Source organism: Desulfohalobium retbaense DSM 5692 (genome assembly GCF_000024325.1).
In the GTDB taxonomy this organism is placed as follows: Bacteria; Desulfobacterota; Desulfovibrionia; order Desulfovibrionales; family Desulfohalobiaceae; genus Desulfohalobium; species Desulfohalobium retbaense.
This window is the reverse complement of sequence record NC_013223.1, coordinates 1,036,635-1,094,305: the sequence shown is the minus strand read 5'-3', so window position 1 is coordinate 1,094,305 and position 57,671 is coordinate 1,036,635. Positions and strand designations below refer to the sequence as shown.

Below are 57,671 nucleotides of genomic sequence, written 5' to 3'. Positions count from 1 at the left end.
CGAGAAGGCCGAACGGCCGCCACTGTATTCCGTGTCCAAACCGAATACAACGAGATCGTCTGGCTCAAACTGACAGGAGCAGCCAATTCTTGGGACTCCCGGTATTATTACGGGTTTCTTCTCAATATCACGGACACGGTCGAAGTCATAAAAAACATCGTGGGCAAGGACATCAACCTCCAACTCCTGGTCGATGATACAGACAACCCGGCCCTTATCATTGACTACGACTCCCGGAATGTCATCTGTTGTAACTCCGCCGCCCGGGAACTTTTCGGCAAATGGCAAAGAGACCTCGCGGAATTGAAGCTGGAGGATCTCTATCGTGCGTCCATGAATGTGACCATGCGTGAGATCCTGGAAAAGGTGCTTTTAACCAGGAAGTGGAAGGGAAAACTCGATTTCTACCACAACGACAAGCGCGGGGTCTTCAGTGCGGAGACCACAATCCGTTACCTTTTACATAAGACTCGAAAATTGCTGCGCATATCCTTTTCTAATCCGCAAATCAAACACAAGCCGGTCCGTGAGGTGAAGCGAAAATCCGACGCCGCCGTGCGGAAACATTTGGAAGAACATGTCGAGAAAACGCCGACGGACATTTCGCGCATCATGAAGGCGGCCCTCTCCAGTCCGATTATCGACAAAAATTACGACGGCATCTTGTTTTCCGACATACATGTCCGAAAAAATAAGGTTTTTGTCTACTGGGCCGGCCATCCTTTCGAGGGTATGGAGCAAGGCGCGCCGTTTCCCTACAAAGGGAGTATCGCTGAGGACATCAACCGCTTCAATTTGACCCACCTCTCCCTGACCGACACCCAGGAAAGCATCAAGCCGATCGACTGGGTCCTGTTTGTCCCGCAAGGCATCCGCTCGTATTTCGCCCGACCGTTTTACAGCCGCAAGGTATTGCGCACCGTTTTCATCCTTTGCTCGAAATCTCCGGAAACATTCACTGGATACGCCGCCGAGGATTTCGACAGCTTGTTTGAGCCACTTGACGAAACCATCCGCGCCTGGCGCAGGAGCGCCAAAAAATAACCTCCTGACTCCGTGACGATCCCTGCATAACGCAATTGCAGGATTGTGCTGCGACCGAAATCCCTCCCAGTTTCCGCCTCGACCAGTCCAGGCCCTGCCTCGCCCTACCGGCACATGCGCAACGCGCGCGCCGGTATCTTTTTCAAGGCTGAGGGCACGATGTACCACGGTTCACGAACCCGGTATCCAGCCACCCCGACCGATCACCCCCTGGCTTGCACCACAAAATTGGTCTATCCAAAATTGAAATTGGCACCTTTAATTGCCCTAATTGGTACTATTTTGCCCCTTTTAATATTTTTTTCTTGCTTCAATATTTAAAAAGGACGTATTGGTGAACCAGTTTAAGGAATTCAAAAAACGAACAGTCATGGAAAATCGGACAGACCTGCTCAACCAGTTGGGCACCATAGTTCTCGACCTCGGTCTGGAACCCGGCGACCGGCTGCCGGCCGAACGCCGCCTCTGCCAGCTCATGCATATAAGCAGGACCACGCTGCGCAATTTCCTGCGCATGCTTGAAGGGCGAGGGTTGGTGCAGACAAAGCGAGGAAGCGGGACCTATCTCCGGGCCAGAATCATCGGGACGTCTAACGGCGAACTGGACATCAATCCCGATTTTCTCCCGCCCATAGCCAATCAGCTGGAGGCAGCCTATCTGTTTCTGCCCCTGATCATGGAACGGGCGCTGTACCAGATAACCGAGCGGCAGATTCAAAACGTACAAGAAAGCAATATTGCCTTGGGCCAAAGCATCTATTCTGAAGACGTTAAAAGCATCATCTCAGAAATATTCAACTTCTTTCGAATCATCTCCCTGGCTACCAATAACGATTTTCTCATCAAGACGACCGAAAAGATCTGCTTTATCGATCCGCAGCCATTTGAAAATATATTCAAGGTAGACCGCGAAATTCGGGAACAGATCTTCGCCGGACACGTCGATATTCTTCAGGCGCTCCGGGAAACCAATGTCCTTGAGATACGCAAAATAACAGAAAACTATGTCCTGACCTGGTGCAAGATACTCAAAAAACACGCGGGCATTTCCATGCCCGCGTTCCTGGCCGGAATCATAGAAAAAAGGGGGGAGCAATGAGGTCAAACACCCTCAGCCGCCGGGACTTTCTGACCGGAGGGATCAATCAGGTCAAAAGCAGGCTGTGCTGTCGTGACGAGGAGACGAGTGACGGGGTCCAACAAGCCGCTGCCGGTACTGAAGTCCCACCAGACATAACGTCTGATCTGCCCCCGGAACTCCTGGCTTTTGAGGCCGAACGACTCGGGCTGGATCCCGATGACAGGGAAGGAGTGCTCAAGGCCGTGCAGGAATGCATGGCCAGCAAATAAGGTCTGTTTTGGAAACGGGGCGAAGCGCAATGTGTGGCAGCAGGACGCTTCGCCCCCTCCCCTCTCCCGCAACCCCTCTACCTAACAGGAGGTTTTATGGAAAGGTTCGGTGAAAATTATCTAGAGGAAAGAAAGCTTGTCAAGCGCTGGCCGGGGCCGGTTCCTGCCCTTGTCAGCCTCGCGCTCACCTTGGCGGTTTTTTACCTCACCTGGTGGATTTTTCAGGACCCTCGAGGCGTCATGCGCATGTACACCCCGTATGTGGGCTACATGTACTGCCGGTGGTGGCTGATCATGATGATCTGGATGGTCTACATCATGGGGTACTGGCCGTTTAAGCGGAGCTGGCTCGAAAACGCCCATCCTCTCAAGAAAGGCATCGTGCTGACCGGTGTTTCCGTGCTCATCATGATGGTGCTCATCAAAGGGTTTTTCACCGGCATTCTCGGCAATTTCGGGCTGGCCTATTTCAATCCCGAGCAGCTTGTGAAGCTTGAAGGGGTCACCGAGTTCTTCGCCGTGGAATACGCCTCCCTGGCCATCCTCATGTTTGCGGCCATTGCCTCCTGGCTCTCCCCTGCCTGGGTCGTGGCCATGGAAAACGCGCCCTGGCAGGATATGAAACAGCCAGCCAGAGGATTTTCCATCATCATTCTGACCTTCTTTTTATCGACCATCGTCTATTTCGTGACCATGCATTCGCACATGGCTATCCTCTATCACCCCTGGCAGGAATTCACAGCCATCACCCCTCCCTATTGGCAGGATTTTGCCAACACCGTCTCCGGAAACTTCCATGTGGCCTGGATCATGTGCTGCACGGTCGTGGTCTGGCTCGTGGAAACCATTTGGGAACGGTATCCGTTCAACTTGATCAAAAATGCCTGGGCCCGCCGGCTGGCGACCTTTTTCGGCATCATCCTCATCGCCCTGGCCATGCACTTCTTCCTCTACTTCGCCCAGGAACTCACATGGGGTGAAGCGGTTCGCGGAACCCGCCGGGCTTTTGCTCCGGATTGGCGCTGGCTCCACGTCGGCGAATTGGCGATCTTCTTTTTGGTGCCCGCCCTGTTTTTGACTTTTTATTGCAACAACTGGCCCAAAAAATTCAGCATGCCCGTCAATGTCCTGGTCCGGACCGGCATCACGCTGATTGCTGCCGCCGTGTTGTACTACATTTATTACCGGACTTCACACCTGTTCCTGGGAACCCAAAAAGGGTTTTCTCACCCCCAGCAGTTTCCGATGATTCCCACTATCTGGCTCATCAATATCTGGCTCGCGCACCACTGGTTTATGGATAATTGGCCGGGCTGGAAGATGGTTCCGAAAACTGCAGAAGAAATCGAGGCCGATGAAGAAGCGTATCGGGCCAAGGTTGAAGAGGTTCGCTTCACACCCAAATTCGGCGTGGGGCTCGGAACCGGTGTAGCTTTCGGCGTATTGTTCTACTTTGTCACGGTATGGGTGTTGCCGCTGGTTTATGATGCGGTCAACATTATACCTGGAAAATAATACATACGGGAGATGACTCTATGTCTGATATAAAAAGAAGAGACTTTCTCAAGGGAGCGTCCACTGGGGTCGGTGTCGGATTGCTTGGCGCCATGGGATTGTATTCCTACTCACCCCTGCGCGAAACACACTTCGCCAATGTGGACCGTAAAATGCAAGACATCGGTGTGTGCAAAAGCGTCAAGGTCACCAATATTACCGAAACCAGCTGGTTCGATAACGGCACCCTGGTCGGCGACATCAAGGGCGCCGGAGGGCTTCTTGTAGACCAGTACAAATACAACTGGCCCCCATTTGGAAATGGCAAGGGCCTTGGAAAAGGATCCTACGAGGAAGGCATCGCCAAGATAAAGCACCTCCTTCCGGAACGGGTCGACGAAGCCTGGGAAATCACCAAAGATCTCTCAGTCAACCCGGATAACGCCGGGGGCTACGCGTGTCTATTGGAAGTCGAAGAAATGGACGGCACCATGCGCAAGTTCCTTTTGGACAGCGGGTGGTCCTATGCCTGGACGCACGAATGCTTCAAGCGCGAGGGCATAGACAAGATGCTGGCCAATAAGGAGATCGAAGCCTTGTTCATTTCCCATGAACACTTCGACCACTATTGGGGGTTGCCGGTCACGCTCAAGTATGACCCTGAAATCACCATCTACATCCCTGAAGGATTCTATCCCGAAGGGAAACAATACCTGAAGGATGCCGGGCACAAAGGAAAGCTGGTCGAGGTCAAAAACGGACTCAAGCCCCATATTCCCGGCATGGCCAGTTATGTCTTTCCGGTGCCGATCATTTGCCGCGTCTATGGGGAGCAGTCCCTGTACTTCAACGTCAAGGATAAAGGGCTCATCTCTGTCACCGGATGCTGCCACCAGGGGATCATCCGCTTTGCCAAGACCGCCTACGAGGAAATCAAATACGAAAACGACCAGCTGTATGGTATCTACGGGGGGCTCCATATTTCACCCTTCAACGATTGGGACCCGAAATACGACGACCTGGTCATTTCCCTTGGGAAGTACGGCTTTCAAAAAATCGGCTGCAACCATTGCACCGGAGTTCTCTGCGCCAAAAAATTCATCAGCGCAGGCTATCCGGTCATTGAGGGCACTGCGCGGTTCCGATCCCAGGACAAGGCGTACCTCGGCAACGGCGACCAGATACAATTCGGATAAAACGCCCACACTCTCTCCTCGGGGGCACGGGAATCCGTGCCCCCGAGGCAATGCCAACCTGAATCCGGAAAAACCTTTCCGACCCGATGTCGGGATTGTGCCCTTGGCCTGAGAAGCCTCCCAGCGCCCCAGGGCGGTAGCGTCTTTTACCCGCTCTTTGCCAAGCTCTTCGCACAATCCCGGAACCGGGTCACAGATCCAGGTTGCAATACAAGGACACACGCCTGCCATGCCAAAAAACCTGCAAAATCTCCTTCCTCCTTGCGCTCTGCAAGAAGACGGTCCCGCAGCTGTTGAACTCATGCGGGCAGTCATGATCCGCTCCAATTTCGTCCCCAACGCACGGCACAAATTGGGGTGGCGCGGAGTGCAGGAAATCGTTGACGGCAGAATAGAAACGCTGTCCTTCACTTCCAAAATCCAGAGCATGCCCGGGGTCTATGGCCTGCGACTCCTTGAGAGCACGCCTCGCCGGGCCGGGTTCGAACTCTGTTATTTTCCGTCCCCTGAAGACCCGCTGATTGAAAACGTCTGCGTCCAGGCCGGCATAGCCGCGCTTGATCAGAAATTTCCAGACCGGGTGCGTGAATTCTCCGCATATCCTGATCTGTGCACACTTTTTCAGATCGGCCGGATCCACATTGATCTCGATATCGAGGCCAACACTCAATATCTGAGCCTGGAAGCACTGGACACCAATATCATACTCTCCGAAGACGGACTTTGGATTGACACCCCTGAAGGACCAATCCAGGCCGTGCCCCCTGGAGAACGAGATCAATCCTTTCCCGCTTATGAAACCGCATTGCGGTTTTTCCGGGTCCTCGCTTCATCGTTGTGCTATACCCAGGAAATGGATGTCGATCTCCTTTTGGAACAAAACGCCGCGGGCCATGTCCTTGTCTACCGTGACGAAGGTAAACTGACAAAAACACCAAGTTCTGCCTGCAAACGGAAAACCCTGACCCTGGGACTCAACAGCAAGGGAGCACCTCCCCCTGGCCATGCCGACAACGGGTCCATCCAGACACTTTGGAGGCTTGCGGAAAAAATCCCGCCGCAGTTCAGCGAAGAGCCGTGGTGGGCACTCGCCTCCCCGGGAAACGCCAACAGCCGACTCAAACGCCAAATCGATGCGAGCCTACCCAAACTCATTGTCCTCACCGGCTTTCTTGGAGCGGGCAAGACGACCTTTTTGGACCGGTTCATCGAGACCCAGACCGGGGAGAATTCTTTTGTGGCGGTGATCCAAAATGAAATCGGGGAGAAAGGACTGGACGGCAAACTCTTACATCAAAACTACGCGGTCACGGAAATCGATGAAGGGTGCGTCTGCTGCACGCTGGCGGGAAATTTGCGGGCTGCTGCAGAAGAAATCATGCGCGAGCACGACCCCGATTGTATCGTTCTGGAAACAACCGGACTGGCCAACCCCGCAAACATCCTCCAGGAAATCAACGAACTGGAAGATATACTGGAATTCGGTTCGATCACTTGTGTGGTCGACGCTGTTGGCGGAGTACAGGCCTTGGAAAAATTTGAAATCGCCCGGAGCCAGGTCCGTCTGGCCGATGTCGTCCTTCTGAATAAAAGCGATCTGGTCGCCGCCCCCATCCTGGGCGAACTCGAAGACACCATCCACAGCCTGAACAGCATGGCTGTCACCCACAGGACGACGCACGGCAATATTCACCCCGGTCTCTTGTACGGAGTGAATATGCACACCCAGGCGACCAGGGCCAAGAACATCGGTACCCAGGCCCACTGCCAGGCAAACCACCTCCACGATCATGTGGAAAACACCCTGCTGCACCCCGCTGGCCCGCTGAAAACAGACGAGTTGATCCGCGGGATAGAAAAGCGTCAGGACCGGATTTTGCGGGTCAAAGGGGTTGTCGAACTTGAAGAGGAACTCGGCCCGGTTATTTTCCAATATTCTCCGGGCACCTACTCCATAGAGACCGCGCCTCAGGAACTCAAGGACGAAAGGTACCTCGTGGTGATTGGCAAGCACACTGCGGGCATGGAATTGGAGAGCTTGCTCAGCAGGGGCTGCAACCCGGCATTTGCATAACTCCCATTAGCGTATTGCCCCTTGCGAAAGTTCTTTTCATTGGACCGCGGAAGGGGATTGTTTCCGGCACTACAGCAAAAGACGAGCGTGCTCCATGATGCTTCTGGACAAGGGCGGGATCATGATCTGGCCCATATTGGGATTTTCCATACTCATCCTGGCGGTTATCCTGGACCGTTTGCTGGCCCTGGCCAGCTTCAGAATGCTCGCCCCGGCAATGGTGTCGCAAGTCAAGGAATTGATCCGCGAGGGCAGGGAGGATGAAGCAAAGGCCCTGCTCGAGGAGGAAGGACCGGGGTCGGCCAGGATGTTTCTCGCTATTGTCTCGGTCGAGGGCAGGAAAAGACGGGAACAAGCCGCCTCACGCACCGGGGAAGCCCTTTTGTTCCATCTCGGCCGGAGGCTGCCGGTTTTGTCTGCTGGTGCGGCCGCAGCCCCGCTCATGGGACTGTTGGGAACAGTGCTGGGGATGATCAACGTCTTCTCCAGGGTCTCAAGTGCTCCCGGAGGGGTTGATATCGCCTTGTTGGCCGACGGTATCTGGCAGGCGTTGCTGACCACAGCAGCGGGTCTTGGCGTGGCCATCCCGTCTCTTCTGGCCTACCATTTCCTGATCCGCCTCCAGGACAAGATCGGGTTCAGGATGGCCCATGAAGGCCAGAATTTTGTGGACGAGTTGGAGGACATGGGACGGTGATCGCGTTTTCCCGCTACCGCACCGAGCGCAGGGTGGAGGTGAACATGACGCCTCTTGTGGATGTCATTTTCATCCTCCTGATATTTTTCGTCCTTTCGTCCATCTTTATCACCAAGGGCATGGAGGTGGATCTTCCCAAGGCTCAAAGCGGGGCCTCTATTTCAGGCAAACCTCTGGAACTGGTGGTCCAGGCGGACAACACGGTCTTTCTGGATGGAACCCAAATCTTTTCCGGCATGCTTCTGGAGTCACTCAGCCGCGCGTATACGGATCACGGAGGCCAGCGCAAAGTGCTGCTCAAGGTCGAAGGCGATGTCACAGTCTCCCGCTTTGTCGAGGTGATCGACACAGTCCGCAGAGTGGGATTTTCCAATCTGGTCATCGGCACCAGTTCTTGCGGTGCCCGGGAGTCGGATTGACCCATGGACGAACGCCACTGCTGGGTTGCCCTTCTTCTGCTGTCCTGTGTCCTGCATGGCCTTGTTTTGGATCTTGATCTCTTCAGAATACCCAGCGTCGCTCAAAAAGGCGATCCCGTATCCCTGGAAACTGTGCCCCCACACCAGCAGACCTCGGATGCGCTCGCACTGACTGCGGAGATGCCCGCCACCGAGGCAGACAAGCCGCACCAATCAGCCGCAGACAAACGCCGCAGTCTCCTTGCCCAGTATGTGCACAAGGTCCGTCAGCGAATTGAAAGACACAAATTCCCTCCCACAGCCGGCAATTGTTCCGATTTGATCGGTAAGGCCAAATATGCCTTCACTATCACAGGTGAAGGATGCTTCACGAACGTGCATCTGATCCATTCCTCTGGGGTAGCCCGGTTGGACAAGACCGCCCTTCTCGCTATCCGCAGGGCCTCGGGTGAGGTCAAACGCCCCCCTGTCACCGGCTCACGCCCGCTCTTCCTGCAAGTCACCGTCAAATACCAACACGGGCTCTGATGCCGGGTGTACCGGCCCAACGGGCTCAAATGATACGAGCGTTTCCGTCCGCTTCGCTCCTTCTGCTCACCTCGCCAGCAGCATTTTTGCCGGCGATGCGGCCGAAGACGATGCATTCCGTCAGGGCGCATCCTCCCAGCCGGCTCTCGCCGTGCACCCCGCCACAGCTCTCCCCCGCGGCAAATAACCTGGGGATGACCTGTCCACGGGTATCCAGCGCTCGGGCGTGTTCGTCGATCCCGATGCCCCCCATGGTATGGTGCACCTTGGGCCACAGCCTGAGTGTATAATACGGCGGGGTGCTCAGAGACACGGCTCCTGCGCCCAAATCCTTTGCAAATGCATCCTCGACACCGCGACTGAGCGCGTCGTGGTAGGCATCTACTGTGGCGCGGAAGGTTTCTTTGGGCATATTATAGGCCGCCGCGATCTCACCCAGGCTGTCAAAGGACTGGATTTTCCCGGTTTGTAGGCCGTGACGCAGGCTGTCCGTATCCAATTGTGCTCCTTGGTCATCAACAATGCCGAGAGCAGGGTGCCCCAATGCCAGGATAGCGTCGGTGCGTACCTTCCGATCCCCCCACTCATTGACGAACCGTTGGCCGGTTTCCGGGTCCACCAGAATACCCGCTGGGAAAACGCTATACGAAGCGAAGCGCGCTGCCGTGCCATAGCCTTTCTCGTCCGGGCAGCCCCAAGGGCCAAGCTGAATATGGGCCAGTTGCACGGGCATGGCCCCAATGCCAAGGGCGGCCCGGAGACCGTCTGCTGTGGCGCCTTTATGATTGGTACTGGCTATGTCCTCGACCAATTGCGGGTCCTGCATGGTGCGAAAAACGATGTCATTGCCAAATCCCCCGGTGGCCAGGACCACACCTTTGTTAGCACGAATCTGTTTGGACGTCCCGGAGCCCTCGCGGGTGCGGGAATTCCCCTCTCGAACCCGCACGCCGCAAAGGGTTCGATCCCCGTCGACAAGAAAGGATTCCAACAGACAATTGTACCGGATTTCTCCGCCCAATCCCTCGAAGGTGGCCACCATGGCCCGGATGCAGTCCAACCCGCTGTGACAGGCAAAAGTCACGCCCCGGGCCGCACTGTGGCCGCCAAAACGATCCACACGGTTCAAATAGGGCACACCGAGGAAATCCCGCGTCCAATCCACCGCTGCTGCCGCCTGTTCGGCAAGGACGCGCACCAGCCGAGGATGATTGCGGCTCCGTCCGGCCCGCAATATGTCCTCGTAGAAGAGCTGGGGCGAATCCTCGACCTTGTGTTCGCGCTGCAAAAAGTTGCCGGGAGCGCAGAGCGCGCCATCACTGATGCGGGAATTGCCCCCAGGGATCGGCATTTTCTCAAGGACCATCACCTTGGCGCCAGCCTGCCGGGCTTCGATAGCCGCCGACAAACCGGCAAAGCCGCTGCCGACAACAATCACATCCGTCGCCGCATCCCACTCTTGATTTGGGCACTCCATTTTTCCTCCTCTTGGACAGGCCGTTGAAAAATCTCCCACTGGCAGACAGCGGCAATACGTTCAAAATCGTACGCACGAATACGTTCGCTATGACCTTAAACGTTGTGTCGCCGTTCCCAGGGATTTTTGAACGACCTGCGTTGTAAGGATTTTTTCAACAGTCAGTGAGATAGTCACTTCCCGTTCAATGAAGCGGCGAGTTGCTTGAATCGGGGCAACGTCGCCGCGTAAAAATCGCGCCACCCATCGCAGAGCAGGCTCGGTGCTCCTCTGTGGTTGGTTGGGCGGCATTTGAGACAATCGCCAAAGCACAGCTCAAGATAAGCGCACTGCGCGCAGGTCTCGGGCCAGGCCTGTTTCTGGGCCGCGAACCGGGCGTACTGCTCTGAAGTTCGCATGGCTTCGAACGAGGTGTCGTGGAGATTGCCCAGGCAGTATTCCGGTCCGACGAAAAAATCGCAAGGGTAGACGTCGCCGTTGTATTCCACGACCAGGTACTGGTTACAGCGGTGGTGCATGTGGCACTGCACCGCTTCACCGGTCACCAGCCTGGCCAAAACGGATTCGAAATTGCGTACACTGACCCGCCTCTTGTCCCGAGTGTCCCAGAGGGCGAACACCCGGCGCAAAAAAGCGCCCCATTGAGTACCGGTGATGCTCCAGGGCAAGGGCTTTCCCTGGTCGTCGTGCTCCACGCAGGGGATAAACTGCAGATGGGTCAGGCCCTGGCGCGTGAGGTAGCGGTAGACGTCCTCGGGGCGCCGGACATTGGCGGCGGAGACCAGGCAAACCGCGTTCACTGGGACACCATGATTTTTGAGCAGGCGGATGCCTTTGACGACTCGGGTGTGCGTCGGACGGCCGGCTCGGGTCTTGCGGAACCGGTCGTGCACCGGGGCCGGCCCGTCCAGGCTGGCCCCGACCAGAAAGCGGTAATGGGCCAAATGGTCGGCCAATTCCGGCGTCACCGCCGTCGCATTGGTCTGCAGGCAATTGACCACCCGGGCACCTTGGGGAGCAAGCCGTTTTTGCCAGTCGGTCACCCGCTGGTAAAAGTCGGTGCCCATGAGCGTCGGCTCACCGCCCTGCCACGTCATGGAATAGATCTCTTGCGTCGTGGCGAAATACCGTTGCAGGACGCATTGCAACGTGGCCTGACTCATCCTGCGCTGTTGTGGTGCTGCGCTTCGCTGCCCACTGTCGTCGTAAAAGCAATACCGGCAGCGCAAATTGCAGTCAGCTGAGGCGGGTTTGAGCAGAAGCGAAAAATTGTCCATAGCTGAGGCCATCCTGAGACCCCCGCCGGAGCAGCGCTCCGGCGGGGGTCTCTGCTACGTGGATTCGATTCGTGCGCGTCCTTCGACGTCATTGAGATCCAGATGATTGCGCATGTACCGGTTCGTGGCGTCGAACACCGGCTGGAAGTCCCACGGGGTGTGGGTCCCGGTCATATGGGCGACAAAGACCAACCGACGGCGTTGCTGACTGGCCACCACCGCCTCATGGAGTTGGTTGAGATCCTGGTGCTTGCGAACCACTTGGTCCAACTGCACCTCGATGTCCTGCATCTCGGGGCGCCCGGCCAGATTGGCCAATTCATCGGGATCCTCTTGCAGGTCAAAAAGCAGCGGCGGATCGGCCGGACAGGCGATATATTTGTAACGCCCCCAGCGGACCATGACCATCGGGGCCACAGCGCCTTCACCAAGATATTCAGAAATGACAGGCCGATCCAGACTCGCCACCTCGCCTTGCAAAAGCGGCACCAGACTCTGTCCATCCAAGCGATCCGCCGGGGCCTCAAGATGGGGATCACCACTCAGATCGAGCAGGGTGGGCAAAAGATCGACCAGCGACACCGGCGTGGTCACCCGTCCAGGCTGGAATCGTTGCGGCGCAGAGACGATAAACGGCACCCGCGCCGACCATTCGTGAAAGGACATCTTGTACCACAGGCCCCGCTCTCCGAGCATATCCCCGTGGTCAGCGGTGAACACAACAATGGTGTTCTCACGCAGACCGCAATCCTCCAGAGCCTTCATGATTCGACCGATCTTGGCATCGACGTAACTGATCTGCCCGTAATACGCCCGCCGTGCGTTGCGGATGTCCTCAGGCGCGATTTCTCCCTGCCCCATTTTGTAGGCGTGACGCAGCCGCTGGCTGTGCGGATCGCACTGCTCGTACGGAATGTGCTCCACGTGAGGCAGGTTGATTTCCTCGTCCTCGTAGAGATCCCAAAATTCCTTGGGGCAGGCGTAGGGATCATGGGGATCGGTGAAGGAGACGGTCAGACAAAAAGGCCGCTCGTCGCTGTCCCGGGCCAGATCGTAGATATGCCGCTGGGCCCGAAACCCAACCTCATCGTCGAAATCGATCTGGTTGGTCCGCTCACAGGGCCCGGCCTCATAGACGCTGTCCATGTTGTGGTACCACCAGTCGAAGCGGTGTTCGGGGCGCTGCCAATCCGGGGCCCAGCCGTGGTCCGCGGGATAGACGTCAGTGGTCAGCCGCTCCTCGAAGCCGTGGAGCTGGTCCGCGCCGACAAAGTGCATCTTGCCGCACAGCGTGGTCCGGTACCCGCCGGCTCGGAGGTAGTGGGCAAAGGTCGGGATGTCCGCCGGGAACTCCGCCCCGTTGTCGTAGGCGCCGATGGCCGAGGAATGCTGTCCGGCCATCATGGAAAAACGCGACGGCGCGCAGAGCGGATTGTTGCAATAGGCGTTGTCAAAAACCACGCCGTCCTCGACCAGTGCGTCGAGGTGCGGGGTCTTGGTCACTGGATTGCCGTAGCAGGACAACGCCGGGGCGGCGAGCTGATCGGCCTGGATAATGAGAATGTTGGGTTGCTCTCCCCGCATAGACTCTCCTTCGTTGGTAGTTTTGGCACCACAATCCGTGGTCCCGGGTCTCATGTATCATGCCTGGCCCTTGAAGAGCGCGGCGCTACCCAGCCATGCGCTCTTCGATACGGGTTTGGACCTCACGCATTCGCGCGGTGATATCTTCCACAGCCAGCCCACGCTCCAAGCGGGCCGCGAGAACGCCCAGCCCCAGGACCATGGAGACGTTTCCCTCTTTTCGTAGCGGCACGGCAAACCGGTGCACACCAGGATAAAACAGCCCCTGATCGTCTTGCAGTCCAGTCTCAAGGGATGTTTGCACCATGCGGCGCACCTGCTGGAAATCCACCCCCGGGTCATGGGCCTGAACCTGGGCGTGAAGAATATCCTCCTCAGCCAAGGCGGAGTGCTGAAAAAAGAACACCGAGCCGATAACCGGCAGTTCCAGGGGCAAACTTTGTCCGGCGGGCCACATGGACGGCGATTGCGGGGCCATGAAGCTCTCCAGGCATAACATCCGATTTTCCGAACAGGTGAAGAGATTCACTGAGGCTTCAAAATCATCATGCAATTGCCGCATGTGCCCACGGATGATCTGCATCGTGTCCTGCACCCGCCCAGCGGCCTTGCCCCAGAAATAGGGTTTTACTCCCAGCGTGTAAGCGCCGGTGTCGGTTTTGACCAAAACATTGGCGGCCACCAATTGCTTCAGGATCTTGGTCACCGTGGTCGGGCTTGGCTGGCCCAGACGGGCGCGGATCTCGGAAAACCGCAACCCCTCCGGCGCCTTGCTCACCTGATCGATCACAAAAAGCGCTCTGGACAACGTTGTGTGCTGCATATGTAGTACTTATATGTGTAGTTAAGTGTCTATATGAATACCACTAGCTTGCTGCCAGGGTATCGTCAAACAGGTCGCGGTGGCCCCAGGTAATGGGCCGAGCGTTCCACGGATCAAAAAATCCGGTCAGGTGACCGTCGTCATTGCAAAATCGAACCGGGACGCAGAAGATTCGGGGTGGTGTACTGCAGGACGTGCAAAACACTTCATCAAAACAGGTCCGCAAGGCGAAGGAGCGCACGCAGCGTCGCCGGCGACCAGTTCTGTACAAAGCACGGGATCGGATATGTCTGGTGGCGGGAAAGGCGCGAGGGGAAGCGGTCATTACAGGGGCCCAAGCGTCGAGGCCGGTGCCACCTCGCCAGGGCAGGCGGCAACAAGCTCAACCACCCCATTGTCCCAAGTCCGCCCCTGTACAATCCCATGCGATTACTGGGGCGTTCTATGGCTGTGAACGATTGTGTGTATCTTTCAGGGGTGACCATCGACAATCGGACTCTGCAAGAAAGCATTTTCACCACTCAGGCCAGAAAAATCTGGTCCTCATAGACTGTTGAAAAATTTCGTATACTGCAGGTCGTTCAAAAATTCCCAGGGGACGACGACAAAAGTTCAAGGTCCCAGTGTAGCTATCCGTACGTACACGTTTGAACGTATTGCAGCTGTCTGCCATGGGGAAATTTTCAACGGCCTGCTCAGCACAACATTTTCTAAGTGCGGCCGGCACGAAATGGTCCCGGTTCGCTATTTGACGGTAATCGGCCGGCCTTTGCTCCCGGCATAAAAGACAATGATCTCCGCCGGTCCATCACCGGTATTTTCTCCAGAATGCCAGGTATCAACCACTTCGACGATGGCCTCGCCGGCTTGAAGACGCAGGGTCTTCCCCGTTTCGGTCTCGACCGTCAACTCCCCGCGCAAAAGCACCCCGGCATTGATGACCGGATGCGCATGTCGCGGCAGGACAGCCCCTTTGGGGATAGTGATCCGCAGAATCGTCACCTCCGGTTGCCCTGCCGGATACCCGGGCAACTCGGCCGCATTCCAACTCTGGCTCGTTTGGGCCAAATGCTCGACGCGCACTCCGGGACCGCTTCCGGCCCAGAGCGAAGGGACCAAGAACACCATCATCACCGCTGTCAGAACACACCGTCGCATTTTTCCTCTCCATCATGCTATTTGGCTGCCCCCGACGTGATTTTTCTGTAACGAAGGGGGGATATCTCTGCTGGACCTGCTTCAGATACAAAAAAGCCGCCCGGCAACAACCGGACGGCTTTGAGGGAATACCTTGAGGCTCAAGGGAGTTATTGGTCCCCGCCGCTTTTTTTCTTCCGGCGTTCCCAAAGCTGCATTTCCTGCATTTTCTTTTTGCGTTCGCGGGCCAGCGATTTAGCGATAAGAGCCTGCGTTTTCTTGAAACCCCATTTTTCTTTGTATTCGGCCGGGGTCAAGCCGTGGGTGGCCAAGTGCTTTTTGGTCAGGACCTTAAACTGCTTGCCACATTCGAGGCAGATAACACTCTTTTCCCGGATGGCCTTCTTGGGATCGACCGCCGGTTGCTGCTCCTGCTGCTCTTCCTGTTCCTGGGTGCCCTCTTCCAGGTTTTTCAACTTTTGGGAAAGGGCTTGAACCATGGAGGTGATCTCCTCCTCGGACATATTCCGCACGCCGGCTTGAGCCTTCACAATCTCCAAGGCCTGCTTCATGTAATCTTCCATATCCAACTCCTTTATACGTTATCCAATACAAAAATCTTCAGGGCACGCGAAATCATCAACGAAAAGAAGGCGCCACTTACTTGCAGAGAAGGAAGGATGGCACCAAGCATCTTTCCGTACCGACATGATCCGCACTCATGGCACGCCGAACCTCTGACAGGGAAAGCTTCTACGCAAAATTTCGTATCCATGCAAGCCAAAATGTGCGTTTCATATGCATGGTCGATCTATAACCTGCTTTCAAGAGAGTGGCAAGAAGATCTTACTTTTTTCTCTTCCCCAAACGGCATAAACGCCTTGCTCCAAATTGGAGGGCAAGTTGAAGCGCGGTTGGCCTCGCTATGTTGCGCAGCCCCGCATTTTCGCCACGTCCGTGATACAACTCTACAAGGCCGAGACCGTAAACATGAAAATCACATCCGTAAAGGGGGCGGGCCGCATTTTTTCCTAAACGCAAGCATTCCATCCACAGAGGCTTTGTCAGACACAATACATCCGTCCTCCCGGTGACTGAGGACCGCTCCCGGCGGCGGAAGCAAACTGGACTTCCACTCGCGTCCATCCACTCAAAAAACCTAAAAAAGTGAACCTGTTAAACAGAGGACCCCACTTCAGCCTTGAACGTGTCCCCCAAACGCAACCATTGAAATACTGGGCTCTTCGTCACAGGACATGGAATTTCAGACGCAAAAGTTTGCCGTCTCTTCTGTGTGCTTCGAGCGAAAGGCCCGCACATTTTCTTTGTCCCGCCAAAAGGGGGAAACCGGACCGCGAACTGAATGCTCCCAGGCGGATTCCGATGCAACAAGGGCCATCTTCGACACCTGGAGTTCTGTTCTACTTGAGAGTCCGGAGGGGGCAAGGATCCCCCTTTGGCGGGATTGAGAAAATACCGGGCCGAAAGTGGGCACACAGAAGAGACGGCAAACTCCAAAAATCCACAGGATCCGTCAAAGAACCAAATACTGGGCACTGTTCTGTTGAGCGCCCCCCCCCTCAAAGCCCGGACTGCAGGACCATATCCGTAACCGGACCGCGCGAATGTTCGCCCTTGAGAACAATATGGGCGTAGCCGCGCATCCCTTTACATTTTTTGACCAGCCAGTTCAGGCCGTTGTTGCTCTCGTTCAGGTACGGGTTATCCACCTGACGGGTATCGCCCAGACAAAAACATTTCACGCCCTCCCCCATCCGGGTCAGAAGCGAACGGGCCTCGGTGCGCGACAAATTCTGCATCTCGTCAACAATGACCACAGCCCCTTCCAGATTCATGCCCCGGATATAGGTCAGCGGTAAAATCTCGAACCGTTTTGGATTGAGTTCCAAAGCCTCCTTGTTCTGTTCGGTAAAGATCCGGTTTGCGGGGCGCAGTTCATGGAGCTTGGCCAACAGGTCATGGATATATCGGATGTAGGGCGCCATCTTTTCTTCAACATCCCCGGGCAAAAACCCCATCTTTGACCCAATCTCGATCAGGGGTTTGCTCAGATAAATCTTACGGTACGGATTGTCCTTGGTCTTGAGCACCAGATCCAGGGCGCTGGCCAGGGCCAGATAGGTCTTGCCGTACCCCGCCTCGGACTGCACGGAGATAAGCGGGATCTGGGGATGGAGAAAAAGTTCCAGAGCCAGATTTTGATACACGGAACGCGGGCGCACACCCCAGGCCTGATGTTGATAATCCACCCGTTTCTGCCCGTTGTGGCCGTAAAAAACAGGAAACCCCTCCTCCCAGCGAAAACTGTTGAATATCGGCTCCACGCCCGCTCCGACAAAACCGGTATAGGCTTGGGACTCGCTTTGAAAGGGGAGCGAATCCCGGTAGGATTCACAATGGATCCCGTACATTCGGGCCTTAATCTGCAAAATGCGGTCGTTGGTGACCAGGATGGGATCCACGATATTCGAATGGCGGATTTCCTGGAGGATCGAATCGTCGCCGGATCCGGCAGCCCCAGTGCGAAAAGGGGGGAGGATATCCAAATTGACATCGGCCTCGATTTCACCAACCGCCTGACTGACAAGATGGGCCAGACGCTGGTCGCGCTTGAGTTTGTCCAATTCCTCCAGAACAGTGTACGGCAAAATGATCGTATTTTCGGTTCCATTGCGAAACGCCCGAATGCTCTTGGGGTTCTCCAGCAGGACATTTGTATCCAGGACATAATTCTTGTGCAGCATACAGAGCCTCCTTGTGCCGTCGTCTAGTCAGTCCGCTGACGGTTCTCCAAAAGCAGTGACGCAACAAAAAATCGCAAAGCGAACGTATCCGGTCTGTCCCTATGAAAGACAAAGCCCCTTTCAGAGGAATCTCCTTTTTTTGCGCCGCCCCGGGATGGTCCAGCAACCTGGTGTAAAAGAGCGCCTCCACTCGTTTCGCCTTGCCCGCGCCCATTCTCTACCCACCAGGTCCCAAAACGGATAAAAAAAGACCCCGGGAGCCATCTCCCGGAGCCTGTCGAAAAAATTCGTGGCGCATTTTGATCGTGATAGCCGAACCGGGCGCCGGGTCGTCTGCTCACCGTTCTCGGTTGCCCCACAACACGCCTCCTTGCCTATTGATCACTTGATCGATTCATGTTCAGCACCGGCCTCAAAAACCGCCTGGGGCCTTGTCCCCAAAAGGGTCATCTCGCCTCTGGCAGTGTCCAGGCCGTGAAACCCTGGTGACAATCAGGATGCACTGCCGCTGGCCTTGACCCCACTCGCGGTTGCCGCCGCATCCATTTCGTCCTGGTCTTCATCTTGCCGCAGGACCACAAGGGAGCGGGCCGTGACCTCCAGGGCCGCTCCGGCCTGATACCGCGTTGCCTCTTCAGCCCACCCCGTATCGGTATCGAGTTCGAAGAGCCAGGCCTGTCCCCACTCCGGGGCGGGCAGGGTGAAAGTCAGTGCCTCGTAGTGGGCGTTGAAAATAACGTAAAAACTGGCGTCGGTGATGGGATCGCCTTTGGGGTAGGGGTTGGGAATCGCTTCGCCATTGAGATACACGCCCAAAGATTTGGCAAATCCTTCGTCCCAATGCTCCTCCTCCATCTGGGTCCCTTCATGGGTGAACCAGGCGATATCCGTGACCTCCGGCCCATGGATCGCCCGGCCTTGAAACCAGCGGCGGCGACGGAAAACCGGATGGCGGTGCCGGAAGTCGATGAGTCGGCGACAAAAATCCAAAAGCGCGCTGTCCGCACCCTCCCAATCATACCAAGACAACGGCGTGTCCTGGCAATAGGCGTTGTTGTTGCCCTCCTGGGTCCTGCCCATCTCATCGCCGCCCAGGAGCATGGGCACACCCTGGGAAAGAAACAGGGTCGTCAAAAAATTGCGCTGCTGCCGTGCCCGGAGTTTTACGATCTCCGGATCCTCGGTCTCCCCTTCCACGCCGCAATTCCAGGAGGCGTTGTCGTCGGCCCCGTCACGATTATTCTCCCCATTGGCTTCATTGTGTTTGCGGTCGTAGGAGACCAGATCGCGCAGGGTGAATCCGTCGTGCGCGGTCACAAAATTGATGCTCGCAAACGGCAACCGACTGGTATTTTCATACAGATCGGAACTGCCGGTAAACCGAGCCGCGAACTCCCCGAGCATCTCGTCGCGGCCGGGCCAGAAATCGCGGACACAATCGCGGTATTTGCCGTTCCACTCCGACCACACTGGCGGGAAATTGCCGACCTGGTAGCCGCCTTCCCCGACATCCCATGGTTCGGCAATGAGTTTGACCTGACTGAGCACTGGATCTTGCTGAATGATGTCAAAAAAAGCGGATAATTTATCCACATCGTGGAGTTCGCGGGCCAGGGTCGCGGCCAGATCAAAGCGGAAACCGTCGACATGCATCTCCTGCACCCAATACCGCAAGGAATCCATCAAAAGCTGCAAAACGTGGGGATGGCGCATGTTCAGGCTGTTTCCGGTCCCCGTATAGTCCATGTAATAAAACGGGTCCTCGAAACTGGTCCGATAGTAGTAGGCGTTGTCGATGCCCTTGAAACAGAGCATGGGGCCGTACTGGTTGCCTTCGCCGGTGTGGTTGTAAACTACGTCGAGCAGGACCTCGATGCCCGCCTGATGCAGCGCCTTGACCATCTGCTTGAATTCGGCCACCACCGCTCCCGGCCGCGGGTCGGCAGCGTACTCGTTGTGCGGGGCAAAATACCCGATGGAATTGTAGCCCCAATAATTGCGAAGCCCCTTGTCCACCAGATGTTTGTCGTGGACAAACTGGTGGATGGGCATCAATTCCACCGCGGTCACGCCGAGTTCTTTCAGATGCTGTACGGCCACCGGATGGGCCAATCCGGCGTAGGTGCCGCGTATTGCTTCCGGAATGTCCGGATGCATGGCGCTGAATCCTTTGACATGGGTCTCATAGATAACCGTCTCATGCCACGGCAGATGCAACCTCCGATCGCCATTCCAATCGAAATGGGGCTGGTGCACGATACACCGTGGGATATAGGGGGCACTGTCTTCGGCGCTCGCCACCGCCGGCCCGTCGTCGAACTGGTAGGGAAAAACCGCCTCGTGCCATTCAATTTGTCCTTCAATCGCTTTGGCATACGGATCGAGAAGCAGTTTGGCTGGATTACAGCGGTGCCCGTGTTCTGGACGCCAGGGGCCATGGACGCGGAACCCGTAGCGTTGCCCCGGTTCAATGCCCGGGAAATAGCCATGCCAGCAATAGCCGGTCACTTCCGGCAAGGCGACCCGCTCTTCCTGCCCCCCATCATCGAAAAGACAAAGCTCCACTCGCTCCGCGATTTCGGAAAACAGGGAAAAATTTGTTCCCGCCCCGTCATAGGTCGCGCCCAAAGGATACGGAAAACCGGGCCACACTTTCATAAACAACTCCTGTCAGGCCTTTGCCCGCGCCGGGATCTCCCTGTCGCCTTGGATTACGCGAGCGCAATATCTACAAATCCAGATTCTTACCCCCCTTGTACCGATAAAGTCCGGCTCACGTCGAGCCTTTTCAGCAACAAAAAAAAGGCTCTTCGTCACAGGGCATGGAATTTCAGACGCAAAAGTTTGCCGTCTCTTCTGTGTGCTTCGAGCGAAAGGCCCGCACATTTTCTTGGTCCCGCCAAAAGGGGGAAACCGGACCGCGAACTGAATGCTCCCAGGCGGATTTTGATGCAACAAGGGCCATCTTCGACATCTGGAGTTCTGCTTTACTTGAGAGTCCGGAGGGGGCAAGGATCCCCCTTTGGCGGGATTGAGAAAATACCGGGCCGAAAGTGGGCACACAGAAGAGACGGCAAACTCCAAAAATCCACAGGATCCGTCAAAGAACCAAAAAAAAGCCCCGCCCCCCAGATCGGGGAGCGGGGCCGGAATCACGCTTCACAAGCGCGACCGGGCAGGAGGCCTAGCTCCGGCCAAGCCACTTGTCCACCAGCTCAGGGTGGTTCTTGATGAATTCCTTGGCGTTTTCGTAAGGCTTGCCGTTTTCCTGATTTTTGGCCATCAGGCCCTGCATGACGCTCAGGTCCCAGGAGAAACGATCGAGGAAGGCGTACACTTCAGGCATGTCTTCCTTGAGATCCTCGCGCACGATGGTCGTGATGTCTTCGGAACCACCGTAGACATTCTTCGGATCTTCCAGGTATTTCAGGTCCCAGCGACCGAACTTCCAGTGCGGGCTCCAGCCGGTGACCACAATCCAATCCTCGTTTTCCACCGCCTCGGAGAGCATGGCGGTCATGGTTGCGCCGCTGCCCTCGCCGAGGGTCATGTTGTCCAGATTATAAGCCTCCAGGGCCTTCTCGCTCTTGGACATGATGCCCGCGCCCGGGTCGATGCCAGTGATGGTGCCGTCGAATTTGGCGGCATGGTCATCGAGGTCAGCGATGGATTCGATATCCACATATTCCGGAACGACAAGACCGATCTTGGCGCCGGTAGCCAGCGGGCCAAGATTTTCGACCTCATCCTTGACCTTGTCGTAATAATGGCCGTGGGTGACCGGGAGCCACGCGGTCACAAACCCATCGACATCACCTGAGGCAGTGGCCTGCCACATCGCCGCGGCAGTAACCGATACGATATCGGCATCATAGCCCATTTCTTCATTAAGTACAGCTTTGACTACGTTACTGCTGGCTGTAGCGCAGGACCACTCAACGTAAGCGATCTCCACATCCTTGTCCTGGGCAAAACCAGGAACTGCAATAAACGTCAACAACAAAACGAGTGCAAAAATTTTCGTCAGTTTTTGCAATGTATCCTCCTCAGGTTGGGTGAATAGGGAAACCAGCCCTGCTGGGTGAAACAGGGCCTCGTCCAACGATGCCCACTATTCCTAAATTGAAATGAAAAGGCAAACCGGTGTGAGCCGGTTTGTTGGCGCAGAGACCGCCTCAGACATGACAAACGGGTGTCAGGCGGCTAAAGGTCCAAAAAACGCCTCCCAGCGCGCGATTATTCACCAGAACGGCGATTTATTGTTTGCGGCCACCGCTGCAGCAGCCCTCGGACCACGATCGGCGCCAGGACACAGCTCAGCGCGGAGACAACGACCATGGCCCCAAACAACTGCTCGCTGACCGGGGATGTGTCCAGGTGCAGTCCTTTTTGCATGATGACCAGAGCGATCTCCGCCCGGGGAATCATGCTCGCTCCGATAAGCCATCCGCTTGGCCCATCCGAAAGCAGCGCCACAGGCACTCCGTTGGCGATCACCTTGACCAGGACGGCGAGCACGAGGAGCAGTCCCCCCATGCCCAGCGAGGGCCCCAACGTAGCGAGTTCAAACTCAAATCCGATGCCGACAAAAAAGAAGGGGCTGAAAAAATCAAAAATGGGGGTGAAGGAGGTGTCCAGGGTGACGCATTCCGGATCCCGGCTGAAGGTCAGCCCGGCGAAAAAGGCTCCAATGGCCAGGGAAAAGCCGAGTCCTCCAGCCAGCGCGGCGATGACGAAGCCCAGACCGACAATGGTCAAGGTCGAATCCGGCGTATGTTCGACGCGTTTGAGAAAGCGGGTCATCGGCCGCTCCAAAAACGCGGCAAAAACAAGACACCCGCCGGCAAAAAGCAGGAGTTTGGCCACAAACCCGAGGGCGTGTTGACCCAGTACCGGCCAGAAAGAGCCCGGGGCCGAGCCGGATGGAAGATACGGGACAACCGCAAAAAGCAATCCCATGAGCAGCACCGCCGTGACATCATCCAGTTCGGCCAAATCGACCAGCAAGCCGCCGTTTTTGGATTGCAGGGCGTTTTGATCTTCCCAGACCTTGACCGAGACGCCGACACTGGTCGCAGTGAATGCTACGGCCACGATCAGGCTGGGGACCAATGCCTGGCCCAAGAGAAGCGATGCGGTATAAAAGCCGGCCAGTCCCGTGAGACCTATATTCAATATCCAGGCAATACTGGCATTTTTAAGCTGCCCGGCCAAAACGGTGATATCGCTTTTCATCCCCACCCGGAACAGCAGGGTCACCAATCCGAGTTTGGACAAAAAGGCGATCACCTCGCCACCGCCTTCAAAAGCCAGTGGCCATTGGGTTTGTCCCCAGCGCAGACAGATACCGAGGACCAAAAATCCCACCAGCGGCGGCACAACAGTGCGCTCCATGACCCCTTTGATCAGCATGGTCATCACAATCGCCCCACCGGTCAAAAACACCAGATGGGAAAGTTCTCCGCCAGCTTCAATCATACGACCTCGCTTCGCCCTGTCTGCATGATCCGTTTGTTCAGGCCGTGTTTCTTTCTTGTGTCAAAACCGGTTGGCGTCCTTGCTTTCACACCTTGCACCAGAACCCCAAACAGGCTAGCCACCCCTTCAGACCTGAATTTGTGAACATCGCGTCCTCGAACTGATTGACGAAATCTGGTGGCAAACGGATTTCTCCCATTGCATGCCGCTCGGGCAGCCTGTTGCACTCCCATTGACTGCAAGACAAACTGGCGTCCATCAGTCAAGGAGGCTCAGGCATCGCGGGCCACCGGAGACATCAACCTTCAAACGCTTTACTCATCCCAATGGACAGGCATTTTTTATGGAACACCCCATCTGGTTCGCCCTCGGACTGACGCTGTTTGCCGGTATGGCTACCGGGATCGGTAGCGGCATCGCGTTTTTCGCTAAACAGACCAGTCACCGTTTCCTCTCCGTGGCCACCGGATTTTCGGCTGGCGTCATGCTCTACGTCTCGTTTGTGGAGATCTTCATCAAGGGCCAGGAAGCCATGACTGCAGCCTATGGGGCCTATTGGGGCCATTGGGTCAATGTAGGGTCGTTTTTCGGAGGCATTGTCCTGATTGGCTTGATCGATACCCTCATCCCTTCGGCCGAAAACCCCCACGAAACCCACTCGGAATTGGAAACGGCCCCCCTGCACGACCCCAACGCGCCAGTGCCCAATTTTGCCGGCCTGGATTGCCGGCCTGCCGAACCGGGTGTCCACGACCATCTCCACAACCACAAACTGATGCGCATGGGGCTCTTTACCGCCTTGGCCATCGCCATCCACAATTTTCCAGAGGGATTGGCCACATTTCTGGCTGCGCTGGAGGATCCCAGCATCGGCGTGGCCATTGCCATGGCCGTGGCCCTGCACAATATCCCTGAGGGCATCAGCGTCTCCGTGCCCATTTTCTACGCCACCGGCAAACGGAGAAAGGCTTTCGCCCTCTCAGCCCTAAGCGGCATGGCTGAGCCCATCGGTGCCGGTCTCGCCTATGTCCTGCTCCGTCTTTTCGTCGGCGATGAATCCGGCCTTATTCCACCGCAGGTCATGGGTGTGCTCTTCGGGGGCGTGGCGGGTATCATGGTCTATATCAGTCTCGACGAGCTGTTGCCCACCAGCCAGGCTTACGGCAAAGGGCACGACAGCCTGTTCGGGCTCATCGCCGGCATGGCTGTCATGGCCCTGAGCCTTTTGCTCATGCGCTGAACACTTCCGGCCTGCGGCCCCCCGGGATCATTACCACAGAAATCCGCGCTACGGCTCGCAACGGTCTCGATAAATTGGTTGCATCTGTTGCGAGTACTTGCCCTTCAAGGCAAGATCCTTTACAGAGCGCAACAGACTCCCCTGTAGCAGCCGGCTGATCGTCGAAACTCCGCCAGGGCGGCATTCCGGCTGTGCCAACACCCCAGGACAGATCCAGAACCCGAACTCCAAACACTGTGCTTTGCGATACTATGAATTCTCGCGTCTCAACGCCGACCACTGCTCACCGCCGCCATCACACACCAAAGCCCGAAGCCTCCTCCGAAGCGGCTTTGAAGCAGGCCCTGCGCCGTGAAGTACGCAAACGCAAGGATGCCGAAAAACACTTGGAGATCGCCACGCAATTCGACGATCTCACAGGGTTGGCCAATCGCAATCTGGCTTTGCGCCGTCTGGAACAGGCCACGGAAAAAGCCCGTCTCGAGGGGGGCAAGGCGGCTTTGCTCTACCTCGATCTCATCGACTTCAAGGCCATCAACAACGCCTTCGGCTATGAATGCGGCGATTGCATTCTCCGCGACATCGGTCAACGCCTCCAATCCATCAGCGGGGCGTCGGACACGGTCGCCCGGATCACCGGCGACGAATTCGTCTTCCTGCAACTCGATATTCAAGGGCACGATTCGGTCTACAGCCTCCTGGCCGCGATTCAGGAAGTGCTGCACCGGCCGTTTCAGACCAAGCAAACCGAACTTTTGCTCAATTTCTGTCTCGGGTTCAGTATTTTTCCGGATTGGGCAGACAATTGGCAGGAGCTGTCCCGGCAGGCCCGTGTGGCACTCTCCAACGCCAAAGGATCCCGGGAAAACAAGATCCACGCCTACGATCCGGCGCAGGACAAGAGCACCGACCAGTTCGGTATCATCCAGGAAACGAAAAAGGCCCTGCGCCACGACGAATTTCGGCTCCACTACCAGCCCATCGTCGACCTCAAATCAGCGCAGGTGGTGGCCTATGAAAGCCTTTTGCGCTGGCAGAAGCCAGACCGGATGATCCCGCCAGGTGCTTTTTTGCCGGTCATTGAACACACCGAAATCATGACCGAAATCGGGGATTTCGTCCTCTCCACCGCCTGCGAGCAGATGAACAATTGGCTGATGAATTTGAGCACCCAGCACGCCTTCAAGCTCAGCGTCAACATCTCCGCCAACCAGCTCGCCTCGGAGAACTTTCCCTACGAAGGGCAGAGTCTGTTCGAGGCCTACCGGCTGGCCACCCAACGCTTTATCTTCGAAGTTACCGAAACCGCGGTCATCGAAAATATCGACCACGCCAAAGAAGTCCTGACCGAATTCGCCAACCTGGGCGTCGAGATCTGGCTGGACGATTTCGGGACCGGCTACTCGTCTCTGCTGGCCCTGCGCGAATTGCCCATCAGCGTGGTCAAGATCGACAAGACCTTTGTCACCGGCATCGACCAGCCCGACTTCAACCCCGAATTCCTGCGCGCCCTGATCAACCTCTCCCATGACCTCGGGAAACGGGTCCTGGCTGAAGGGGTCGAAACCCGGGCCCAACGGGACATCCTCATCGGCTATGGTTGCGATCTCGCCCAAGGGTTCTATTTCGGCCACCCCCTGCCGCCTTCGGAGGCGGTGCCCCTTTCCTGAGCCCCGCTCAGTGTTTCCGGGTCGCCCCGCCTGCCTATTTTTTCGGTTTGCTCGCGCCCACATCAGGATTGATATTGCCGCCCTCAGGCCCGCCACACTCCGGCGTGTAGCAGGTCGCGTCCACAAACGTGCACTCGCTGCCACAGGAAGGGCACGGTTCCGGAGGTTCGGTCTGATCCACGGTGTAGCCGCAATGGGAACATTTCCAAACTGCCATACTATCGCTCCTTGTTCTGCCGGCCCCCTGAGGGAACGCCGGAATAGTGGTCCCTGATTCCATACGGCCTGCCCACAATGATCACTCCCCGGCCCGCAACTCAGAAAGGGCCCGGTTTGAGATTTTGCTTCCGGTCTGGAAACCCTCCCAGCGCCACAAGACTCTACGTCTCCCGGCGCCACAACGCCTGGATCCAGGGCTGGACCCCAAAACCGCCCACACTCTTTTTCCAGGCCGGAGGCAAAATTCCGAACCGGTTCCCCCATTCAAAAGGTGCCATTGCCTTTTGGCATCCCAGGGTCTTTACGCCTGATCCAGTCAGCCAGTGTGCCCCCGGCTCAAAGCCCGATCCAGATTAAATGCCGAACTGATGAGCGCCAGATGGGTGAACGCCTGGGGAAAATTGCCCAGGGCCTCGCCCCGGGCCCCGGTTTCTTCAGCATACAGGCCGACATGATTGGCGAACCCGAGCATGCGTTCGAAGATAAGCCGCGCCTCTTCCAGCCGTTCCGGATCGAACCGCCCCGCTCGGGTCAGGGCCTCAACGAGCCAGAACGTGCAGATATTGAACGTCCCCTCCTCTCCATCCAGTCCGTCCGGACTTTCCTCGAGATTATACCGGTGCACCAGACTATTGGCCACCAGCCCCCCTTCTTCCGGGGGCTTGAGCGTGGCGTCCAGGGTCTTGAGCATCCGCGGGTCCGTAGGTGAAGTAAAGAACACGAGCGGCATGATCAGGTTCGAGGCGTCGAGGGTCTGGCTGCCGTAGGCCTGGACAAAGGCTTGGCGTTCTTCGCTCCAGCCGTGGGTCAAAATGTCTTCGTAGATCCGGTCGCGTTCCGCGAGCCACCGCTGACGGTCACACGGAAACGACCGTTTCTCGGCCAGGCGCAACCCGCGATCGATTGCCACCCAGCACATCAGCCGCGAATAGACGAAGTGCTGCTGCCCGCTGCGCATTTCCCAGATGCCTTCGTCCGGGCGGTGCCAATTAGCGCAGACCCAATCGACAAACGAACGGATAGAGCGCCAGAGGTCGTAGGAAATAGGAGCGCCGTGTTTATTGAACAAATAGACCGCGTCCAGAAGCTCGCCGTAAATATCAAGCTGGAGCTGAGTATAGGCCGCATTGCCCACCCGCACCGGGCGGGATCCGGCATACCCCTCTACATGGTCCAGGACCTCTTCGGGCAGATCCCGCCGGCCGTCAATGCCGTACATGATCTGCAACGGTGAGCCGTGGTGCCGGGCCTCGGTGCACAGCTGGGACAAAAAGCCCATGAAGTGCTCGGCCTCATCGGTAAAGCCGAGTCGAAGAAAAGCGTAAACGGTAAAAGCCGAATCCCGAATCCAGGTGTAACGGTAGTCCCAATTGCGCTCCCCGCCCAGGGCCTCCGGCAGACTCGTGGTCGGGGCAGCCACGATGGCTCCGGTCGGGGCGTAGGTCAAAAGCTTGAGCGCCAGGGCAGAACGGTGGACCGATTCGCGCCACCGTCCAGAGTAGGTGCACGAGGACAGCCAGCGCCGCCAGTACCGCACCGTTTCCCGGAACTGCCGCTCCGCCGCTTCTTCAGAGAGACAGACGCCGCACCCTTCCTCCGGACCGATCTGGCGTAACACGAACACCGCGCTGTGCCCCTGCTCCAGGGTGAACCGGCTCCAGACGCCGTCGCCGTCGGCCTGGAGTTCCATGCCCGCGGCCAGTCCGAGGGAAAGATCCTCGGAGCGAAACACAACGCCCTTGGCCGTGAGTTCTGTTTCGTGCGGCGTCCGCCCATAATCGAAGGCCGGACGGCAGCGCATGACAAAGCTCACCGTGCCCCGCAGGACCGTCAGCCGCCGGATAAGCTGGTGAGAATGCGCTTCCCCGGAATCGGCGATGGGCATGAAATCGGCCAGTTCCGCGGCGCCGTGCGGCGACAAAAAACGAGTGATCAGGACATTGGTCTCCGGCCAGTACAATTGCTTGTGGGTCGCTTCACGGTCCTCGGGACAAATCTGGTACGCCCCGCCCCGGGCAGCATCAAGCAGGGCACCGAATACGCTTGGGGAATCGAAACGGGGCACGCACATCCAGTCGATGGACCCGTTGATCCCCACCAGGGCCACCGTGTGCAGGTCGCCGATGATCCCATAATCCTCAATGGGTTGATTCTGCATACCTCCTCCTTGGACCCTGTAGTCCATTGTTCAGGCATGCCTGAAGCGGGCCCTTCTGGCAATCCCGGACAATCCGGCTCCCTTTTCCATCTGTGCGACAGCGGTGTTTACAAATACTGTTTATATAGATAAACACAATGACTGCCGCACAGATCCCACACGCAGGAGCACAACCACTATGAACAGCCTCGCCACAGGACACGTTCAGATTCTCGGCCCCGCGCCGCTTGTTCAAAAAGAGCAACAAACTCCCTTGTACACGGCCCGCGTCCCCGCCGGATTTCCCTCTCCAGCCGACGACCACCTGGATCGGCCCCTGGATCTCCACGAATACCTGATCTCCAACGAGGCTGCGACATTCATGGTCCGGGTCAGCGGCGATTCCATGTCCGGGGCCGGCATCCTTGATGGCGACATCCTGGTCGTTGACCGCTCTCTGTCCCCCCGCACCGGGCATATTGTCGTGGCCGTGCTCGACGGCGAACTCACAGTCAAACGCCTCACTCGGCGCGGGGAGCAATGGCGCTTGGAAGCGGCCCATGATGGCTATCCACCCTTGACGGTGCGCCCGGAGCAGGAATTTCTGGTCTGGGGCGTGGTCGCCGGCGTAGTCCGGCGGCTGTGAAAGGCGGCGCCATGTCCAGCACCCAAACTTTTTTCCCGTCCAACGCCCCCCGCGGCATGGTCTATGCCCTGGTGGACTGCAACAATTTCTATGTCTCCTGCGAACGGGTCTTTGCTCCCCGCCTGCAAGGCAGACCGGTGGTCGTCTTGTCCAATAACGACGGCTGCATCATCGCTCGCTCCGAGGAGGCCAAGACGCTGGGCATCGCCATGGGCGAGCCGTTTCACAAGCGTGAACCTTTCCTGCGCCGGGAGGGCGTAAACGTCTTTTCCTCCAACTACCCCCTCTACGGCGACATGTCCGCCCGGGTCATGGAGGCCCTCTCGCGGTTCACCCCGCACCAGGAAATTTACTCCATCGATGAATGTTTTCTCGGTTTCGTCCCGGCCCCGGACGCCGACCTGCTCTGCACAGCCCGGCATATCAGGGAAACGGTCCGGCAATGGACGGGCATCCCGGTCTCCGTCGGACTGGCCCCGACCAAGACATTGGCCAAAATCGCCAACCGGTGCGCCAAAAAAGACCCGGCCAGCAAAAACGTTTGCCTGCTTGGGGACACCACAACCATCGAGCAAACCCTGGCCCGGACCGACGTCGAAGACATCTGGGGCATCGGCCGCCGCTACGCCCGTTTTCTGCACACTCGCGGCGTGGACACCGGACTGGACCTTGTGCGCATGCCCCGGGACTGGGTGCGTAACCACCTGACCGTGGTCGGGTTGCAGACCGTGCTCGAACTGGACCGCCAACCCTGCTTTGTCCTGGAAACCACGCCCGCCCCGGCGAAAAGCATCGTCTGTTCGCGTTCTTTTGGTCGCCGCATCCGGGACAAACAGGCTCTCGGTGAAGCGCTCGCCCGCCATATCCAACGGGCCGCCGAACGGTTGCGCGCCAAGGGGCTCCTGGCCCACACCGTCCGCGTTGCCCTGGAGACGAACCGTTTCCAACCCGGCCCCCAATACGCCGCCCGGCGCTGTCAGACCTTGTTGCACCCCACTGACGCCACCCCGGCGCTGCACAAGGCCGCCCAGGGCCTGCTCGACGTCCTGTACCGTTCCGGCTTCGCCTACCAGAAAATCGGGGTCACCCTCCTCGAACTGGTTCCCCACAACCACCGCCAAGCCTCGCTCTTTCCGCCCGCAGCGGCCGAAACCGGCCGGCAACGCGACCTCATGCGCACCGTGGACCACCTGAACACCGTCTACGGTCGCGACACCGTGACCTGGGCCGCCTCAGGACTGGGCCCCCAACAATGGCATATGCGCCAGAATCATGTTTCGCCCCGGTACACCACGGCTTGGGACGAATTGCCCTGCGTGGGCTGATCCCGGTACGATTTGACAACGCGCCCGGCCTCGGCTTTACTGCCTCGCACCGTTGGGCCGCGCCGTATACCGGCAGTGGCGCCCCTTCCCCAACCCCCAGTCAAGGAGATCGGCGTGCAAGAGCGGACCTTCCAACTTCTCGGCCTGCTCGGTTTTATTCTCTCCGGCATGTTTTTTACCGCCGCCGGGATCAAAAGCGGTGACCTGCTGACCCTGGGTGGCAGCCTGGTCTGGATTCTGGCCTGTCTGATCTGGCTCATCCCGGTCCTGCGCGACAAGGACCAGGAGCGCTGATCCACTCGTGCGACCACGCACGACGGCAGGACCCAAGGCCGGGTCCTGCCGTCGTGAATGGACTACTTCTGTCCTCTCGGGAATGTCAGGGCCAGGATGGGGCCTGAATTCCTTCACGCTTGACTGCCCTTTTTCCCCACCCCCGTTAGGGCGCCCCCACATAGAGCATATTCTGGGCGCTGAGTTTCTTGAACACCTGCTTGCCCGAGGCCTCGGCCCGCATCGCGAGAATCTCTTTTTCACCGAACTCGATCGCCCCGGTCAGGCAGACCTCGGCGCAGACCGGCTGTTCGCCGCGGTGGATACGCTCAAAGCAGAGATCACATTTGTGCGCCTTGTTCGTTGCAGCATCGAACTGGATCACCCCGTAGGGGCACGCCTCCAGGCAGGCCCGGCTCCCGGCGCACTTGTCCGGATCGATGCGCACGATTCCGGTCTGCACATCTTTGCTGATCGCCTCCTCTTTGCAAGCCTTGATGCACGGGGCGTTTTTGCAATGTTGGCAGGGCACGACCCAGGAGCGGACCCGCAGGTCGGGGTAGGTTCCCTCCCGCCGGCTCTCGACCCGGAGATAGGAAGCCAGGCTCCCCGGCAGGGCCGTGGCATGATCGACCAGATTGTGGGCATTGCGGCAGGCCACAATACAGGTCTTGCACCCGATACACCGGTCCAGATCTATCATCAAACTGAGTTGTTTCACGGCTCGGTCCTCCTTTGCAGACCATGTACGCGCCGGCACGCTCTGCTCTGAACGCCGGGTCTGCACGTTTGTATCCAACGGCCGCGTCTCACCCTTTGACCAGCTGCACCCGGGTCGAGACATGGGATTCACCACCAATGACATCCTGCCAGGAAAGGGTCTCCCCGGCATCCGGGATGAGCAGATTGTCCGAAACCCCTGCGCCGAGCACGGCCACCCGTCCCATCTGGGAGCCAAAGCCGTGGTGCAGTCCGATGCAGTCCGGCCGGATACGCTCCGTCAGCTTCACACTGGTCCGGACCTCGCCCGAGCGCGAAATCAGCTTGACCCGGTCGCCCTCCGCCAAGCCAAGCCGCTCGGCGGTGTTGGTATTGACCAGGGCCATGTTCTCCTGCAGACCGCTGACAGGATCCCGGAGTTGGGGGTTGTTGTGGGTCCATTGACCGGAGCCCTGGTGGAAGATGCTGCGGTAGGAAATGAGCACAAAGGGATAGGTCTCGGCGTCCACGGTGTATTCCGGCGCCAGATCCGGCCGGGGCCAAGCCTGGCCGGCAACCTCGAGATCCTCCCAATACAGCTGGACTTTCTTTGAAGGCGTCCCAAAGCCCCCGGCCTCTTTGTATTTACGAAAGCCCATCGTCCCCGGAGACCAGACGCCACCCATGTCCTGCAAGGCGCGCACGGAAAGACCGACCCCGGCCAATTGCCGGTCGTAGTAGTCGATATCGTTTGCAAAGGCGAAGTACTCCGGACACAACCGTTTGCCCCATTCGATAAAGACCTCGTTGGAATGCCGGCACTGCCCGGGAGCTTCGACTACGGGCTGGCGCAGGACGACGCCGTGGCCGTAATTGTACCACCACGGCATGTACAACAACTCCCAGCGCTCGAAGTAACTCGTGTCCGGCAGGACATAATCGGCGTACCGGGAGGTTTCCGAGTGCATGATCTCGTAGCTGACGAGCAGTTCGAGCTTGTAGCGCCCGTTGTCTTTGAGGGTCACTGCCTGACGCCAGGCCTCCTGCCCCATCTCGGTCAAAGCGGGATTGGCCTCGGAATTGATGAGAATTTTCAGGCTGTCGTTCTTGATAGCCTGGGCCTGGTACCAGGTCGGTTCCATGATAAAGGAATACTTGCCAAAGACGTCCCGGTCCGGGCCGGTGCGGTGGAAACCGAGTTCCGCCAGATCCGGCGGAGTCGGCACCGGCTCCACCGCGGCCAACGGTGTCACATCCGGCATGGGCTGGCCGCCCGGATTGTCGACATTTCCGGTCAAGGCCAAAAAGATGGTCCAAACGTGGCCGAAATCAAGGGCCTGGCCGAGCATGATCCCCTTGAAACTGTCGATACCCACTGAAGGAGCCTTGGCGCACATCTCCGCCAATTTCTTGATGTCTGAAGCCGGAACATCGCACAGCGCGCTCATGGCCTTCGGGGTTTTGTCCTTGACGTAGTCCTTGAGCCGCTGCAGATCGCCCTCCCGGACCCAGTGCTGAACGAAATCCTCGTCATAGAGCTTCTTGTCCAGAATATGGTGGATCATGCCCAAAAAGAGGGCGGTATCCCCGGAAGGACGGATCGGGATCCACCAGTCCGCCTTGGAAGCGTCCTGGGTGAAAAATGGATCCACGACCACCAGTTTGGCCCCCCGTTCCCGGGCATCCAGAATGTCCTGGGGCACCGCCGCATTATCCAGTCCGCCGAAGGCATGCCGCCCCACGAGCAACATCACGCCGCCCTTGGGAACGGTATAAAACGCGGGCGGGATATGGTGATTGGGCACACCACCGAAGGTCTTGATAAAGGCGACGATCTTGGCTGAATCGCAATGTGGCAGTGCGGTATTGATGAAACCGCCGTAGGCATTGAGAAACCGCCATTTGGGATCAGTGATGGAATGGGGGAAAAAGCTGGCGGTCAATTTGTGGGCCTGACCGCGATCGCGCAGATCAGCCATGGCGTCCCCGATCTCCTCGATGGCCTGCTCCCAGGAAATGGGCGTGAATCGCCCCTCACCCCGTTCACCGGTGCGTTTCAATGGCTGGGTCAGCCGGTCTGGGCTGTATTGCAGGGAGACACCGGCCATCCCCTTGACGCAGGCCTTGCCCCGGGCGCGAGGGTTGCCCCGGATCTCCTTGACCCGGCCGTTTTCGACCCGGGCCAAAATGGCGCACTCCGCTTTGCACTGATAACACGCCGTGGGTATCCAACCATCATGTTGCATAAATCCTCCCCCTTCTGTCTCCCCAGCCGACCGTGCCCTGACGACGGCTCCGGAAGACACGTCACTTGTTGCGCCCCTGTGGAGTCTGCCCCTGCCCGGGGGAGGCGCAGGCGGACGGCGATTCCGGCGCCTCCTGCCGACGGACATACCGGGCAGCAAAAAAATGCGAGATCCCTAAAACGAGCAATCCCAGCACCATAAGCCCCAGGCCGACCCCATACACCGTCTCGTTGACCACCTTGAAACACATGAGCAGCGCCGCAGTGCAACACAACACAGTTCCGGCGCTGTCCAGCCGCCCCATGGGCAGGCGGAGCCATCCCTTGACGCCGCCCTCTTCTGGCACCGGACATTCAAACCAGACCCGGTTCCAGGCTACGGCAAAGACAACCGCCAGCACTCCGCCCCAAGCCATATGCAGCGGCAACACGAGCCCTGATGCGGGCAGGGGCAAAATGGCCGGGATGGCGGCAGTAGCGGCGGCCGGCGGATGATCAGCGTCCAAAACCTGCATAAACGCGCTGGCCAGGAGCACGGCCAGACCGAGTTTGACCGAGGCCACAAAACGGGCCTCGCCCAGCATGAGAGTCCCCAGATAACACCCCACCAACCCCCCGATGGTAGCCACGCAATGTCCGACAATGACCGCCTTGGGTCTGGCCACCCTCAGGTAGACGCACGTGGCGCCGATAAAACAGGTTGCCGCCAGAGGGGGAAAGAGAACCCCGATCTGAAACAGCCGCGAGCAGACGCCGATCAGAAACAGCAGCAGCCCGCCCCCGAGCGACCCCCAAAGGATTCTGGACAGGGAAATGACCCCGGGCCGGTAGACATCGGCCTGGAATTCGCGCCGCGCCGGGCGCAGCAAACGGATCTCGATCATTGGGCCCCCTTTATTCGTCCCGACCGTGCAGCAGCCAACCACACACAAGCCCCCCATCCGAGATGGTCTCAGCCACTATTTGCCGAATTGAGGCCACCAATTCACGAATGACGACAGGGGAACTCAGGATAGAAAATTACTCTAATGCCGGGAGGGAAACAAGAGGGGGGAGCGTATTTCGGGGACAGAAAGGAAAAAAAAAATCGTCCCGGGTCTCGGGGGGAATCCCCCTGTCCCGGGACACGAGGGGCATGACCAGGGACGAGAGTTTCGTTAGACAGGCGGGCCGCAAATCTGTACCGTGCCGTGCTGGTCTTCCCTCGGGCGGACGAGGATACCATTCCGACCCGAGGCACCACGTAACAGGTCGATGAAAATCTCCCAATGGCAAAAAAGCTACAATACGTTCAATCCCTTACGCATGAGTGCGTACACTGCGACCTTGAACTTTTGTCGCCGTCCCTTGGGATTTGTGAGCGGCCTGCGTTATAAGGAATTTTCCCCACATTCAGCTAAACCGCCACCCCTGCGTGGAGACACGAGTATGAGTGACGAACCGAACAAAGTAATCTATTCCATGGTCCGCGTGAGCAAATACCACAACCGCCGCGCGGTCCTGCAGGACATCTCCCTGTCCTTTTTCTATGGCGCCAAGATCGGTGTCCTGGGACTCAACGGCTCGGGCAAGAGTTCACTTTTGCGCATCATGGCCGGCGTGGACACCGACTACAACGGCGAAATCGTGGCTTCGCCCGGCTACAGTATCGGTTTTCTGGAACAAGAGCCCCAGCTCGACCCGGACAAGACCGTACGCGAAGTGGTCGAGGAAGGCGTGGCCGAGACCGCAGCTCTGCTCAACGAATTCAACGAGATCAACGCCCGTTTCGCCGAACCCATGTCCGACGACGCAATGCAGAAGTTGATTGAGCGTCAGGGCGAAGTCCAGGAACTTTTGGACGCCCACGACGCCTGGGATCTGGAATCACGGCTGGAAATGGCCATGGACGCCCTGCGGTGTCCCGACGGCCAGAACCCGGTGAACATCCTCTCCGGCGGGGAGAAGCGCCGGGTCGCCCTGTGCCGATTGCTGCTGCAAAAGCCGGACATCCTGCTTTTGGATGAACCGACCAACCATCTCGACGCCGAGTCCGTGGCCTGGCTGGAGCACCACCTCCAGCAATACGAAGGTACGGTCATCGCTGTGACCCACGACCGGTATTTCCTGGACAACGTGGCCGGCTGGATTCTGGAATTGGATCGTGGCCGGGGCATCCCCTGGCAGGGCAACTATTCCTCCTGGCTGGAACAAAAACAGCACCGCCTGGCCCAGGAAGAAAAACAGGAAACCGCCCGCCAAAAAACCTTGCAGCACGAATTGGAATGGATCCGCATGTCCCCCAAGGGCAAGCGCTCCAAATCCAAGGCCCGGATCAGTGCCTACGAGAGTCTGCGCAACCAGGGCCCGCCGGAAAAGGTCAAAGAGATGGAACTCTACATCCCGCCCGGACCCCGTTTGGGCGATGTGGTCATCGAGGCCGACCACGTCCGCAAGGGTTACGAGGACCGCCTTTTGATCGAGGATATGAGTTTTCTCCTGCCTCCTGGCGGCATCGTCGGGGTCATCGGCCCTAACGGCGCTGGCAAGTCGACCCTGTTCGATCTCATCACCGGGCGCGAGGAGCCTGATGACGGCCGCATCCGCCTCGGCGACACGGTCCAGCTCGCTTATGTCGACCAGGAGCGCGAGACTCTGGACCCGGAAAAAACGGTCTGGGAAATGGTCTCCGACGGCTTCGACACCATTCGCCTCGGCGGCCGGGATATCAATTCCCGGGCCTATGTCGGCAAATTCAACTTCACCGGCGGCGATCAACAGAAAAAGGTTGGGGTGCTTTCCGGCGGAGAGCGCAACCGGGTCCACCTGGCCCTGATGCTCAAGCAGGAGGCCAATGTCCTGCTCTTGGACGAGCCGACCAACGATCTGGACGTGAACACCATGCGCACCCTGGAAGAAGGGTTGGAGCACTTCGCTGGTTGCGCCATGATCATTTCCCACGACCGCTGGTTTCTGGACCGCGTGGCCACGCACATCCTGGCCTTCGAGGGAGACAGTCAGGTCGTCTGGCGCGAGGGCAACTACTCCGAATACGAACAGGACCGGCGCAAACGGCTGGGCAAAGACGCGGAGATCCCCCGGCGCATCCGCTACCGCCGCCTGACGCGGTAAACCGCGCGCCACATATCCCCCTACAGGGCGGGCCACAAACGGCCCGCCCTGCTTTGCCGCGCCCACCCCAACCAGTACCCGAGCTATGCCCCAACTCCCCGACACAAGCCGCGAGTTTCAAGACCAACTCCTGGAGTGGTTCGCTGCCCACCAGCGGGATCTGCCCTGGCGTCGCACCTATGCCCCGTATGCGGTCTGGATATCGGAGATCATGCTCCAGCAGACCCAGATGGACCGCGCCGTGGGCTATTTCCAGCGCTGGATGGAGCGCTTTCCGGACATTGCCAGCGTGGCCGCGGCCAGCGAAGACGAAATCCTGACCTATTGGGAAGGCCTCGGCTACTACAGTCGGGCCCGGAATATCCACAAGGCCGCGCAGACCCTGGTCCGCGAGCACGACGGCGTCTTCCCCCGCACCCGAAAAGCCTTGCTGGCCCTGCCGGGAATCGGCCCCTATACTGCCGGGGCCATCCTCAGCATCGGTTTCGGGCAGGACGAGCCGGCGGTGGACGCCAATGTGGAACGCATCCTGGCCCGCCTGACAGATATCGACACCCCGGTCAAAACCAAACCGGCCCAGGAGGCCATCCACACTGCGGCCCGAGACTTACTCCCCCCTGGACGCTGCCGGGAATTCAACCAGGCCCTCATGGAACTTGGTGCTCTGGTCTGTCGGGCGCGCGCCCCGCGATGCCCGAACTGTCCTGTGGCCCCGTTTTGCGAGGCCCGCCGGCTGGGCATCACCGATCAGCGGCCGGTACCCGGCAAACGCCCGGTTATCACCCCCCTGGAAATCGTGACTGGCGTCCTGGTCCACCGGGGACGGCTTTTTATCCAGAAACGGCGCAGCGATTCGGTCTGGGCCAATCTCTGGGAGTTCCCTGGGGGGCGGGTTGAACCCGAGGAAACGCCGGAAAACGCCGTGGTGCGAGAATTTTGGGAAGAAACCGAATTCGCGGTCAAAGCGGCAGACAAAATCACCGTCATCCGCCACGGGTACACGACCTATAAAGTCACCTTGCACTGTTTTTTCTGCACGCTGGAAAACAGCAGCAATTCCCTGCCCGAACCGGTTCTGCACGCCGCCCAAGAGGCGCTCTGGACGCCCCCGGATCGGCTGCACGAATTCGCATTTCCCGCCGCTCACCGTAAGCTCATCGACACCATCCAGCGCGACCTGCGTTTGCAGACCCTGCTTGGCGGGTAAGATAATCCACTCCCAGCCGGACTCACTACAGACACGCCCGCACCAATTGCCCCCCTGTGCAATACGGCAAAAGCTGGCTGTCTTTCGCATGGGCGCGGCTGAGCGCTGAAAAATCGACTACTCGTTTTTCTTGGCTTTGGGATGGGCCTGGTCGTAGGTCTGCATGATCCCGTCCAGGCTGAGGTGGGTGTAGCGTTGGGTGGTGCTCAGGCGAGAATGGCCCAGCAGTTCCTGTACGGAACGCAGATCCGCCCCTGAACGCAACAGATGGGTGGCAAAACTGTGCCGCAGGACGTGAGGACTGATCTCCTCGGGCAGACCGGCGGTTTGGGAGAGGCGAGCGAGGATGCGATTGGCTTCCCGCCGTTGCAGTCGTTTCCCCCGCAACCCCAGAAAAAGGGCAGGTTCCTGCGGGTCGACAACAAAAGCCCGCCGCTGCTCAAGGTAACGCCGCAGCCGGGACTGTCCCGGTTCAGTCAACGGCGCCAACCGCTCTTTTCCCCCTTTGCCCACGACCCGGACCACGCCCCGACCCGGTTCGATATCATCGATGTCGAGTTGGAGGGCCTCGCTGATCCGCAGCCCGGACCCGTACAACAATTCGGCCAGGGCGAGATCGCGACACCCTTTGGGGTCGTTGGGCAGGTGGGTGTCCATCAACTCCAGGGCCTGCTCAACGGTCAGGACCTTGGGGTGGCGGACTTCCTGCTTGGGGTTGGCCACGCTGTGAGCGGGGTTCGTGTCCACCCATTGCCGTTGCAAACAGAACCGGAAAAAACGGCGCACAGCGGAAAGCTTCCGACTGACACTGCTGCGCCGCAGGCCCTGACGGTGCAGATCCGCGGCAAACCCCTGGACCGCCTCACGGTCGATCTGCTGCGGCCGGTCCATATCAAGACCACGCCGGCGCAAAACCGCCTCAAATTGTTCCAGATCTCGGCGGTAGGCCCGAACCGTCGCCGGGGAAGCCCCACGCTGTCCGTCAAGATAGGCCAAAAAGGTTTCCACCGTCTCCGGCAACCTCGACTGCTCCGACATACCCAGTTGCCTCCTGCGTTCTGCAATCAATGGGCTTCCCGAACCGCTGCCACCCTGCCGGCCCAATCAGGACGGCAAGGACTCTCAGCGGTCAGTTACCCCTTTGCAACCCGGACCCCGGGGGCGAGCGCATAATACATCCCGGGCAGTTTCTCCACAACCTCTTGCATTTCCAGCATAAGCAGAGCGTGGTTGATGGCCTGACTGCTGTCTGCAAGTTCACGCAGGAAAACATCCACATGGACTCGATCTTCCTCGCTCAGACGGGCAACTACGGCATTTTCCAAAGCTGATCCTCCGCGCCATGTCAGCTCCGAGGCAGAGCGATCCTGCGGGGGGTCCAGGGGCAAAGCCCCCGGACGCGGGCTGGTCACCGAGACCATCGGTCCCAAATCCTGGACAATGTCCTCGGCGTTGCGCACCAGTCGCGCTCCGTCGCGCAGCAGGGCATGCCCTCCGGCAAATCCGGATTCCAAGACTGAGCCGGGCACCACAAAGACCTCCCGGTCCTGTTCCAGGGCCAATTGGGCCGTGATAAGACTGCCGCTTTGCAGCGCTGCTTCAACCACGACCACCGCCAGACTGAGTCCGCTGATGATGCGGTTGCGGCGCGGAAAATTTTTCGGCTCTGGGGGCGTCCCCGGTGCAAATTCCGAAATCAGGCACCCGTGGGCCGCGACCTCCTGCCACAGTTGGTGCTGCCGAGCCGGATAGACGATGTCCAGGCCGGTGCCCATGACCGCCACACTGCTGCCGACTCCGTTCAATGCGCCGGTATGGGCGTGGGAATCGATGCCCTGGGCGAAGCCGGAGACCACAGTAATCCCCGCCTGGGCCAGATCAGCGGCCAGCGCCCTGGCGACCTTTTTGCCGTAGCGCGAACATTGTCGGGAACCGACCATAGCCACGCATGGGGCATGGAGCAGACTGGTATCCCCGTAGGCGTAGACAAAGGGTGGGGCGGCCTCGATTTCCCGTAACCGAACGGGATACTGGTCCTCACTCCACAAGACGACCCGCATTTCCTGTCGCCGGGCCGCATCCCATTCCCGCCGCGCCTCCTGTTCCCATTTCCGGGAGGTGAAGGCCGCGACCGCCTGGGGACGCATCCAGTCCCACTGCCCCCAATGCGCAGCGTCGGCCACTGCCCGGCGAGCCGATCCGTAGGCATCGAACAACCGGCGCTGGGTTTTCGGTCCCAGGCCTGGCGTGTAGCGCAGGGCAAGACAGGCCCACAATTCTTCAGCCCGCTCTGAGGGGGCCAAGGATTCAGGAGCGGCCATCGCAGGACCCCTCGGCCAATTTTTTTCTGGCCAACGTTGCGATACGCGGCGGTGGGTCGGTTCGCAACAGACATTGCAAACTCAGACGGCCCTTGTCGTTTTGGCCGAGTTCAAAGCGGGCATAGCCGATCTTGAGCAACATCGCTGGCGCCTTGTGCGAATCAGGTCTGCGCTGGAGCGCGTCGTTCCAGATCGCGATGGCCTTGGTGTAGGCCTGCTGGCTGTACCAGGTCTCACCGAGCCAATACCGGGCGTTGGAAGCCAGGGAGTGGTCTGCATAGTGATTCAGAAACGTCCGCAACCGTTCGCGAGCCGCTTGCGGTTGCTCAGCGTGCAGCAGGTGCAGGGCCGAGCGATATACCGCTTGCGGGGACTCCACATTCTTTGGAAGAGAGCTCTCGGTCCCGCACGGTGGTGGAGAGGGCAGCGGGGACGTGGAACGGGCCGTCTGATTCGCCTCCGCCGCTTTTCCCTTGTCTTCACGCCCCAAGCTGTCAGCGCGACGAAAAGACCGATTGACTGGAAAGCGCTGCACAGGGGGCAGTGCGATGGTGCTGTTGGATGCGGACTCCATTTCAGACTGGGCGACAGTTTGCTCTTGCGTGGCTCCCAAACGGCCTTCACCGGAGATGACTGCCACTACCATGCCGATACACACGGCCACCGCCAGTCCACTGCATCCCCAAAACAACCGCCACAGAGGCGAAGGCCCCGTCAACGCATCTCCGGATCGCTTGCTCCGGGCTGTGTGGGTGGTATCTGTCTGCTGCATTACCTTCTTCCCTGCCCCAGGGCGGGGTTGACCGAAACCGTTTCTCCCGGCAAACTCAGCCCCTTGTACAAAAGACCTGAACCATCTCCAACCCCACCATACCGGTTATGATGACAATACAATCGAGTTTGCCCTGGCTATGGACCCTGCCCCTGACGGCGCTGGTGCTCTTCTTTCCTGCCGTGACCTTCGGCACTGCGATCTACGCTGCGGCCTTCGAGACCGCCGGGTGGGCAAAGAAAAAAACGTTTCTCAGTAAGCTGGCCCGCCAATGCCTCAATCTTTCCCTGGCCACGGGGTTGATTGCCCTGCTTCTGCCCGGGGCGATCCTGGCTGCGATGCTGAGTCTGTATCCCCTGCAGTTTCCTTGGCCGGCAATCTGGCCCCTGTCACCCTATTACGCCTTGGCGGTATTGGTGACCTGCCTCGGTCTGGTGCTGTTGGTGCTGGCCAGTGTCAGTTGGAAGGCCTGTCGCAAAGCACGCTGGTTGCGCATCCTGCTTTGCGGCCTGGGCGGTGTCCACCTTGCGGCCGGTTTGTACACTGCCGGCAATGCGGTGCTCCTGGAAAGGACAGCTGCCGTCCCTATGGCCGGCGGCTCAGTGTGGCTGGAACCTTTTTACGCCCATTTTCCCTTGCTCGCCGGGGGCAGCGGCCTTCTTCTCGCCGCTATTGGACTTGGCGGAGCCGGCAGTCTCGGACTGGTCTATCTTGTGTGGCGCCGCAACAAAGACGATTTCGGCCGCGACTATTACCGCTACGCCCTGCCCCGGCTTGTCCCCGGCACCCTGTTTTTGCCCCTTCAACTCGCAGGCATTTTTCTTATACTGCTCGCCTTTTCCGAGGATCCAGTCCGGGTGATGCAAAGCCCCTTTGTGGTAAGCAGCGCCGGAACAGGGCTTGGGCTCTGTCTTTTGGCCATTGCACTAGCCTGGCGAGTGCGACTGAGCCAGACGCCCATGCGCCACAAACCGTCCATGATCACCACGTCGCTGCTGACCTGGCTCAGTCTCGTGGCCTTTCTGTCGGCTGGTGTAGCCGCTTTCTGGGTACCGCTGGCTTCTTTTCTGGGGTTTGGCTGACCTGCCCCCGATCTTCCCGCCCGTTCTAAATACCGAAACGCAGCGAGCCCTGTTGCGGTCTCGTTATCTGCGCAAACCGCGCGGCAGAGCTTGTCTCGCGCCGCTGCGTTGTCTGGTGGTTCCGGGGAACTAGGCGATCCCGTTCCCATTGCCGTTGGAAAGATAACGCAGCCAGTGCTGCACCAACTCTTCGTCCCACTGACTGCCCGCGTTTTGTTCCAAAATGGAAACGACCTTTTCCTGGGATAAAGAGTTGCGGTAGGCCCGATCCGAGGTCATAGCCTCATAGCTGTCGACCACACTGACCAGCCGGGCGAGAAACGGGATTTCGTCTCCTGAAAGACCGTTAGGATACCCCTGCCCGTCCACGCGTTCGTGGTGGTGAAAAATAATGGGCAGGACCTCCTGGAGTGTCCCCACCTGAGACAAAATGGAATAGCCCACTTCGGGATGGCGTTTCATGACCCCGTATTCATCAGACGTCAATCCGGATGGCTTGTTCAAAATCCGGTCCGGGATGCCGATCTTGCCGATATCGTGCAAGAGTCCGGCAGTGTGGAGTTGATCGAGTTCTTCGCGCCCAAGGCCGATCACTTGCCCGAGTTCCACAGCGTACTGGGCGACACGATCGGAATGGCCCCGGGTATAGATGTCCTTGGCCTCCACGGCCTGGGCATAAGAGCGGATGACTTCCAGGTTCATCTGGCGCATCCGGCCATAGAGTTTGGCGTTGACGATGGAAGAACTCGTCTGGGAGGCAAAGACTGTCAAAAGCTGGAGGTCATCGAGGGTATAGAGATTGGTGTCCTGGCCGTCGCGGAGCAGGGTGACCACTCCGGTTGGCCCTTGCTGCGTCAGCAAGGGGGCGGCCATGATGGAATAGGGCAGGACATCCTCGTTCCACACCCCCTTGAGTTCTGTGTCCACACGCAAGAGATATTTGTCAGCCAATTTTGGCTCACGGGCGTCGAGCACATGCAGGGCGAGCCGGCGGCACAAGGAAAGCACTCGGGGGTCCTCGCGCCACAGCCCCCCGGATTCGGTCTTGAGTTCAAGCTCGCCGGCGTCATTTTTGAGAAACAGGCCCACCCCCTGAGGGGCGAAGTTGCGTTCCAGGTGAAACAAGAATTCTTTGAGCAGGGAGGGCAAATCGAGTTGGCTGTTGATATCCCGGCTCAACTTCAGCAAGCGCACCAGATTGCTCAGATTGTGCCGTTCCTTGCGGTCTCGCCGCTCCTGGAGCACCTTCTCCACCTTGAGCAGCAGGTGACTGATATTGAAAGGCTTGGGCAGATAGTCCGCCGCCCCCAACTTCATGCTCTCCACAGCGGTCTCAATGGTCCCGTACCCGGTCATGATCAGAAAATCGACGTCGATCTGTTCCTGACGGATGCGCTGCAAGAGCTCCATGCCGTTGAGTTCCGGCATCCGCAGATCGGAAACCACCAGATCGACCATCTCCGTATCGCCGTACAGGACCTGCAAAGCCTCTCGACCCTGTTTGGCCTGGATAACCTTGTAGCCGGCATCTTCAAGGGCATCCTGGCAAATATCCCGAAGACTTTCTTCATCATCGACAACGAGCACGGTCTCGCGGTCGAGCTGCTGCCCCATTTCCATGCAATCGCCTCGCTCAAGCTTGTCGTGTCAGGCCGTTGAAATCCTCTTCAGTGGGCCCGGAGGCGAAGAGGCGGCCCCATACTTAGGCACCGGTTGTAGAAGAAAGCGGGCCTTTGCGCAACTCGCGGAAAGCGAAAAAAATACTTGCATTCCAAGCCCACAATGTATATGTATTACTGCTTGACGCGACGGGATGTGGCTCAGCTTGGCTAGAGCGCTGCGTTCGGGACGCAGAGGCCGCAGGTTCGAATCCTGCCATCCCGACCATGAAAAAGTACGGGTTACGGCATATGCCGTAACCCGTTTTTATTTGTGTGCCTATGGAAATGGAGAGTAAACGGGGCGGCTGAAGCTCCACTGCTTGCTCTCCATTTTTTGGCCGTAAACGGCCTGGAATACTAATCGTCCAGACGCTCGAAATATTCCTTTTCCGCTCCGCATACAGGGCAGACCCATTCCTCGGGCAATTCCGCAAACGGGGTACCGGCCTCGATCCCCCGTTCGTAATCGCCCTCTTCAGGGTCATATATATAGCCGCAGGGACATTCGTAGCGCGCCATTGTCGTACTCATAAGGACTCCTTAGTGTTCCGGGTTGCTGCGTTGACCGGGTAATGATTTTTCCTGGCGACTTTTCCGCACCACTTCAACTACTGCCGGAATCCGGCTGATGGCGTCAATAGTCTTGTACAGATGGTCCGTGTCCTGGACCTGGACCGTGAGCACGACCTCGGAATTGCCATCGACATCGGAACGAAAGTGGCCGGAATCAATATTGACTTGCCGCTCGGTCAAAAGGGCCGTGATCGATTGGAGCACGCCCATTTCATTGCGGCACAGCATCTGGATTGTAGCCGGAAAGGAATCCTGTTTTTCCCCTTCCCAGGTGACGTTGAGCAGCCGTTCCGGTTCCAACCCCTGCACATTGCTACAGTCCGATTTGTGGACCGTAACGCCCCGTCCACGGCTGATATACCCGACAATGGGATCGCCGGGCAGTGGCTGGCAACACTGGGCAAAGCGGACCAGGACATCGTCGACGCCTTTGATGTTCACCCCTTCCTGACGGGCCTTCCCCTCGGTTTTCCGCGGCGCTTCCTTGTCTTCCTTCTTGCCCCGCTGCCGTTCCGGTGTTTCTTCAGCCACCGGTTTGGGCAGAAAGCGGTTCAAAATCTGCCTGGGCGTGAGCTTGGCGTAGCCCACGGCGGAAAGCAGATCGTCAACACTGCGAAAAGAATACTCTTCCGCCACCGGTTCGAGGCTGCGCTCCTTCATCAATTTTTTGAAATTGACCCCGATACGCCGCCCTTCCTTTTCCAGCATCTCCTTGGCCAGAGCAATGGACCGCGACCGCTCTTCGGTGCGGATCCAATGCTTGATGCGTGTGCGGGCTTTGGCCGTCTTGACGAATTTGAGCCAGTCCCGGCTGGGGGAACGCTTTTCGTCGGTGATGATTTCAACAGTATCACCGTTTTTCAGAGCCGTGTCTAAAGGGACCAGCTTGCCGTTGACCTTGGCGCCGGCGCAATGATTGCCGACCTCGGTGTGGATCATGTACGCAAAATCGACTGGGGTCGCTTCATCCGGGAGTTCCCGAACCTCACCGCGTGGCGTGAAGACGTACACCTCGTCCTGAAAAAGATCGAAGCGGAGCGAGGCCATGAATTCCCGGGGGTCCTTGAGCTCCTTCTGCCAGTCCAGTATCTGCCGCAACCAGCGGAACCGGTCCGCATCCCGTTCGCTGAGATTGGACCCGTCCTTATATTTCCAGTGCGCCGCGATACCGTATTCATTGATTTCGTGCATCTCCTCAGTGCGGATCTGGATCTCGATCCGCTCGCCGTCAGGGCCTATGACCGTCGTATGCAGGCTCTGATACATATTGGCCTTGGGCATGGAGATGTAATCCTTGAACCGCCCTGGTACCGGCTTCCAGATCGAGTGGATCAGCCCCAAGACAGCATAACAATCCCGGACCGATTTCAGGATGACCCGGAAGGCCACCAGATCGTGGACCTGATCGAGGGAAAGCCCCTGGCGCTGCATCTTGTGGAAAATGGAATACAAATGCTTCTGCCGCCCCGAGACTCGGCCGGGAATGGAATTCTCGTCCAAGATAGACTGAATAAGTCCGGTCACCCGCTCAATATATTGCTGCCCCAGGGTCTGATGCTGCTCCACACCAGACTTGATCTGGTAATACACGTCGGGCCGCAGGTACTGAAAACTGATGTCCTCCAATTGCACTTTGACCCGGTACAAACCGAGTCGGTTCGCCAAAGGGGCATAAATCTCCATAGTTTCCTGGGAAATCAGCCGCTGTTTGATCCCCTTCTGATGCTGCAGGGTTCGCATATTATGCAAACGGTCAGCCAGTTTGACGATAATGACCCGGATGTCTTCGGCCATGGCCAGAATCATCTTCCGGATATTTTCCGCCTGGGCCTCCTCTTTGGACGTAAACCGGACTTTCCCGATCTTGGTCACCCCTTCGACAATCTGGGCGACCTCCTCACCGAACTGCTCTTCAAGATCACTGACGTTGGACTGCGTGTCCTCGAGCGTGTCGTGGAGGAGGCCAGCGGCAATGGTCGGGGCATCCAACCGCAGTTCCGCCAGGATGTGGGCCACTTCAAGGGGATGGGACAGATAGGGTTCTCCGGACAACCGCCGTTGTCCGGCATGGGCCGAGGCAGAAAAGACATAGGCCTTTTGGATCAGGGCCTGTTCAGATTTCGGCAGATAGGCCGAAACTTTTTCCAGAATATCGTTGATGCGTATCATACGGGCGAAACTCGTCTGTCAGCGGGAAAAATTGAAGAATACAGAGATATGAGGAAGTTGATCGCAGGGGACAAAAAAATGCACATGGTTGCCTTTTTCCAATGCAATCTGATATCGTAGACAAGTATGTGCAACACAAGCTCGGGCCATGAAAAACTCATCCTCAAAAAAACCGAGAGGATACCCCAAAAGTGCCATTTTTCGGCGTAAAATTTGCACTTAACCAGCTGGGATTTCTGACCGCGTTGCCACCATACCCCCATGACCTCGAAAAAAGGAAGCGGACGACGTCCCGGCGCAGAAGAGGTGGCGGTCACCGGGCTGGCCGCCCCCAGCGGATGAGCCCAAGCATTGCGTCAACCTGAAATTGTACACAAGTCGCCGGGGACAATCCAGCACGGACCAACCGCCCCGCGCATCGGAAGAGAAAGGCGAAATTCCGTCCAAGGCTTGCCAATCTTTTCCTCTTTCGCTATATATATCGGTTGCTCTCACGTACTTTTTTCAGAATCGAAAGAATCCACACGCCTAGAGCAAAAATTCTGTGCCAAGGAGTACGAGCAGTCATGACTGCTGAAAACACAACTGTCGAACATATCCTGAAAGACTTCGTTGAAGATTCGATTCCAGAGCATATTCTGGAAGGCGCCCAGGACATTCTCAGCGATGAGGGCGTTCAAAAAATAGACATCAAAAAACGTGAGAATTATTGGGATATTGACGGCCACATCCAGGCCGAGGATTTCCAGATCTACAATTCGGAAATCGGGATCAACCTGGAAGATGGCGCCCTGAATTTTTTCTGCAACTGCCCGGAATCCTTTTCCGGCATCTGCCGCCACGTTGGGGCCACCCTGTTGGAGATGCTCAAATCCTTCAACGGCCACAGCGAACAGGAAACCGCGGCCCCGCGCAGTGATTGGCGGCAGACCTTTCGCGGCTTTTTCGCTACCCAGCCCGAGCCCGAACCCGGCAGCCATTACCTTATTTTCCGGTTCTACCCCGAACCCGGACGTTTGAAAGTCGGCTTTTCCCGGGCACGGCAGAACAAATCCGGCCTGTCCCGGGTCCAAAATCCGGTGACCCTTGAACAGATCATCCGCAATCCTGAATGGTCTGAAGGGAGTTCGGACCTGCCGACCGTATGCCGCCAAATCGGTGAATTCCTGGATTATTTCGGCCAGGTTGTCGAAATCCCCAGTGGACTGATGACCTGGTTTCTCTGGGCGGTGCGCAATGAGTATTACCTCTTTTGGCAGGATTCGGACCAACCCGTGTGCATCGAACCCCAAACCATGCGGCTCCAACTCAGCCCCAAACTCTCAGAGCACGGGTTGGAATTCGACATCATGCTCGGCCGGGAAGGCAAGGTGCCCTTCTCCATCAAGGGTCAGGAACTCTTCTTCTACGGCGATATGCCGTTGTGGGTCTTGTGGCGCAACAGCTTTTATCCGGTGCAAACGAGCTTGTCCGCCAAGCTGATCCAGGAATTGGTCATGGGCGGTCCGGTCATCCCCCACGCCGATATTTCCGAATTCCTGGACCGGGTCTGGACCCAGATCCCCGCCTCTGACCTCCACGGCCAGGAAGAATTTCTGGAGCGCATGCAGCCCATCTTCGTCCCGGCAACGTACAACCCAAAACTGTTCATGGATGAGGAAGGCAGCCTGCTGACCCTGGAGATCCAGAACGTCTACGAAACCGAACACGGCGAAATCACCCTCCCCGGCCCCAACCAGGATCTGCAGACCGGCAGTTACCAATGGGGTGCGGAATCCTTTCTTGTCCGACGCTCTCAGGACGAAGAAGCCGAGCTGATCAACGAACTCCAGGAGTTGAATTTCCAGCCACGGTCCAATTCGATCTGGTTCCTGGAGCCCGAGGAGGCCATTACCTTTTTGCTCGACGCCTACCCCAAGCTGATCGAAAAATACCGTATCTTTGGGGAGAAGAACCTGTCGCGCTACAAGGTCCGCCTCAGTCAGCCCAATATCGTGGCCAAGGTCGAACAGGACGAAGAGGACGAAAAATGGTTCGATCTCGATCTGGCCGTGGAGTACGACGATGTCCGGGTCCCCATCGACAAGATCTGGAAAGCCTGGACCCAGGGCAAGCGGTACGTCCAGCTCAAGGACGGCTCCTACACCAGTCTGCCCGAATCCTGGCTGCGCAAGCTCGGCCACAAGCTCGAGGCCATGGGCATGGACCCCAGTCAGCCGCCCAAGGACAAGTTCCAAAAATACGAAGCGCCGGCGCTGGACAAAATACTCGAAGATGTCCCCGAACCGGAAACCGATTCCTTCTGGGACTCCCTGCGCGAAAAGATCCACAATTTCGAGCAGGTCGAGCAGGTCGAGCCGCCGAAGCACCTCAACGCCACCCTGCGCCCCTACCAGTTGCAGGGAGCGAGCTTCCTCAATTTCCTCAAGGAATACGATTTTGGTGGTATCCTGGCTGACGAAATGGGGCTGGGGAAGACAGTCCAGACCCTGGCTTTTTTACAACTCATGATCGAACGCGGCCAATCGGGACCGAACCTCATCGTGGTCCCGACCTCAGTTTTGCCCAACTGGGAGCGCGAGGCCCAGAAATTCGTGCCCAACATGCGCCAATTGGTCATCTACGGCGCACGACGGGAAAATCTGTTCAAGCAGATCTCCGAATCCGACTTGGTTATCACCACCTACGCTTTGCTTCGGCGCGATCTGGAGGAACTCAACAAACACCGGTTCAACACGGTCATCCTGGACGAAGCCCAGAATATCAAAAATCCGAACACCATCACCGCCCGTTCGGTGCGCAAGATCAACGCCTCCTTCAGGATGTGCCTCTCCGGTACGCCCATTGAAAACAACCTCCTGGAATTGTGGTCGTTGTTCGAATTCCTCATGCCCGGATTCCTCGGTTCGCAAAACGCCTTTCAAAAAGGCTTCGTCAAACCGATCAAGGATGGCGACCAGGAAAGCCTGGAGTATCTGCGCAACCGGGTCAAACCCTTTATTCTGCGACGCACGAAGACCGAAGTGGCCAAGGATCTGCCGCCCAAGGTCGAAAACGTCCACTACGCTGCCCTTATCGACGAGCAGATGGAACTCTATGCCTCCCTGGCCAAAAAGCTCAAAGAGCAGGTCCTGCGCGACGTCGATGAAAAAGGGATCGCCAAGAGTCAGATGTCTATTTTGGACGCCTTGCTCAAGCTGCGGCAGATCTGCTGCCACCCGCGGCTGCTCAAGCTGGACATGCCGGGCGTGTCCACCAATCTTCCCTCCGGGAAATTCGAGACCTTCAAGGACCTGGTCACCGGTATCATCGACGACGGACACAAGGTCCTGGTGTTCTCCCAGTTTGTCCAGATGCTGCACATCATTCGTTCCTGGCTGTCCATGAACAAGGTCCCCTTCGCCTACCTCGACGGAACCTCCAAGGATCGCTTCGAGCAGGTGGAGAACTTCAACAACAACCCCGACATCCCCATTTTCCTGATCTCCCTCAAGGCCGGGGGGACGGGCCTGAACCTGACCTCCGCCGACTATGTCATCCACTACGACCCATGGTGGAACCCGGCTGTGGAAGACCAGGCCACGGACCGGACCCACCGCATCGGACAGACCAAAAAGGTCTTTTCCTATAAACTGATCTGCGAAAATACGGTCGAAGAAAAGATCCTCAAGCTCCAGGAACAGAAAAAGGGAGTGGCCGAGGCCATCATCCCCGGCCAGGACCATTGGAAATCCCTGACCCGCAACGACCTGGAAATGTTGTTCGAAATATAACCCTGCGCCCAGACGCACATCGAGTAGGAGGGGGCCTTGCGGCCCCCGTCCTCTCACACCACCGGGCATACGGTTCCGTACCACGGCGGTTCACCTGACACTTTGAGCTTTGCGAAGTTGATCTTGCAGTGACACGAGTCCAAGTGAATCAAAGTATTTCTTGGGGAATGCCTGGTTCATATGCGATGCGCCGGAGTTCCACCATGGCCCGCGGCCGTTGATGGCGGATTTCCAGGCGCGCTCTTCAGTCAGTCCCCGGCGAATCAGGTTCCTTGCTCGGGCGTAGGGTCGTTTCCAATGCCGCCACAGGATATTGCGCAATCTGCGGCGAATCCACATGTCCAGTTCTTCAAAAACTCCCTTTACCTCCGCCAGCTTGAAGTAGTTCATCCAGCCTCGCAGTTTCGGCGCAAGGGTGTCTGTCGTCTTCTTGAGCGACCGTCCCCGCCCACGTCGAAATTCCTCCCGTACCGCCTGTTTCAGGCGTTTGACCACACTGGGCGCAACCTTGAGCCGCGGCTGCGTATGCCAGGTCATCGAGTACCCAAGGAATTTCCTTTTCCATGGCCGGTCAACCGCGCTCTTATCCGCGTTGACCCTCAACTTCAACCGTTCTGTCAGAAACCGGGTGATCGAGGCCATTGCGCGTTCGCCGGACCGTTTTGTCTGCACGTAGATATTGCAGTCGTCGGCGTATCGGCAGAACGCGTGGCCTCTGCGTTCAAGCTCCTTGTCCAGGTCATCCAGAAGGATGTTGGACAAGAGCGGCGAGAGGGGGCCGCCTTGCGGCGTGCCCTCCTTTCGTTTCGATGCAATTCCCCCCTGCATCAGCCCCGCTTGCAGGTAACGCCGGATGAGGGCGAGCACCCGCTTGTCCTTCACCTTGCGGGCCACGCGCGCCATGAGCACGTCGTGGTTCACGCGGTCGAAGAACTTCTCCAGGTCCATGTCCACGACCCACCGTTTGCCGGCGGCAGCATGCTCCCGTGCCTTGAGCACGGCCTGATGCGCACTTCGACCGGGCCGGAAGCCGTAGCTGGATCCGGAGAAGTGAGGGTTGAAAATGGGGGAGAGCACCTGGTGCAGCGCCTGCTGTATCAGGCGGTCCAGCGCCGTCGGGATGCCCAGTTGGCGCACCCCGCCGCCGGGTTTAGGGATTTGCACCCCGAGCACCGGCTGCGGCTCGTACCGTCCGTCCAGCAACTCCTCTTTGATTCGGGCCCAGTTGAGCGTGCAATATCCCCATACGTCGTTGACGCTCATGCCGTCGACTCCGGGGACGCCTTTGTTGGCGCGTACACGCTTGTAGGCCGCAAGCATGTTCTCGCGTCCGACCACCGCTTCCATCAAACTCTGCTGCTCCGGATGGGAGTACTCCTTCGTTGCCGTGACGCTTGACGCACCACTACCGTACTCTCGGGGATTCCGTCCCCTACCCTCGGGTGTGGCGACGGGCGTCCCAGCCCGTCCTTCTGCGGCTCCGTTCGTCATCGAAATTTCGGGCTCCCGTCCCGTGTTAGATGTTCGGGCCTTCAGTCCGGTCGGGGGACCTACTATGCCCTCGGCTGACTTCTGCCCGCCCGTCCCGAAGCCTCGCGACGCCGGTAGCACATGGCAGGCGGACAGACCTCCCCGGGTAATGCGCACCCACCTTCACGTTTATGCCCGCCGCATATACGTCCATGCTTTCCGTACAAGTACAGGGCTTTGAAGATAATGGACTCCTTACCCGGCATGGCCGCCTCGTATGCGATTCCTGTTCGTCAGGCCAGCGTTTTGCCTGCGGCTTCCTTCAGATCCCACCTCGCGGTGGACACCCTTGCCGTCCGGCTAACAGTTCCCCTTGTCGGGCCTGTAGAGGACTTTCACCTCCAAGTGGGTGCGCCCTGCCGGGCGCACCACAAAAGAAGAGCCCCGGGGAGATCCTCCCCGGGGCTCTTGTGCTTTGCACCGTCGCAAATCCCGGCACTGGACCACAACCACAGCAGCCCCCTGGTGCCGGGGCTTTGCCGCAGGACGGGAAATTCTCCTGCGCCCGTTTCGAATCGTAGTCGTGGCAACAGCAACCACACCCGACGCGCCAACCACCGCCAAAACCGCCACGCGCCCTATTTCCTGGCCGGAGGCAAATCCCGGCACCGGACCACAACCACAGCAGCCCCCTGGTGCCGGGGTTTTGCCGCAGGACGGGAAATTCTCCTGCGCCCGTTTTGAATCGTAGTCGTGGCAACAGCAACCACACCCGACGCGCCAACCACCGCCCACACCGCCACGCGCCCTATTTCCTGGACTGAGGCAAATCCCGGCACCGGACCACAACCACAGCAGCCCCCTGGTGCCGGGGTTTTGCCGCAGGACGGGAAATTCTCCTGCGCCCGTTTTGAATCGTAGTCGTGGCAACAGCAACCACACCCGACGCGCCAACCACCGCCCACACCGCCACGCGCCCTATTTCCTGGCCGAAGGCAAATCCCGGCACCGGACCACAACCACAGCAGCCCCCTGGTGCCGGGGTTTTGCCGCAGGACGGGAAATTCTCCTGCGCCCGTTTTGAATCGTAGTCGTGGCAACAGCAACCACACCCGACGCGCCAACCACCGCCCACACCGCCACGCGCCCTATTTCCTGGACTGAGGCAAATCCCGGCACCGGCCCGGCTACAGCCCTCAGGAGCCCGCCGCAGCAGGATCCGCCACTTCCCGAGGCTGTGCCGGAGGCTGCCCAAGCAACACAGCCAGCAGTTCCTCGAGATCGATATTCCAGAGGTACGCTTCCAACGGCAGCTCGGCGAGGGTTGCGTACAGCGCCTCCTTCGTCAGCGCGACCCCGTGGAGCTTGGCCTCGACATCTCCAATAGAGCGCACCCCGAAATAGTCCCCCCAAATCCGAGCGTTTTGAATAGCCCCGCCCCGGACATCCAGGGCCGCTTCCAACGTCCCCCCCGCAGCCGAACGCAGCACGTAACGCTGGGTATACGGCGGGGCAGCCCCGAAATTCCACTCCCAGGTGGCATACTTGGCCTCGCGTAGCGCGGTTATGGCTTCGGTGTCTGCGTCACTGAAACCAGCTACCGTACTCTCCGGATTGTGGGACAGAAAATACTCCAGCAAAGTGGCCATAAATGTCTCTACATCCAGGGCCTGGGGTAGAAAATCAACAATATTGGCTACCCGTTTGCGGACCGATTTGACCGCCTTGGTCGCGAACTTGAGCGGATCCGCTCGAAGGGCCCCGGACAGAAGACGGGTATCAGCGGCGAACAAAAGAGTGCCGTGGTGCAGGACGCGATTTTTATGGACATATTGCGCGTTGCCGGAGATCTTGGCCCCCTCGACGGTCACATCGTTACGCCCGTCAAAAACAGCCGGCACGCCAAGCGACTGTAACGCTTGAACCACCGGCTCGGCGAATCGGCGGAAATCAATACGCTTTTCCCCGCTATGTGAGGCGATAAAGGTAAAATTGACATTGCCGAGGTCGTGAAAGACCGCGCCACCACCGGAAAGACGCCGGATAACGGCGATATCATGTTCCTCAACAAAGGCGGAGTGGATTTCCGCTCTGGCGTTTTGATTTTTCCCGATAATCACCGCCGGTCGATTGCGCCACAGGAGCAAAAAATCCTCCTGACGCTGGGTCAGGCAGTATTCTTCCATGGCCAAATTGAAGGCCGGATCAGTGGAATGGTTCCAGATGCAGAGCATGGTGGAAGGCTCCTTGGTTCAGATTGAGGGGCGAAGGCGAGACAGCCACCGCCAGCGTCCAACTCCTGAAATGGAGGGGCCGCGCTAGACGCAGGGAGGAAAACCTTTGCGGTCTGTGCCCAAATGTGGTGGGAAACACCTGTACGGCTGGAAAAATTTTCCCTCAAGGGAGGAAGAGATGACCCACAAAACATCTGCGGGCCTTACAGCATTGGTGCTTGGTGTGCTGCTGCTTTTCGGCTGCGCCACTCAGCAGGAGGAGGGTCAGGCCAACGCCACCACCGAGACGCGCCGTCTCGAGCGGGAAGTGAGCGAACTGCACAAGACCAATCGTCGCCTGGAACAGAAAATCGCCGAGTTGGAGGACCAACTTGAGGCGTGCAGGCAGCATGAACCGGATTGGGAGACACTGCAAAAGGACCTGCAGACGCTTTTGGACAAAGAAGCCAACGCCACGCGCCGCAAAGCCGAAGAATGGCTTGAAGACTGGGAGGAAAAACTCGAATCGTGGCGGCAACGGGTGGCCCCTTCCCCGCCTGAGGAAGGCCAGCGCCTATGATAGGTCCAAAATTCGCGATCCGCTGGAAAGGATTGCCAGCCCGAATCCCCAGGAAATGGTGTCCGCCCAAAATAGGGACGGACTCAAGATATTTCCTTGTCCCCCTCGTCCAGAGAGCAGGTCTCATTGCCCCCCATACAGGGGATTTTCGGTCCTTCGAGCAGGCACATCCGGTTTTCAAAAAGCATGTCGGCAAGGGTGATGGCATTGAGTTCGCGGGCCAGCACTTCGTTGATCCGCGCCCATAAGCTATACGCCAGGCACTGGTCCACCCGGGAACACGCCTTCTCTTCCAGCCAGCACTGCACGAGGCCGACATGGCCTTCAAGGCTCTCGATCAACTCCTTGATCGTGATCTCTGCAGCGGGCCGCCCCAAAACATAGCCCCCCTTGGCCCCCAAACGGCTCATCAGAAAGCCGGACTCTCTAAGTCTCCTGGACAATTTTTCCAGATACTTAAGTGAAATATCCTGACGATCAGCCACATCGCGCAGGGCGACGGGCCCGTGTTGCCCCTGCTGGGCGATATCGAGCATCAAACGGATGCCGTACCGGCTTCGTGTACTCAGTCGCATGCTATTCACCCTGATTCATAAGGCCGGTTTGTACTCTGTTTGAGTGCAGCCAGCTCCAGTTAGCGCCGGCCACATTGCCATGCCACAGGCACCGGAACAAGGCCGGGTGGGTCTGTGGCAAAAGAAAGTTAATACTAGCAAAGCGGCCTAACAGGAGCAATGGGCGAGCACGGAGCCTGCAGGTTGTCAAATTCCGAGTTTTTCCGTAGGAGATGGGAAGCGGTTCAGGAGGCCCCATGCGCCATTTCTGGCATTTTTTGCGCCATTCCCTTTTCGCCAAGATCATTCTCTCCGCCGGAGCGACCCTCCTGGCCGGTTGCCTATTACTTATTCTCCTGCACACCAGATACCACAAACATGTGGTTTTCGACTTTGTTCACACCGGCGGCGAGCGGTTGTCCACCACGATCAAACAGGGCACCCACTACGCCATGATGCTCAATTCCCGGGAGGATATTGCACAGACGATCGCCAATATCAGCAAGCAGGAGGCGATAACCGCCATCCGTATTTTCAATAAACAGGGCGCCATCAAATATTCCAGCCACCCCGGGGAGGTCGATACCCACGTTGCCCGCACGGCGCCGGTTTGCTCCTCGTGTCACCATAACGGCGGGCTTAAGCCAGACAGCGATATTTCCCAGCGCACCCGCATCCTCCCGGCGACGGAAAACACCCCCCGTCGCATGGGAATTGTCACCCCGATCGAAAACCAGCCCTCATGTTCCCAGGCCTCCTGCCACGTCCACCCCGCCACTGACAATGTGCTCGGCATTCTGGAAGTGGTCATGTCCCTGAAAAATACCGACCAGGAACTGGCGAGTTTCAATCAGCGCACTCTGCTTTTCGGCACACTCGTCTTCGCCCTGACCGGGGTGGCGATATTCTGGACCATCTACCGTTTCGTCAAACGACCAGTCAGGGATCTCATCCGGTATACACGTCGCATCAGTTCCGGCGCCCCCCCGACCGCCATTCTCTCCCTGGACCAGAGTGATGAAATTGGAGAGCTGGCCTCGGCCGTGTCCACCATGCACGAAAAAATCAACGAAAAGCACAAGGAGTTGTTGCACCAGAAAGAAGAGTACCAGACCCTTTTCGATCACGTACCATGCATTGTCACCGTGCAGGACCGAAACTTCCAGCTTATCAGCTACAACCGGGAATTCTCGGATAAATTCAACCCGAGCGCCGGTGATTTCTGCTTCCGGGCTTACAAGGGCCGCCATGAAAAATGTCCTGACTGTCCTGTGGAGCGGACCTTTGCCGACGGCTGCAGTCATTCCAGCGAGGAGAGCGTGGTCCGCGACGGTCAGGAAGTCCACTGGCTGGTAACCACCTCCCCGATCTGCGACGCTGAAGGCCGCATCGTGGCCGCAATGGAGATGTGCTTGGACATCACGCCGCGCAAGCGACTCGAACGCCAGCTGGCCATGTCCGAAAAAAAATACCACGCGATTTTCAACAATATTCCCAATCCCGTCTTTGTTCTGGATCCCGAAAAACTCTTCATCCTGGACTGCAACGACAGTGTGCAGGCCGTATACGGCTACACCCGGGAGGAGATTCTCAACCGTCCCTTCGCCGACCTTTTTTTCGACGACGACCGCGACCATTACCTCCCCCGGCTCCATGAATGTCTGGTCATCAACCAAGCCCGGCAACAAACGAAAGACAAACGGCGAATCTTCGTGACCATTCGAGTCTCGCCCTCCCAATACCCCGGACAGCAGGTTCTCCTGGTCACCACCAGCGACATCACCAAGCGTCTGGAAGCCGAGCAGCAGCTCATCCAAGCCAGCAAAATGGCCACTTTGGGGGAAATGGCCACCGGCGTCGCCCACGAACTCAACCAACCCCTGTCGGTGATCAAAACCGCCAGCACCTTTTTCGTCCGCAAAATCGACAAGAACGAGCCCATCGCCCCCGAAACGCTGGCCTCCATGGCCCGTGAAATCGACGGGCATGTGGACCGGGCCACCAAAATCATCAATCACATGCGGGAATTCGGCCACAAGTCCGAGCACAAACTCTACCCCGTGCAGGTCAACACCGTCTTGCAGCGCGCGTTTGAGATTTTCAGTCAACAGCTCAAATTGCGTCAGATCGAGATTTCCTGGAACCTTGAAACCGCCTTGCCCCACATCCAAGCCGATCCCGACCGCTTAGAGCAAGTTTTTATCAACCTGCTCATCAACGCCCGAGACGCCATTGAAACCCGGCATGCCTCGGCCCCGGAAAAGGCGGAAAAGCGGATTACTCTGGCCAGTCGGTTCGCCGACGACCAGGTCCAGGTCTGTATCACCGACTCCGGGATCGGCATTGCCCCCGGTGACCGGGACAAGATTTTCGAACCCTTCTACACGA

The 57,671-nt window shown here is 58.0% G+C and carries 44 protein-coding genes and 1 tRNA gene (2 of these 45 cut by a window edge); 21 read left to right on the top strand and 24 right to left on the bottom strand.

Annotated features, from left to right (window positions below):
• The 9 genes from DRET_RS04645 to DRET_RS04605 form a co-directional block, all read left to right on the top strand.
• On the top strand, window positions 1-1,044 hold the 3' portion of the coding sequence (locus tag DRET_RS04645; RefSeq protein ID WP_015751371.1) for a PAS domain-containing protein. 261 nt of this gene lie to the left of the window's left edge; the window shows 1,044 of its 1,305 coding nt (coding positions 262-1,305); the start codon falls outside the window, past its left edge; the stop codon is at window positions 1,042-1,044.
• A gap of 334 nt (window positions 1,045-1,378) precedes the next feature.
• Window positions 1,379-2,143 (top strand): FadR/GntR family transcriptional regulator, encoded by a 765-nt coding sequence (locus tag DRET_RS04640; RefSeq protein ID WP_015751370.1) that lies wholly within the window; start codon window positions 1,379-1,381, stop codon window positions 2,141-2,143.
• A complete protein-coding gene (locus DRET_RS04635; protein ID WP_015751369.1) occupies window positions 2,140-2,394 on the top strand; it encodes a hypothetical protein in 255 nt (84 codons plus the stop codon). Before DRET_RS04640 ends, DRET_RS04635 begins: the two co-directional genes overlap by 4 nt.
• Before the next feature lie 96 nt (window positions 2,395-2,490).
• Window positions 2,491-3,909 (top strand): hypothetical protein, encoded by a 1,419-nt coding sequence (locus tag DRET_RS04630; RefSeq protein WP_015751368.1) that lies wholly within the window; start codon window positions 2,491-2,493, stop codon window positions 3,907-3,909.
• Window positions 3,910-3,929: 20 nt separating this feature from the next.
• A complete protein-coding gene (locus tag DRET_RS04625) occupies window positions 3,930-5,084 on the top strand; it encodes an MBL fold metallo-hydrolase (RefSeq protein WP_015751367.1) in 1,155 nt (384 codons plus the stop codon).
• A 229-nt stretch (window positions 5,085-5,313) separates the two neighbouring features.
• Complete coding sequence (locus DRET_RS04620; protein WP_015751366.1) at window positions 5,314-7,158, top strand: CobW family GTP-binding protein; 1,845 nt, start codon at window positions 5,314-5,316, stop codon at window positions 7,156-7,158.
• 94 nt (window positions 7,159-7,252) lie between these two features.
• On the top strand, window positions 7,253-7,855 hold the full coding sequence (locus tag DRET_RS04615) for a MotA/TolQ/ExbB proton channel family protein (RefSeq protein WP_015751365.1): 603 nt from the start codon (window positions 7,253-7,255) through the stop codon (window positions 7,853-7,855).
• Window positions 7,852-8,274, top strand: a complete 423-nt coding sequence (locus DRET_RS04610) for an ExbD/TolR family protein (protein ID WP_015751364.1) — start codon at window positions 7,852-7,854, stop codon at window positions 8,272-8,274. Before DRET_RS04615 ends, DRET_RS04610 begins: the two co-directional genes overlap by 4 nt.
• A gap of 3 nt (window positions 8,275-8,277) precedes the next feature.
• On the top strand, window positions 8,278-8,802 hold the full coding sequence (locus DRET_RS04605) for an energy transducer TonB family protein (protein WP_015751363.1): 525 nt from the start codon (window positions 8,278-8,280) through the stop codon (window positions 8,800-8,802).
• Between the two features lie 25 nt (window positions 8,803-8,827).
• On the opposite strand, the gene DRET_RS04600 is transcribed toward DRET_RS04605, so the two are convergent.
• The 10 genes from DRET_RS04600 to DRET_RS04555 form a co-directional block, all read right to left on the bottom strand.
• Window positions 8,828-10,279 (bottom strand): flavocytochrome c, encoded by a 1,452-nt coding sequence (locus DRET_RS04600; RefSeq protein WP_015751362.1) that lies wholly within the window; start codon window positions 10,277-10,279, stop codon window positions 8,828-8,830.
• 173 nt (window positions 10,280-10,452) lie between these two features.
• Window positions 10,453-11,556, bottom strand: coding sequence for an anaerobic sulfatase maturase (locus DRET_RS04595; RefSeq protein ID WP_015751361.1), 1,104 nt, complete (start codon window positions 11,554-11,556; stop codon window positions 10,453-10,455).
• 54 nt (window positions 11,557-11,610) lie between these two features.
• Window positions 11,611-13,140, bottom strand: coding sequence for a choline-sulfatase (gene betC / locus DRET_RS04590; protein ID WP_015751360.1), 1,530 nt, complete (start codon window positions 13,138-13,140; stop codon window positions 11,611-11,613).
• 85 nt (window positions 13,141-13,225) lie between these two features.
• On the bottom strand, window positions 13,226-13,963 hold the full coding sequence (locus tag DRET_RS04585) for a helix-turn-helix domain-containing protein (protein WP_015751359.1): 738 nt from the start codon (window positions 13,961-13,963) through the stop codon (window positions 13,226-13,228).
• Window positions 13,964-14,707: 744 nt separating this feature from the next.
• Window positions 14,708-15,121 (bottom strand): cupin domain-containing protein, encoded by a 414-nt coding sequence (locus tag DRET_RS04580; protein ID WP_015751358.1) that lies wholly within the window; start codon window positions 15,119-15,121, stop codon window positions 14,708-14,710.
• A gap of 149 nt (window positions 15,122-15,270) precedes the next feature.
• Window positions 15,271-15,684, bottom strand: coding sequence for a Ros/MucR family transcriptional regulator (locus tag DRET_RS04575; protein WP_015751357.1), 414 nt, complete (start codon window positions 15,682-15,684; stop codon window positions 15,271-15,273).
• A 996-nt stretch (window positions 15,685-16,680) separates the two neighbouring features.
• Window positions 16,681-17,865, bottom strand: a complete 1,185-nt coding sequence (locus tag DRET_RS04570) for a PhoH family protein (protein ID WP_015751356.1) — start codon at window positions 17,863-17,865, stop codon at window positions 16,681-16,683.
• A gap of 492 nt (window positions 17,866-18,357) precedes the next feature.
• Window positions 18,358-20,523: a glycogen debranching protein GlgX gene (glgX, locus tag DRET_RS04565; protein ID WP_015751355.1), complete on the bottom strand. Its 2,166-nt coding sequence runs from the start codon at window positions 20,521-20,523 to the stop codon at window positions 18,358-18,360.
• A 526-nt stretch (window positions 20,524-21,049) separates the two neighbouring features.
• Entirely contained in the window at window positions 21,050-21,901 is an 852-nt protein-coding gene (locus DRET_RS04560) for a glycine betaine ABC transporter substrate-binding protein (protein ID WP_015751354.1), read from the bottom strand.
• A gap of 200 nt (window positions 21,902-22,101) precedes the next feature.
• A complete protein-coding gene (locus DRET_RS04555; protein ID WP_015751353.1) occupies window positions 22,102-23,343 on the bottom strand; it encodes a cation:proton antiporter in 1,242 nt (413 codons plus the stop codon).
• 343 nt (window positions 23,344-23,686) lie between these two features.
• Between DRET_RS04555 and zupT the strand changes: the two genes are divergently transcribed.
• Window positions 23,687-24,583, top strand: a complete 897-nt coding sequence (gene zupT / locus DRET_RS04550) for a zinc transporter ZupT (RefSeq protein ID WP_015751352.1) — start codon at window positions 23,687-23,689, stop codon at window positions 24,581-24,583.
• A gap of 251 nt (window positions 24,584-24,834) precedes the next feature.
• Entirely contained in the window at window positions 24,835-26,253 is a 1,419-nt protein-coding gene (locus tag DRET_RS04545) for a putative bifunctional diguanylate cyclase/phosphodiesterase (protein ID WP_015751351.1), read from the top strand.
• 34 nt (window positions 26,254-26,287) lie between these two features.
• Here the strand turns inward: DRET_RS04545 and DRET_RS04540 are convergent, their stop codons facing one another.
• Together DRET_RS04540 and DRET_RS04535 are read right to left on the bottom strand one after the other, a co-directional pair.
• Window positions 26,288-26,470: a rubredoxin-like domain-containing protein gene (locus DRET_RS04540; protein WP_015751350.1), complete on the bottom strand. Its 183-nt coding sequence runs from the start codon at window positions 26,468-26,470 to the stop codon at window positions 26,288-26,290.
• Between the two features lie 318 nt (window positions 26,471-26,788).
• A complete protein-coding gene (locus tag DRET_RS04535; RefSeq protein WP_015751349.1) occupies window positions 26,789-28,630 on the bottom strand; it encodes a glycoside hydrolase family 15 protein in 1,842 nt (613 codons plus the stop codon).
• Between the two features lie 178 nt (window positions 28,631-28,808).
• Between DRET_RS04535 and DRET_RS04530 the strand changes: the two genes are divergently transcribed.
• The 3 genes from DRET_RS04530 (at window position 28,809) to DRET_RS04520 (ending at window position 30,874) form a co-directional block, all read left to right on the top strand.
• A complete protein-coding gene (locus tag DRET_RS04530) occupies window positions 28,809-29,255 on the top strand; it encodes a LexA family protein (protein ID WP_015751348.1) in 447 nt (148 codons plus the stop codon).
• Window positions 29,256-29,266: 11 nt separating this feature from the next.
• Window positions 29,267-30,580 carry a Y-family DNA polymerase gene (locus tag DRET_RS04525; RefSeq protein WP_015751347.1) on the top strand — a complete coding sequence of 438 codons (1,314 nt, stop codon included), beginning with the start codon at window positions 29,267-29,269 and terminating at the stop codon, window positions 30,578-30,580.
• 114 nt (window positions 30,581-30,694) lie between these two features.
• A complete protein-coding gene (locus DRET_RS04520) occupies window positions 30,695-30,874 on the top strand; it encodes a hypothetical protein (protein ID WP_015751346.1) in 180 nt (59 codons plus the stop codon).
• 145 nt (window positions 30,875-31,019) lie between these two features.
• Here DRET_RS04520 and DRET_RS04515 read toward each other — a convergent pair whose 3' ends face one another.
• From DRET_RS04515 to DRET_RS04505, 3 genes are all read right to left on the bottom strand, one after another.
• On the bottom strand, window positions 31,020-31,574 hold the full coding sequence (locus DRET_RS04515) for a 4Fe-4S dicluster domain-containing protein (protein WP_015751345.1): 555 nt from the start codon (window positions 31,572-31,574) through the stop codon (window positions 31,020-31,022).
• Between the two features lie 88 nt (window positions 31,575-31,662).
• Window positions 31,663-33,798 carry a molybdopterin-containing oxidoreductase family protein gene (locus tag DRET_RS04510; RefSeq protein ID WP_015751344.1) on the bottom strand — a complete coding sequence of 712 codons (2,136 nt, stop codon included), beginning with the start codon at window positions 33,796-33,798 and terminating at the stop codon, window positions 31,663-31,665.
• A 61-nt stretch (window positions 33,799-33,859) separates the two neighbouring features.
• Window positions 33,860-34,681 carry an HPP family protein gene (locus DRET_RS04505; RefSeq protein ID WP_015751343.1) on the bottom strand — a complete coding sequence of 274 codons (822 nt, stop codon included), beginning with the start codon at window positions 34,679-34,681 and terminating at the stop codon, window positions 33,860-33,862.
• 544 nt (window positions 34,682-35,225) lie between these two features.
• Here DRET_RS04505 and ettA point away from each other — a divergent pair.
• Together ettA and mutY are read left to right on the top strand one after the other, a co-directional pair.
• Window positions 35,226-36,908, top strand: coding sequence for an energy-dependent translational throttle protein EttA (gene ettA / locus DRET_RS04500; RefSeq protein ID WP_015751342.1), 1,683 nt, complete (start codon window positions 35,226-35,228; stop codon window positions 36,906-36,908).
• Between the two features lie 85 nt (window positions 36,909-36,993).
• Window positions 36,994-38,115 (top strand): A/G-specific adenine glycosylase, encoded by a 1,122-nt coding sequence (mutY, locus tag DRET_RS04495; protein WP_015751341.1) that lies wholly within the window; start codon window positions 36,994-36,996, stop codon window positions 38,113-38,115.
• A 117-nt stretch (window positions 38,116-38,232) separates the two neighbouring features.
• On the opposite strand, the gene DRET_RS04490 is transcribed toward mutY, so the two are convergent.
• The 3 genes from DRET_RS04490 to DRET_RS12905 all read right to left on the bottom strand — a co-directional run bounded on the left by DRET_RS04490 (window position 38,233) and on the right by DRET_RS12905 (window position 41,208).
• Window positions 38,233-39,153 (bottom strand): tyrosine recombinase XerC, encoded by a 921-nt coding sequence (locus DRET_RS04490; protein ID WP_015751340.1) that lies wholly within the window; start codon window positions 39,151-39,153, stop codon window positions 38,233-38,235.
• 95 nt (window positions 39,154-39,248) lie between these two features.
• The gene (dprA, locus tag DRET_RS04485; protein ID WP_015751339.1) at window positions 39,249-40,436 is read right to left on the bottom strand and encodes a DNA-processing protein DprA; all 1,188 of its coding nucleotides are present in this window, start codon (window positions 40,434-40,436) and stop codon (window positions 39,249-39,251) included.
• Entirely contained in the window at window positions 40,423-41,208 is a 786-nt protein-coding gene (locus tag DRET_RS12905) for a tetratricopeptide repeat protein (RefSeq protein ID WP_015751338.1), read from the bottom strand. The genes dprA and DRET_RS12905 overlap by 14 nt, the downstream gene beginning before the upstream one ends.
• Before the next feature lie 107 nt (window positions 41,209-41,315).
• On the opposite strand from DRET_RS12905, the gene DRET_RS04475 reads away from it, so the two are divergent.
• On the top strand, window positions 41,316-42,290 hold the full coding sequence (locus DRET_RS04475; protein WP_015751337.1) for a hypothetical protein: 975 nt from the start codon (window positions 41,316-41,318) through the stop codon (window positions 42,288-42,290).
• Between the two features lie 129 nt (window positions 42,291-42,419).
• Here DRET_RS04475 and DRET_RS04470 read toward each other — a convergent pair whose 3' ends face one another.
• Window positions 42,420-43,910 (bottom strand): HD domain-containing phosphohydrolase, encoded by a 1,491-nt coding sequence (locus tag DRET_RS04470; RefSeq protein ID WP_015751336.1) that lies wholly within the window; start codon window positions 43,908-43,910, stop codon window positions 42,420-42,422.
• 189 nt (window positions 43,911-44,099) lie between these two features.
• Between DRET_RS04470 and DRET_RS04465 the strand changes: the two genes are divergently transcribed.
• A tRNA-Pro gene (locus DRET_RS04465) sits at window positions 44,100-44,177 on the top strand.
• A gap of 131 nt (window positions 44,178-44,308) precedes the next feature.
• Here the strand turns inward: DRET_RS04465 and DRET_RS04460 are convergent.
• Together DRET_RS04460 and DRET_RS04455 are read right to left on the bottom strand one after the other, a co-directional pair.
• Window positions 44,309-44,470, bottom strand: coding sequence for a rubredoxin (locus tag DRET_RS04460; RefSeq protein WP_041282289.1), 162 nt, complete (start codon window positions 44,468-44,470; stop codon window positions 44,309-44,311).
• A gap of 21 nt (window positions 44,471-44,491) precedes the next feature.
• Window positions 44,492-46,693 (bottom strand): RelA/SpoT family protein, encoded by a 2,202-nt coding sequence (locus DRET_RS04455; protein ID WP_015751334.1) that lies wholly within the window; start codon window positions 46,691-46,693, stop codon window positions 44,492-44,494.
• 566 nt (window positions 46,694-47,259) lie between these two features.
• Here DRET_RS04455 and DRET_RS04450 point away from each other — a divergent pair.
• Complete coding sequence (locus tag DRET_RS04450; RefSeq protein ID WP_015751333.1) at window positions 47,260-50,466, top strand: DEAD/DEAH box helicase; 3,207 nt, start codon at window positions 47,260-47,262, stop codon at window positions 50,464-50,466.
• 90 nt (window positions 50,467-50,556) lie between these two features.
• On the opposite strand, the gene ltrA is transcribed toward DRET_RS04450, so the two are convergent.
• Window positions 50,557-51,813 carry a group II intron reverse transcriptase/maturase gene (gene ltrA, locus DRET_RS04445; protein ID WP_244147924.1) on the bottom strand — a complete coding sequence of 419 codons (1,257 nt, stop codon included), beginning with the start codon at window positions 51,811-51,813 and terminating at the stop codon, window positions 50,557-50,559.
• Window positions 51,814-53,132: 1,319 nt separating this feature from the next.
• Window positions 53,133-54,170 (bottom strand): lipoate--protein ligase, encoded by a 1,038-nt coding sequence (lplA, locus tag DRET_RS04440; protein ID WP_015751330.1) that lies wholly within the window; start codon window positions 54,168-54,170, stop codon window positions 53,133-53,135.
• Between the two features lie 178 nt (window positions 54,171-54,348).
• Here lplA and DRET_RS04435 point away from each other — a divergent pair, with 178 nt between their 5' ends.
• Window positions 54,349-54,729 carry a hypothetical protein gene (locus DRET_RS04435; RefSeq protein WP_015751329.1) on the top strand — a complete coding sequence of 127 codons (381 nt, stop codon included), beginning with the start codon at window positions 54,349-54,351 and terminating at the stop codon, window positions 54,727-54,729.
• 83 nt (window positions 54,730-54,812) lie between these two features.
• Here DRET_RS04435 and DRET_RS04430 read toward each other — a convergent pair whose 3' ends face one another.
• A complete protein-coding gene (locus DRET_RS04430; protein WP_015751328.1) occupies window positions 54,813-55,304 on the bottom strand; it encodes an RrF2 family transcriptional regulator in 492 nt (163 codons plus the stop codon).
• Window positions 55,305-55,540: 236 nt separating this feature from the next.
• On the opposite strand from DRET_RS04430, the gene DRET_RS04425 reads away from it, so the two are divergent.
• Window positions 55,541-57,671: the 5' portion of a PAS domain S-box protein gene (locus DRET_RS04425; protein WP_015751327.1), read on the top strand. It continues 152 nt past the right edge of the window; 2,131 of the gene's 2,283 nt are visible here — the first part of the coding sequence; its start codon is at window positions 55,541-55,543; its stop codon lies beyond the right edge, outside the window.

What these genes read in the sequence shown, in the direction of transcription:
- DRET_RS04635 (WP_015751369.1), top strand. Translation starts at nt 2,140, where the DNA reads ATGAGGTCAAACACCCTCAGCCGCCGGGACTTTCTGACCGGAGGGATC.
- DRET_RS04630 (WP_015751368.1), top strand. Translation starts at nt 2,491, where the DNA reads ATGGAAAGGTTCGGTGAAAATTATCTAGAGGAAAGAAAGCTTGTCAAG.
- DRET_RS04625 (WP_015751367.1), top strand. Translation starts at nt 3,930, where the DNA reads ATGTCTGATATAAAAAGAAGAGACTTTCTCAAGGGAGCGTCCACTGGG.
- DRET_RS04620 (WP_015751366.1), top strand. Translation starts at nt 5,314, where the DNA reads ATGCCAAAAAACCTGCAAAATCTCCTTCCTCCTTGCGCTCTGCAAGAA.
- DRET_RS04615 (WP_015751365.1), top strand. Translation starts at nt 7,253, where the DNA reads ATGATGCTTCTGGACAAGGGCGGGATCATGATCTGGCCCATATTGGGA.
- DRET_RS04605 (WP_015751363.1), top strand. Translation starts at nt 8,278, where the DNA reads ATGGACGAACGCCACTGCTGGGTTGCCCTTCTTCTGCTGTCCTGTGTC.
- DRET_RS04600 (WP_015751362.1), bottom strand. Translation starts at nt 10,279, where the DNA reads ATGGAGTGCCCAAATCAAGAGTGGGATGCGGCGACGGATGTGATTGTT.
- DRET_RS04595 (WP_015751361.1), bottom strand. Translation starts at nt 11,556, where the DNA reads ATGGACAATTTTTCGCTTCTGCTCAAACCCGCCTCAGCTGACTGCAAT.
- betC (WP_015751360.1), bottom strand. Translation starts at nt 13,140, where the DNA reads ATGCGGGGAGAGCAACCCAACATTCTCATTATCCAGGCCGATCAGCTC.
- DRET_RS04585 (WP_015751359.1), bottom strand. Translation starts at nt 13,963, where the DNA reads ATGCAGCACACAACGTTGTCCAGAGCGCTTTTTGTGATCGATCAGGTG.
- DRET_RS04580 (WP_015751358.1), bottom strand. Translation starts at nt 15,121, where the DNA reads ATGCGACGGTGTGTTCTGACAGCGGTGATGATGGTGTTCTTGGTCCCT.
- DRET_RS04575 (WP_015751357.1), bottom strand. Translation starts at nt 15,684, where the DNA reads ATGGAAGATTACATGAAGCAGGCCTTGGAGATTGTGAAGGCTCAAGCC.
- DRET_RS04570 (WP_015751356.1), bottom strand. Translation starts at nt 17,865, where the DNA reads ATGCTGCACAAGAATTATGTCCTGGATACAAATGTCCTGCTGGAGAAC.
- glgX (WP_015751355.1), bottom strand. Translation starts at nt 20,523, where the DNA reads ATGAAAGTGTGGCCCGGTTTTCCGTATCCTTTGGGCGCGACCTATGAC.
- DRET_RS04555 (WP_015751353.1), bottom strand. Translation starts at nt 23,343, where the DNA reads ATGATTGAAGCTGGCGGAGAACTTTCCCATCTGGTGTTTTTGACCGGT.
- zupT (WP_015751352.1), top strand. Translation starts at nt 23,687, where the DNA reads ATGGAACACCCCATCTGGTTCGCCCTCGGACTGACGCTGTTTGCCGGT.
- DRET_RS04545 (WP_015751351.1), top strand. Translation starts at nt 24,835, where the DNA reads ATGAATTCTCGCGTCTCAACGCCGACCACTGCTCACCGCCGCCATCAC.
- DRET_RS04540 (WP_015751350.1), bottom strand. Translation starts at nt 26,470, where the DNA reads ATGGCAGTTTGGAAATGTTCCCATTGCGGCTACACCGTGGATCAGACC.
- DRET_RS04535 (WP_015751349.1), bottom strand. Translation starts at nt 28,630, where the DNA reads ATGCAGAATCAACCCATTGAGGATTATGGGATCATCGGCGACCTGCAC.
- DRET_RS04530 (WP_015751348.1), top strand. Translation starts at nt 28,809, where the DNA reads ATGAACAGCCTCGCCACAGGACACGTTCAGATTCTCGGCCCCGCGCCG.
- DRET_RS04525 (WP_015751347.1), top strand. Translation starts at nt 29,267, where the DNA reads ATGTCCAGCACCCAAACTTTTTTCCCGTCCAACGCCCCCCGCGGCATG.
- DRET_RS04510 (WP_015751344.1), bottom strand. Translation starts at nt 33,798, where the DNA reads ATGCAACATGATGGTTGGATACCCACGGCGTGTTATCAGTGCAAAGCG.
- DRET_RS04505 (WP_015751343.1), bottom strand. Translation starts at nt 34,681, where the DNA reads ATGATCGAGATCCGTTTGCTGCGCCCGGCGCGGCGCGAATTCCAGGCC.
- ettA (WP_015751342.1), top strand. Translation starts at nt 35,226, where the DNA reads ATGAGTGACGAACCGAACAAAGTAATCTATTCCATGGTCCGCGTGAGC.
- mutY (WP_015751341.1), top strand. Translation starts at nt 36,994, where the DNA reads ATGCCCCAACTCCCCGACACAAGCCGCGAGTTTCAAGACCAACTCCTG.
- DRET_RS04490 (WP_015751340.1), bottom strand. Translation starts at nt 39,153, where the DNA reads ATGTCGGAGCAGTCGAGGTTGCCGGAGACGGTGGAAACCTTTTTGGCC.
- dprA (WP_015751339.1), bottom strand. Translation starts at nt 40,436, where the DNA reads ATGGCCGCTCCTGAATCCTTGGCCCCCTCAGAGCGGGCTGAAGAATTG.
- DRET_RS12905 (WP_015751338.1), bottom strand. Translation starts at nt 41,208, where the DNA reads ATGCAGCAGACAGATACCACCCACACAGCCCGGAGCAAGCGATCCGGA.
- DRET_RS04475 (WP_015751337.1), top strand. Translation starts at nt 41,316, where the DNA reads ATGATGACAATACAATCGAGTTTGCCCTGGCTATGGACCCTGCCCCTG.
- DRET_RS04470 (WP_015751336.1), bottom strand. Translation starts at nt 43,910, where the DNA reads ATGGAAATGGGGCAGCAGCTCGACCGCGAGACCGTGCTCGTTGTCGAT.
- DRET_RS04460 (WP_041282289.1), bottom strand. Translation starts at nt 44,470, where the DNA reads ATGGCGCGCTACGAATGTCCCTGCGGCTATATATATGACCCTGAAGAG.
- DRET_RS04455 (WP_015751334.1), bottom strand. Translation starts at nt 46,693, where the DNA reads ATGATACGCATCAACGATATTCTGGAAAAAGTTTCGGCCTATCTGCCG.
- DRET_RS04450 (WP_015751333.1), top strand. Translation starts at nt 47,260, where the DNA reads ATGACTGCTGAAAACACAACTGTCGAACATATCCTGAAAGACTTCGTT.
- ltrA (WP_244147924.1), bottom strand. Translation starts at nt 51,813, where the DNA reads ATGGAAGCGGTGGTCGGACGCGAGAACATGCTTGCGGCCTACAAGCGT.
- lplA (WP_015751330.1), bottom strand. Translation starts at nt 54,170, where the DNA reads ATGCTCTGCATCTGGAACCATTCCACTGATCCGGCCTTCAATTTGGCC.
- DRET_RS04435 (WP_015751329.1), top strand. Translation starts at nt 54,349, where the DNA reads ATGACCCACAAAACATCTGCGGGCCTTACAGCATTGGTGCTTGGTGTG.
- DRET_RS04430 (WP_015751328.1), bottom strand. Translation starts at nt 55,304, where the DNA reads ATGCGACTGAGTACACGAAGCCGGTACGGCATCCGTTTGATGCTCGAT.